This window comes from Thermococcus sp. (assembly GCF_015521605.1).
Lineage (GTDB): Archaea > Methanobacteriota_B > Thermococci > Thermococcales > Thermococcaceae > Thermococcus.
Window position 1 is genome coordinate 1 of the sequence record NZ_WANV01000002.1, and the last position, 55905, is coordinate 55905.

Consider the following 55905-nt stretch of genomic DNA (forward strand, 5'->3'; position numbering starts at 1 on the left):
ATTTGGTGAAATTTGTTGTCATATTCGCTCAAAATATGGGCAAAATCTGGTCAGTTTTTTGAGAAAAATGGGGGAGAATCTGGGCTTCAAATCCAGAACATGGGGAGATATTGGCTTGTTTTAGCTGGCGGCCAGACTTAATTCCCTGATTACAGGAAATCTGGACATTGTGGTATTCATAAGACATTGCAGGCTGGTACTGCATCCGTAAACTAAAAATGATATCAAACTTGGCCGATTGGGTGTACTGCCAGCTTTTAATCGAATTCTCTAGAAGAGTTTCTTGTGGTGGGCCCGGGGGGCTTTGAACCCCCGACCACGCGGTTATGAGCCGCGCGCTCTGACCAGGCTGAGCTACGGGCCCACTGCTGGCGCCGCCGCCCGGACTCGAACCGGGGACCGCCGGATTAACAGTCCGGCGCTCTACCAACTAAGCTACGGCGGCACGACCCAATTTAGGGAATACAGGGGGGATTTATAAAACTTACGGTGATGCATTGGTGCAAGAGAAAACTTTATATTCGACCCCGTTGCTCTTAAAACCGTGCCCCGGTAGCCTAGCCTGGCGGGGCGGCGGACTTGTAATCCGCCGGTCGCGGGTTCAAATCCCGCCCGGGGCTCCATCCCATCAAGCTTCTCGTCTTTCGGGCTCTCACACCCGAATCCTGTAGAATCCAGTTTCTGCTTCAAAGTGCTGTTTTCTGACCAGTGACATCCCTGTTATATTGATGGGAGCCAGGAAAGGTTCAGCTCTCCTCAGGGAACTGGGTCACGTGAACCGGCCATGTTCTGTAGCCGTCCTGGATGTAGACCTCAAGGATCTCCGCTCCGGCGTATCTCACTTCCCTGACGAGTAGCTTCTTTCCGCTTCTCCCCCTGAGGATGTCCTCATGAACGTCCCTTGGTAGCTCCTCCGTAACCGGAAGGATTCCTCCTTTTACGTATATTCCCTCAAGTCGGCCGTCTTTGAAGAGAAACCCCCTCACGGGCACTTCATATTCATCAATGACGTCCTCATAATGAACGGTTCTATACTTCCCGAGGATTTTGTCCATCTTCATCACCCATATGTAATTTTTCTGTTACATATTGATTCGGGCAAGCCTTTATTAACTTTTTGGTGCATACATGGGTAAATGGAAACAAAGATGGCAGAAAATGGCCGTTAAAAACGGAGATAATGGGTGCGCTCCTTAGATATCAACCTCTCCCTTCTCCTTCAACTCCCTGTACATGCGCCAGGTTATTATTGGCCTCTTGGCGGCCAGGACATCGTCCACCCTCTTCACCGCTGTGTTGTGGGGAGCGCTCTTGACGACCTCTGGGTTGCTGTAGGCTTCCTCACTTATCCTCTTCAGGGCATCGATGTAGGCGTCGAGCTCCTCCTTGCTAACAGTTTCGGTAGGCTCTATCATGAGAGCCTCGTGCACTATCAGCGGGAAGTAGATGGTTGGCGCATGGAGGCCGAAGTCGAGGAGCCTCTTCGCCACGTCAAGGGCCTTGACTCCCGTCTCCTTCTTCATCGGCTCGGCGCTGAACACAACCTCGTGCTTCCTGAGCTCCTTGTGAGGTAGTTCGTAGCCCCTAGTCCCCTTCAGCTTCTGGGTGAGGTAGTTTGCGTTCAGCACCGCTATCTCGCTGACCTCCTTGAGGCCTTCCCTGCCCATTATTTTGAGGTACGTTAATGCCCTAACCATCACCGCGAAGTTGCCGTAGAGCTCCTTGACCTTGCCGATGCTCTTCGGCACGTTGTAGTCAAGGTAGTAGCGGTCGTTTTCTTCGTCATAACCGACGAGAGGGACAGGAAGGTAGTCCTTGAGGAATTCCTTAACACCAACAGGCCCGCTTCCGGGACCGCCTCCGCCGTGCGGGGTCGAGAATGTCTTGTGGAGGTTGAGGTGCACGACGTCGAAGCCCATGTCCCCCGGCCGCACCTTTCCAAGGACGGCGTTGAGGTTTGCTCCATCGTAGTAGAGAAGCCCTCCCGCTTTGTGGACTATCTTCGCTATCTCCAGTATCTCGTCCTCGAAGATGCCGAGGGTGTTGGGGTTTGTCAGCATCAGTCCTGCCGTCCTCTCGCTCACGGCGTTCTCCAGAGCCTCAAGGTCAACGGTTCCGTTCTTGTTGGAGGGTATCTCGACGACCTTGAAGCCCGCCATCGCCGCACTCGCGGGGTTCGTTCCGTGGGCAGAATCCGGCACGAGCATCTCCGTCCTCTGGGTGTCCCCCCTGTCGAGGTGGTAGGCGCGGATTATCATGACCCCTGTGAACTCCCCGTTAGCTCCGGCCGCCGGCTGGAGGGTGAAGCGGTCCATCCCGGTTATCTCTTTGAGCCATCTCTCAAGCTCCCACATTACCCTTAGCGCTCCCTGGACGGTTCTCTCGTCCTGGTAGGGGTGGATGTAAGCTACTCCCGGATGGCCGGCCATCTCCTCGTTGATCTTGGGGTTGTACTTCATGGTGCACGAGCCGAGCGGGTAGATGCCGTTATCGACGCCGTAGTTCATCTCGCTCAGGCGCGTGTAGTGTTTAACCACCTCGGGCTCGCTCAGCTGGGGAAGGTTTAGGGGGCTCTTTCTCTTCAGCTTTTCAGGAATCTCGACGCTGACGTCCTCAATAGGCTCCGGCATTGTATAGCCGACCCTTCCCTCACGGGAAAGTTCGAAGATGAGCGGTTCGCTCCACTTAGCCTGGCGGAACATTCAGGCCACCTCCTTTAGGGCCTCTATGAGCGCATCGACCCACTCTTTTCTCGTCGTCTCTGTGGCTGCAAAAAGCGCTGCGTTGCCCAGCTCCAGGAAGTGCTCTCCTAAGTAATAGCCACCGTGGATGTTCCTCTCAAGAAGGGCCTCATGTATCTCCCTGTAGGGCTTTTCGAACCGCACGAGAACGTCCTTGAAGTTAATCCCCTCAAAGGGAATCTCGGCGACCTCTCCCAGGCGCTTCTTGAGGTAGGAGGTGTTCTTGAGGATGACCTCTCCGAGCTCCCGGAGGCCCTTCGGGCCAAGGGTCGCGAGGTGTATCGCCGCGGCAACCGCCACCAGGGCCTCGTTTGAACAGATGTTCGAAGTCGCCTTGGCACGTCTTATGTGCTGCTCCCTGGTCTGGAGTGTCATGACGAAGGCCCTCTTCCCCTCGGCGTCTTTGGTCATTCCTATTATCCTTCCTGGCATCTGTCTTATCAGCTTCCTGTCATTTCTGACGGCGAATATTCCGGCCCTGGGGCCACCGAAGTTCATCGGGCTTCCAAAGTATGCGGCCTCTCCGACGACAATGTCGGCTCCAAGCTCGCCGGGTGCCTCAACTATGCCGAGGATAGTTGGGTCAACACCGACGACAAACAGTGCCCCAGCATCATGGGCTATCCCGCCGATCTCCCTGATGTTTTCCTCCAGAAGGCCGAAGAAGTTGGGGATCTCGATGTAAACGCCAGCGGCTCCTTCAACTGCCTCTTTGAGCTTTTCGATACTCACCTGCCCCCCTTCGTTCCAGTCGATGTACTCAATCCGGAGTCCGGGCCCAGCAGTATAGGTTTCGAGAACCCTCTTTTTCTCCGGGCTGAGTGCCCTGGGAACTATGAACTTGCTCTTTCGGGTCACCCTGGCACTCATCAAAGCCGCTTCAGCCATAGCCGTCCCCCAGTCGTACATTGAGGCATTCACAATTGGCAGACCGACAAGCTCTGCTATGAGGCTCTGGTATTCAAAGAGAGCCTGGAGCATGCCCTGGCTTATCTCGGGCTGGTAAGGCGTGTAGGAGGTGAGGAATTCACTCCTCTCTATTAGGTACTTGACGTGTGCCGGAACGTAATGGAAGTAAGTACCCGCACCGAGGAAACTGGGCATCTCGAGGACGGTTTTGTTTTTGGAGAGAATTTCGCTGAGCTCAAGAAAGACCTCGTACTCGCTCTTTCCCTCTGGGAGGTTGAACTCTTTGACCATTCCCTTAGGGACGTCCGAAAAGAGCTCCTCGACCGAAGTGAATCCGATCTCCCGGGCGAGCTCCTCCTTATGCGCGGCGTTAGGGAGGTAGTGCCTTCCCATGCTTATCACCCTCTGAACTTTAAGACAGTCGTGGAAAATAGGGTCGGCATTGTTATATGCTTTGTGCCGCAGGGTGTGGGTGAATAAATTCAGAAAAGATTGGAAGGAAAAAGGATCAGCCTGAGACGCCGACATCCTCGAAGAACTTCTCCATCAGGCCTGCGAGAAGTCTGATGTTGTACTGCATGGTCTCGTAGACTGCCCACTGGACCTTGGTGTACTCCCTCCCGTCGAGGGTCTTGAAGCCGCTCGGCGCGTTGACGTCGAAGTTCGCGTGGAGCTCAATGTTTCTGATGGCCCAGCCGTCCACGTCACTGTCCAGCCATGCGGTGCTGTCAACGTGGGTGTAGATGTAGACGGTGTCCCCTGGGACGGTGACGCTGGTGTCGACGAGCGGGTTCGGATCCTGGGCGTACCTCGCTATGAGGTTCCAGTTCTTGTCGTAAATCTCGACGTAGCCCAGGGTCTTGAAGTAGGCGTTCTGCATATCTATGTCCTTGAAGACCAGGGTTATTGAGCTGGCACCCTTGAACTCAAGCTTGAGGACGCTCCAGTCCCCCTTTCTGAGGGTTCTCGTCCAGAAGTAGCTGCCGAGGTGCCCCCACTCGCTCCACAGGTTTATGTCCTTTCCGGTGGAATAGAGCATGTACCTCCACGAGTTGTGGGCGGCGAGGTCAGCGTAGGCCCAGGCGACGCCGTTTGAGAGGCTCATGTGTCCGTTCTCGTTGTCCGTAAGGTATATGTCGTAGCCCTGTATGAACCGGGCCTTTTCCTGGGGTATCTGCCACCACTTTATCGGGGTCAGGTCGAGGGGGACACGGTTGTTGAGGATATCGTCCGCGACCGTTGGTGAGACTTGATTCTCAACGAAGTCGTGGGCGTTCTCAACGTACTTCTCCTGCTCAAGATCCTCGAAGAGGTGAGGGGTCTGGTGGCCTATGAGCATGCCCTGGTCTTCGATTATGTGGAGCGCCCTGCCGAGGTAGTACATCGCCCCGGCTCTGTCGCCCTGTTTCCAGAGCTGGACGGCTTTTTCATAGAGCCTCTGGGCCATGTCGGCGGCGGAGGTGTCAGGGTCGCCGAGAAGGGCAACGGTGAACAGCTCGGCATGATCCATGGGGTCAAGGAAGTGGTACTGGCTCTGTATCGTGTACGTCTTACCCCCTATCTCTATGCTCCCGCCAGTCCAGTCCTCATCGTACGCCCCATAGAGGAGCTGATCCTTGTACTGCATGAGGATCGCACCGAGCTGGGGGTTGTCGTTGTAGACTGCCTCAATCGCCTTGTAGGTCAGCCTCTGATGGACGTTCATCGGGTCGTCAAGGTTTGGCCCGTTGGTCGGCCATGCCGAAACCAGTCCGGAAACGGCCAAAAGCGCTATTATCAGGGACAGAACCTTCTTCATTTTACCTCCCTCCAACAGGTTGCAGATTTTTTTGAGGTTGGAAGAATTTAAAACTCTTTTGAATTACTGAAGTTACAACATCATCCGCTATTCAAGGTCGAAAGTGTCGTCCAAAGCGGCAGTATTTACCAAATGTGGTATTTCCTGTCCGCGAACTGAGGGCCCCAAAAAGGCAAGATTTAAAGACAGAGGAGAAAACGTACCGGAGGGGTTGCGTATGATAATCGCCTTCGACTTCGATGGGACACTGGCCGACACCTATTCGTGCATAGAGGAAGCCTTCAAAAGGGCCCTGGAGAGACGCTATCGCTGGCTTCCCTTGAAGGGTCTCTGGGCCAAGGTACTCACCAGGATCGAGAACTACTTTGAGAGGCCAACCTTTGGAAGCCACAGGAAGACCTCAAAGCCCCCGTTCTTCTTGAGGACAAAGTTTTTTGAAACCTGGTTCGAGGAGAGGGCGAAGCTAACCAGGCCCCTCGATGACGCCCCCGAACTGCTCAAACGGCTCAGAGAGGATGGGCACACGGTTATATCGTTCTCGGCCGAGGACTTCATTGACGGGATGAAGGTGCGCAGGCTCAAGGAGATGGGAATCTACGACCTCTTTGACGACGTTATCGTTTTCGGACGTGAGATGACGATAGACGAGGCCTTCAGGAAGGTCAGGGAAAAGTACGGGGACGATATATTTGTATGGGTGGACGACAAACCCTGGCGCTTCATAGGTCACGGAGACGAAAACACGGAGTACGTGTGGTACTACTTCCCCTTCAGCGCCAAGTTCGTTGAGAAGAACCGAGAGAGGCTCGCCCTGATACCGCACCTGCACGTGATACGGGATCTCTGGAGCATATTCGACGTGATAGAGAGGATAAAGCAGGAGCGCTCATCCTGAGTCCGCGTTGGTGTACTCGAGCGTGTCCTCAATGAACTCGTCGTATGTCTCCCCATCCACCTCTTCAATCTCTACCTTGAACTCTCTGCCCAGCGCCCACCTTATGGCGACTTCTCCCCTCTCAGTTTCAGCCACTATCAGACCGAAGGGCAGGTCCCCTGCCCAGTGGTGTTTTGAGAACTCGATGGAAAAACCCTGCCTTTCAAGCTCGTTGAGCACGAGCTGATACGTCTTAGCGGGTCCGTAGGGACTCCTTGCGAAACCAATGTAGGGCATTTCTACTCACCATTGTTCCTTTAATGGACAGATTTAAAACCTTTTCGGTTGCCCTAACAAAGTTTAAAAGCCGGAGGTCGAACTCCAGCACATGAGACCCGTGCCGCTCCCTGGGAAGGCGCTGAAACTCGGGGATACCCTGGTCGTAGCCGACCTACATCTCGGCTACGAGGTCAGCATGGCAAGGGAGGGCTTCTACCTGCCGAGGGTCTTCCGTGAGGTAGTTGTGAAGCTAAAATCCCTCATAGAGCGGGAGAAGCCAAGGGTTTTTGTCGTGGACGGCGATCTGAAGCACTCCTTTGTGCCCGAATGGAGGGAGAGGGAAGAGCTGAAGGCGTTCGTTGAGGAGATACTGCCCCTGGTTAATGAACTCGTCCTGGTGAGGGGGAACCACGACGTTGGGACGCTCTGGCTCAGGGAGCTGGGTGTTGAGGTCGTGGATGAACTCGAAGTGGGGAAGTGGAAGCTGGTTCACGGTCATAGACTCGTCGATGGGGAGCGATTTATAATAGGGCATGAACACCCATCAATACGGCTCCGCGATGAGGTGGGAGCGCTGGTCAAGGTTCCCGCCTTTCTGATGGACGAGAGGCTGATAGTTCTTCCCGCCTTCAGCCCCTGGGCATACGGAAACGACGTCCTCAGGGAGATAGTTTCACCGTTCCTCAGAGAGTATGATCTGTCCGATGCCAGGGTCTTAGTTCCTCTTGAGGACGAACTCCTGGACTTCGGTCGGCTGGGTGATTTGAGCAGGGTTTTGGGTTCACTTTGATGCCAACCTTTTAATACCGGGAGCTGAACTATTCTCGGGTGATGGAATGAGGAAGGAATACTTGGGAATCATCGGTGTGCTGCTCGTTCTCACGGTTCTTGTGTCTGGATGTATCTCCTCGGGGGGAAGCAACCCGACAACAACCACGACCAAAAACCTGCCTTTTACAAAGGAGCAGCTTGAGAGTGCCGTTGCTGGAATAAAAAGCTATGAATACATTATGGACGTCAAAACGTACAACGGAACCAATCTTACAGCAACGCTCTACTCCAAGGTCTCCATAGACAAGGAAAACGAGATGAAATCATCAATCACCGTTGCCAACAGAACCGGAAAGCTTGTCTATGCAGTATATTACTACACGACTAGGGCCGGATTTGTTACGCTGACCAACAAGAGCGGACTTGTGAACTGGCAGTTCTCGTGCTACGAGACCGGTGGTGGACCCGAGGTGAACTCGACCCTCCTCGATAACCTCTGGAAGGACTTCCCCCTCGAAAACGCAACGGTTACAACCGAGGGGGACTACTACATCATCACCGTTAACCACACCATCTGGAGCGAAACGGGAAATGAAAAGGACTACAGCGGCACGGTGACTGTAAAGCTGACCAAGGATCTCGTCCCTGTTGAGATACTCCAGAAGGCGTACTACAAAAAAGACGGCGAACGCTGGGTCGATGAGATTAGAATAGAGATAACCAGCGTCAATTCGGCTTCCGTGGAACCTCCTCGGCCCCTCGTGGATTATCTGAAAGGCCAGGGGCTCGACATAGGTGAGCTTCTTGGCAAATGCTAAACCTTTAAATTTCCAGCCTCCAATTTTCTTTTGGTGAAGTGATGTATGGACTTCCTGAGTGCAATAGTGTTCTTTGCATATGCTCCCGCTCTGGTGATACTCTGGTACTTCTACCACGCCGATAGATACGAGCCCGAACCGAGGAAGTACGTGGTGGGGACGTTCATACTTGGAGGGACACTCTCAGTTGGAATTGCATATTTCCTGGAGAGTATCCTTACCCTGGGCGGTATCGTGCAGCCAGTCCTTCCACTGACGGCGTTTTACGTTGCCCTCGTGGCAGGAATCGTTGAGGAACCTGCCAAGGCGCTGGCAATAAGGTGGCCATTCAAAGCGGGACAGATGGACGGTATAATGGACGGCCTCGTTTACGGTGTCGCGGCAGGCCTGGGGTTTGCCGCCACAGAGAACTTTCTCTACGGCCTGGGATACGGTGTCTCGGTGACCATTGTGAGGGCTTTCCTGACACCATTCGCGCACGGTGCATGGAGTGCAGTCATAGGTGTCGGCTATGGTATGAAGGCCGAAGGAAAGATAACCTCCGTTAAGCCATACTTCCTCCTCGCGATGCTTCTCCACTTCATCTGGGACTACTACGCCTTCCTGAGCCGCGAGGTGCCCGCGTACAACATAATCCTGATACTGCTGATACTCGTGAACCTTGCGATACTCCGCTACTTCATGATAATGGGTCAGGCAGAGGACGTTGGCAGACTGTGGTACTACTGGTTCAAAAGGAGGGATGAGATGTGAAGCTGGAGGATGCCCTGTTCGAGGCGAGGCCCTACGTGGAGTACTACGAGAGGCTTGAGAATCTCGTGAGACGCCTCTGGGAGGAATCCACAGATGAAGCGAATTTTCTTCAGCTTCTCAACGAGGAGATAGAGCGCGCGGAAGAGCCCTTCAGGACTGATCTCAGGATATTCCTCCAGAAGTTTGAGGCACTCTGAACTTTCCACTTTTTGCTAACTTTTCTAAATAGTGTGCAAAATCTGAATAGAAAAAGTATTTAAACCTACTCGTGGATATTCTGGTGAAACCACGGGAGGTAGTACCATGAAGCGGGTCACGGCACTTCTGCTGGTTGGCCTTATAGTACTGGCAAGCGGATGTATCGGGGAGAACGTTGGCCTTACCAAGGATAAGGTCCTGAAGGCTCTGAACGACATTGAGACTGCCAGATACGACCAGAACTTTTCAATTGCCATGCACTTCAAGGAGCCGGTAACCAACAGGACAATCAATATGACGATGTCGGGTCATGTTCTTGGAATGTTCAACAGAACCAGCGGCCTTGAAGTGGGAAACATGACAATGAGCATGCACACGATGGGAATGAACATCACCTTTAACTGGCCGTACTTAGTCAACGGCACCTTCGTGTACTTCAAAGTTGACGGAAAATGGTACAACGTCTCCAGCAATAATGACCTCTATACCCAGGCGAGGGGCGCACTCAACGTCGACTATATCGAGAACCTCCTGAAGAGGAAGAACGTGACCATCAAGAAGCTGGCCGATGGCTACGCCTTCCGCGTCAACGTTACCTTCTGGGAGTTCGTTAACGCCACCAACCAGACCGGCTACCTCAACGAGGCCTGGGGCAACCTCCCCGGCAACGTCACCGTGGACACGAAATCCGGGTGGATCGAGGTTCACCTCCAGGACGATGGGACTCCCGTCTTCATAGAGACGTACATGGACGTCGTGATGAGAATAACGGGGATCTCCGAGAAACCGGTGGAGGCTCGCATGACCGTTCACCAGGAGGTCAAGCTCTCGGATGTGAACAAGCCGGTGCTGATACAGATTCCCGCGGAAATAAAGAACGCCGGCGACTTTGATGAGATTTTCTGGTGATGGCCTCTGCTGTTAGTTCTTCCCTTTTTATTGTCTGCCCTTGAAAACCCACCGCATAAGGAACGGAACCCCCAGCAGGACGCCCCACGTTGCCAGGAAGCCGGAGAGATTATGGAAGCCTTCAGGGGTGTAAGAAGGCCCCGCCTGCGCTATGATGTTCAGCTCCGCCCACAGCCTCATCTCACTTTCGATCAGCCCAATCCTCTCCCGGTTGCTCTCCATGACTTCGGTGAGGATTTCCCTGCTTCCTGGGGAGAGTTCGTTTAAGTGTGCGGATATTATCCTGTTCTCCGTTTCGAACCGGGAACTCATCCTGGCACAGAAGTCGGAGTTGTTGTGATACGCCGCCATCCATCCGTTCTCCCTGCTCTTTTCCACGATTTCCTCAGCGTTCTTGAGTGGAACCCTGCCGATCATGGATATAAGCCTCTCTCCGTCTCGTGAAACGGCGACCCTTATTTTTTCGTCCCTGAGAAACTCCTCCAGCCTTGCGGCATCCTCGCTGTTTCTCACCGTGATGTATACGTCCACCGTGTTGCAGAGCCCGTACCACGAGGCGTTTTCTTCCCCCATCCTCTCAAGCTCATCCATCGCAGCGATCTGTTCACGGGCCAGAGACGTTTCCTTATAGTACGCGCCGATGAATATTGAGCCTAAGATTATGAAGATTACGAAGGGAGCCATCGCGAGTATCAGCTCTCTCTTTCTTTCCATACCATCACCAGCTCGATCACTCCGGTGAGGACGACACCGGCCCACAGGGCCGCCATCAGGGGTACATTGCTCTTCGTCTTCACCGGGTACACTAGGATTATGCGGGCGAAGGTTGCGTTGCACATCAGTTCTTTCTGGTCCGGTTCAAGGAGCTCCTCCAATTCGACGGTGCGGTTGTGGATGAACTCCCTCTCAGTGGGGTCACCAACCAGGTTCTCCAGCTCGCGATAGGCTTCCAGCTCCTTTCTCAGCCGGTTCCGGTCCAGGTTGACAGGCTTTAGCTCAATGTTTCCCCAAGGGTGGCATGTGTTTGGAAGTGCGGAGTAAAACTCGCTCCTGTTGAAGACCACGACATCGGTTTCGCCGTAGCCATCGGTGAGCTCTATCGAGAAGTGCGGGAACCTGTCGAGTGCGGTTATAGTTCTGTTCAGCTCCCAATCCGAGTGGACGTGGCACGTGACGATGACCCTCTCGGCGGGCTCGCAGAGGTATGGCTCCGTTACGTTGTGCTCTTCGAGCTCCTCCGTGAAGTCTCCGAGATTGGAATCCAGAGTCAGCCGGGGAGGAGGGACGTACCTCACCGGCGATACCATTGCAGAGGCCAGCATCAGGACAATGGCCGTGAGAACGAGGAGCGGGCCCCACCTCATATCCCCACCATATGGAGTAAAAGAGGAGAAGCTTAAAAGGCTTTACCTGAGCCCAATGGTTTTGAGATACCCCATCATCCTTTCCACATCGTTCGCTATCACAACTTCGAACAGCCCTTTGAGCTTGGCCAGATTGTCGTCTTTGTAGAACAGGACGTCGTTTTCGGTCCAGAGCACCACCCTGAGGCCGAGGGAGCGTGCCCATCCAATCGCCTGCACGGTCTTCTCGAAGCCTATTATGGGTATCGCCTCCATGGGCACGTTTATCGACCAGAGGCCGAGCTCCGCCTTCAGCTTTGGAATCAGCGGGACGACCTCTTCGCGGTCTATGAGGAGGCCCATCACGGTGTCTCCGTCGTGCTTCCGATACTCCCTGAGTGCTTCTATGATGAAGGATGATATCATGACTCTCTCCGGGTTGTTCCCGGCCACGATTTTGGCAACTTCCCTCGCCGTGTCGGGGTCTTTGAGCTCGATGTTGACCAGAGCGTCCCGGGGGAGGACTTCAAAAACTTCCTCAAGCGTTGGAATTTTCTCCCCCATTCCAATATCCGCCTTCTTGAGGTCTTCCAGCGTCATGTCCTTCTGTCTTCCGTTCATGTTGCTCGTCCTGTCGATGCTCTCGTCGTGCATGACGATGACCTTTCCGTCCTTGGTCAGCCACACGTCCAATTCAATCCCATCCGCGCCGGCTTCGATGGCCTTCCTGAAGGCCAGGAGGCTGTTCTCCGGATAGGCACTCATATAGCCCCTGTGCCCGAGGACGATAACACTACTGCGTTCCCACATGTGCATCGCCTCCCTCTGGTAGACTTCCGACGTAAAAACTTTTCCTCAGCCTTGCGGGGTCATCGGAGATAATGGCATCGGCCAGAGGCAGTAGCCTTGGAACCCACACCCTCTCGTCCATCCGGTAGTTCCACAGGTAAACCTTCAGCCTGCGCCTCCTGAGGGCCCGCAAAAGCACCAGCAGCGGCCGGTAGCCGATGTACGAGACCGCGTCTATCGGCACGTGGACTGAGGTTACTTCCCTGAGACGCGGTATCCATAGAACCGAGGAATATCCGACTATTGAGAGCCCCACCCTGCATCCCGGGCACTCCCTGAGGACGGCCCTAACTATCTCCGGGCTCTCCGAAGAGAACACGGTGTTTTCAGTGGCACGATGTCTTTCGACGAGTCTGATTGTGCTCCCAACGGCATCAATCTCCTTGATGTCAGCGTTAAGAAGAGCCCCGGGAAATGAGCGCAGAACTTCCTTGACTGTTGGAACCAGGTTCCCCAGTGGGTGCAGTCTCCTCAGCTCCCTCAAGCTCAGCGCCCTTAGCCTGTACCGCGAGCCGTTTGCCTGAAAGGAACAGCCGTGGTGGATCACGAGCTTTCCATCTCCGGTCATCCTGACGTCGAATTCTATCCCATCTGCGTATTTGAGCGCCCTCCTGAATGCGGGGAGAGTGTTTTCGAGCCTTCCCCTGCACCCTCTGTGCCCTAAGATGCTTGGTCGCCCCATCCCCGGTCCCTAATCACCTGAAGACCGAAAATCCTTATAAGCTAAGCGGTTTAGTTCATTGGGGACTAAAATAGTAGGGTGATGAACATGGTAGAGTTCAAGTACAGCAGGATATTCCTCCTCGGTTTTGGCTTCTTTGGGATAAGCATAATATGGGCACTGTACAACGCCTACGTGCCAATATTCCTGCAGGACACCTTCCACCTCAGCAAAACAGTGACCGGCTTCATAATGACCATCGACAACCTGTTCGCGGTTCTCCTGCTTCCATTCCTGGGCGCGCTGAGCGACATGACGCGGACAAGATTGGGGCGTAGAAAGCCCTACATACTCCTTGGGGCGCCCTCTGCCGCGATAATGTTTGCGCTCATACCGGTTTCAAGGATGTATGAGAGCCTTGCCCTCTTCATGGGAACGATAATCTTCATGAACTTCTTCATGGCCCTGTTCCGCTCTCCGGTTGTTGCCTTTATGCCTGACATAACCCCGAGTGAAAAGAGAAGCCAGGCCAACGGGATAATAAACTTTATGGGTGGCCTCGGAGCTTTGCTCGCCTACTTCGGCGGAAAGATCCTCTATGATATGAACTATGCCTACCCGTTCTACTTCGGTGCGGCGATAATGCTCCTCGCCAACCTCCTCGTTGTTCTCTTCGTCCCCGAGCCGGAGGAATACCGCGTTCCCGGAAAGAAGCTCAATATACGAAAACTCCTGGCGGAAACATCCCACAAGAGCTTCGGCGAGCTCAAGGAGAATCTTAAGGACGTCTTCGCCAGCCACGAGAGGAGCCTACTCGCGATACTTTTGGCCATATTCCTCTGGTTCATAGCCTTCAACTCCCTGGAAACCTTCTTCACAAGCTATGCCAAGTACTACCTCGGCATTGAGGAGAGCACCGGCGCGTTCATGCTCGGCCTCTTTTCCCTCAGTTTCATGATCTTTGCAATTCCCGCCGGTTTCATCGGTGCCAGACTGGGCAGGAGGCGGACGATAACGCTCGGATTGATAGTGATAGTCGCAATACTCATAGCGGCCTACCTTGTTGGTGAGGGCCAGAAGCCAGAATCCAGCGCCTTGACGGATCCTGTCGTGATGACCTTCATGGGACTGTTCTTCGTGGGCGGCATGGGTTGGGCCATGGTCAACGTGAACTCACTGCCGATGGTAGTTGATATGACCACGGAGGAGAAGCTTGGCGGCTACACAGGACTCTACTACTTCTTCAGCCAGGCGGCGAACTTGGTTGCACCCCCGCTGGCAGGGGCCTTCCTTGACCTCATCGGATACAGGACGCTGATACCGTTCTCGATAGCCTTCTTCATCCTGTCGGCAGTAGCGATGCAGTTCGTCAGGCGTGGAGACATCGTCCGGCGTAAGGGTGACATACTGGACTACGTTCCGGATATGGACTAAAATTCTTTCATTTTTTGTCCTTTTTAGCCCGTTGAACCGAAAAAGTAAAAACTTCCTTTTGACATAAACCTGTCAAAATAAGGGGGTGAAACCGTGAAGAGAAAGGGCTTCAGCTGGGGCGTTGTTCTCGGTCTTGCCCTGTTGGGCTTCAGCAGGAGCACGGGGTGGGCACTCAACAAGGGACTATCGTTCCCACTGCTCTCCAGTTACACCGGTTCGGCCTTTGTTAAGGGGACCATCCTGGCCGTTGAGGGCTTTATCGGCCTCTTCATACCTGTCCTCCTCGGTTACTACAGCGATACACTCAAATCAAAGCACGGCAGGAGGAGACCCTTTATAATGGCGGGAGGCCTTCTGGCCGGAATCGCGGCGCTGATGATATACACGGGCTACGCCATGGGGGTGCCCCTCTGGGGCTTCGCCCTGACGTTGGGTTTCTTCTATCTCTCGATGCACCTCTACACCGCCCAGTACCGCGCCCTGATGCCGGATACAATCGAAAGCGGTCAGAGGGGGAAGGCAAGCGGCGTTATCACACTCCTTGAATGGGCCGGCAATCTCTTCCTGTTCGGTCTGGCGGGATTCCTGATAGCGAAGGCGGTCGCAGAAACCGGAGAAAACGAGGGAATAAAGGCACTGGCCCAGACACCCTATCTAAAGATTCCCTTCCTTGTAACCGCGGTCTTCCTCATAGGTGCGGCCCTCTTCGTGTACTTTATCGTCAGGGAGCCCGAAGCTCCCGAAATCGAGGAGGATGAGAGCCTCTGGAAGTACCTCAAGAGCATCGTTGAGAACCGCGATTTCCTCAAGTTCTACGCGGCACAGACGCTCTGGTGGATGAGCTTCGAGTTCATAGCCATATTCCTCTATGGAATCCTCGCCTATATCCTCTACGGCTCGGCGACCGAGGAAAACATCAAAGCCGTTACCTCCCTCGGCCTCTACCTCATGGCGCTCTTCAACATAACGGTTCTCCTCGGGGCCCTCCCGGGGGGTATAATCTACGACAAACTCGGAAGGCGCCTGAGCATAATCCTCGGGGGAATTATATTTGCCCTCCCCCAGCTCTGGGGATGGTTCATAAAGAGCCAGACGGAGATAGTGATTGCCCTTGGAGTCGCAGGATTGGGCTGGGGAGTGCTCATGGCGGCTTCGTACCCTGTAATCGGCGACCTGCTCACGAAATTCGAGAGGGAAGCATTTACCGGGAGGTATTACGGCTTTTTTGAGGCCACGCGCTCCCTCCCGGTTCTGCTCGCGGGGGTCATCGGCGGTGCAATAGTTGACCTCGCCGGTGAGAACTACAGGGTGCTCTTCCCGATCGGGGCCCTGCTAGTCCTCCTGGCGATGCCGATGATATGGTACATGAGAAACCTCGATGTGGTAAAGGAGGGTTGAACATGGTCTGGCTTGGTGTTTTAATTTTTATCCTTCTGGCTTTCATCGCATTTTCGGCTTTTGTTGCATACAAGATGGCCAAACCGCCACGCTTTGTGGGGAACTGGACGCCCAGAGACTTTGGCTTTGGCTACGAGGACGTTGAGTTCACGACCGAAGATGGCTTGAGGCTCAGCGGCTGGTGGATAGACAACGGGAGCGATAAGACCGTTCTCCCGCTCCATGGATACACCAGGAGCAGGTGGGACGAGGTTTACATGAGGGATACCGTTGAGTTCCTGCTCGGGGAGGGCTACAACGTTCTGGCCTTTGACTTCAGGGCCCACGGGAAGAGTGGGGGGAAGTACACGACGGTGGGAGACAAGGAACTGCTCGATGTTAAGGCGGCCGTTAAGTGGTTGAAGGATAACCACCCCGAGCGGGCTCGGAGGATTGCACTGGTAGGGTTCTCGATGGGTGGAATCGTTACGATACGCGCCCTCTCTGAGATTGAAGAGGTCTGCTGTGGGGTGGCTGACAGTCCGCCCATGTACCTTGACAGGACCGGCGCCAGGGGACTCAAATACTTTGCAAAGCTTCCCGAATGGCTCCACATCTTTGTCCGTCCGTTCACAAAGCTCTTCAGCGGTGGCGAGGAGGTACACCCCATAGAATACGCTGACAGAGTCAGAAAGCCCCTCCTCCTCATAGCCGGTGAAAGCGATCCCCTGGTGAAGGTCGAGGAGGTAAGGGAGTTCCACGAGAGAAACAGGAGGCTGAACCCCCACGTTGAGCTGTGGGTGACCGATGCCCCCCATGTCAGAACGCTCAAACTCCACCCGGAGGAGTGGAAAAAGAAAGTTGGGGAGTTTCTCAGGAAGTTTCTGGCGTAGTCTCTTTCCCTGTTTTTATCCCAGTCTCTTTATCGCCCAGTTGTAGAGAACCACCGCTATCAGGAGCATCCCAAAGGCGCTCCCAGCCACCCACACAATGCTGGGCAGGATTTCGCTTGCCGGTCTGTGGTAGAGCTCCAGCAGGCGGAGGCTCTTCAGCGCGGTTCCGAGCGGGAAGTAGTTCGCTATGGGCTTCGCCCACTCGGGCAGTATGCTCGCAGGGATGACGATGCCGGCCAGGAAAAGCAGGGGCATCGATATGAGGTTGACTATCGCGTTCGTGGCCTTTATGCTCCTCGTGCCCATGGCTATCGCCAGCCCGAGGCTCATTGAGAAGACCGCCGCGAGGAATATTATGAGCCAGCCGAGAGCGCTCGGAAAGACCGTCTCCCCGAAGACCAGCTTTGCGTAACCTATTCCGATGAGTATGCTCACGGTTATGACGATGAATGTCGAGAGCATCTTTCCGGCCAGGAAGTCCCACGCAGTTGCCGGCGAGGCCGCTATGCGCCTCAGAGTCCCGTGCTCTATCTCTTCAAGCGTTCCGGAGCCTATCATGAGCATCGTGGCGAAGAGGAACTGAATCCCGATGAAACTCGTGACGTAGAACTGAATGGCGGAGGGGGATTCTCCCCTGACTTCCCTCTCTTCAAGCTCAAGTGGGTTCGCAAGACCGATGAGGTACCTCCTGAAATCATCGATGGTGAGGTTTGCCGGGATGTACTTTTCCATGTAGCTCAGGGTGATGTTGAGCTTCCTCTCGCTCATCTCCTTCTCGAACTCTGAGAAGAAGCCCTTGATGACGCCGCTCACTATCTGGTAGTTCTGGGGGTCGCTCCTGTCAAAGTAGACGTAGACCCTCGCCTGAAGGCCGCTGGAAACGTTCTCCCCGAAGCCCCGCGGGAACACAAGAAGGGCATCTATCCTTCCTGTTCTAACGGCATCTACACCCGAGCTCTCGTTGGGGTATCTCTCGATGTTAAAAACTTGGGCGTTCTCCATTGTCACGTTTTCCATGACGTTAACGATATCCCGCGCGGTAAAAGCGGCGCTCTCGTTGAAGTATACGACGCCGACGTCAACTGTTATAGGCGGGCTGTGGCCGCCCCAGATTCCTCCGAGCAGGGTGATCCACATGAGCGGGAATACGAATATCCAGAAGAGGGCCATCTTCTCCCTTCTGGTTTCCCTCAAATCCTTGCCGATTATGGCCCTGATGGCTCTGGCTTTCATTCCAGTCCCCTCCCGGTGAGCTTCAGGAAAACGTCCTCAAGGGTCGGCTCTTCAACCCTTATCGTCCGTATCTCGCTCCCCGCTTCAACGAGCAGTTCAACGACCCTGGGGAGGGCGGTCTTTGCCTCCTCCACCCCGATCCTGAGAACCCCCTCGCGCTCTATCGTTCTCGGAAACTCCTCCCTGACGAGCTCTGTGCCCTTCAGGATGCCCTCGACGTGTATCACGCTCTCCTCCTCTGCAAGGGACTTCAGCCCGTCGGGAGTTCCGACCGCTATTATCCTCCCCTCGTTTATTATCGCCACCCTGTCAGCCAGTGCCTCGGCCTCCTCCATGTAGTGGGTCGCGAGGAGTATCGTCCGCCCCTCCTCCCGGAGCCTTCTTATGAGGCTCCAGAGCTCCCTCCTCGACGGCACATCCAGGCCGGCGGAGGGTTCGTCGAGGATGAGGAGTCTCGGTTCGTAGAGTAGCGCTATCGCCAGATTGAGGCGCCTCTTAAAGCCACCGCTCAGCTCCTTGGCTTTCTTCTTCGCGGGTAGGGAGAACTCCGAAATGAGCTTTCTCACCCTCTCCCTCGGTGCGTCGTAGAGGTCGGCGTAGAAGTGCAGGTTCTCCTCAACAGTCAGGAGGTCGTAGGCCACGCTCTCCTGGGGCGCGTAGCCGATCAGTCTCGCGGTTCCCTTTGTGAGGGGCTCACCGAAGACCAGTATCTCTCCGGAGTCGTAGCCCAGCCCCTCGGCCAGAATCCTTATGAGAGTCGTCTTTCCAGCCCCGTTTGGCCCGAGGAGCGCGAAGACCTCGCCCTCTTCAACCTCAAGGTCTATCCCCTTAAGCGCCAGAGAGTCACCGTAGCTCTTTTTCAGTTTCTTAATCACAAGCGCTTTCATCGGCTCACCTGTTATCCACTTGGACGTCATTGGATATAAAACTTGAAGGAACTCTGGGATTCAGAACGGCCTCGGCTAACCCTCTTCTCCTCACCGCTCAGCGTGGCTAACGCTCGTCATCGGCCTGAGTGAGTTGATGCCAAGGTTTTAAAAAGAATCCGTCAAGAAGGGATGGGGGATGAAGAGCGTTTACCGGTCGGATCGCTACCGGATGAAGAGACTGGCACTGGCCGACCCCATCACTTCTTGAAGAGTTCGTGCTCGACCAGCGCTACTATATCGTTGTGGATGTCCTCCACACTGGCCAGGGCGTTCACTATCCTAATCTCAGGGAAGCGCTCGGCCAACTTGAGGTAGTTCTCGCGTACCCTCTTCTGAAGCTCCGCTATCTTGTCGAACTCGGTCTTTATGCTCCGTCCGTTGATGCGCTTCATGCTCTCCTTAACGGGCAGATCTAGGAGAATCACAAGGTCTGGCCGTATCGCGAAGCGGTTCAGGTCGATTAACCACTCAAGGTCGAGTCCCCTTGCCCACTGGTAGGCGAGAGATGAGTAGAAGTAGCGGTCTGATATCACCACCTTTCCCGCCTCGACGGCGGGTTTTATCAGCTTGCTTACGTGCTCCGCCCTGTCGGCGGCGAAGAGAAGCGCCTCGGCCTCGTGGCTTATCCTGGCGCCATCGATTATACCCTCTCTCCCCCCGGTGAGAACCAGCTTTCTTATAAGTTTTCCAAAGGCGGTATCCGTTGGTTCCTTTGTCAGAACAACGTCGTAGCCTTTTTCCTCAAACCACTTTGCCAGAAGTTTTGCCTGGGTTGATTTACCTGCGCCATCGATGCCCTCCATGACTATAAATGCTCCCACAGATGTCACCCCCAAAATGAACGCGAAGATTATAATGAACCCCTCCCTTTTAACGCTTTTCTCTTAAAGATTTTTAGGAGATTTAAAAGGGAGGGCAAAAATTTAAAGGTTCTTCTTCATGTGGTCGAGGAGCTTCCACATGCTGCCGAATTCAAGTTCCTCACCATCTCTGTAGAACTCCACGATGCCCTCGGGTCTAAAGCGCAGTCCGAAGTCGTATTCACCCTTCTGGAGCTTGTGAATGAAGACCTCCTTGGGCTTTGGCGGGAGGTAACTCGTCATCATGTCGTTTATCAGCTCGACCTCAAAGCCGAAGTGGTCGCTCATGCGCGGGAAGAACAGCACGGCGGGAGTGTTCATGGCGTCAACCAGCGCTTTGCCCTCCACCCTGAAGTTGTAGTGCTTGAAGACCTCGTGGAGGAAGTCGTCCAGGGCGTTTGGGTAGTACACGGTCGCCCCGATGTCGTTCGGCTGGGCCTCGATGAAGCTCTTGCTTTCCATTATGGCCCCTATCTCGTCGCTGTCTATACCGCTGACATAGACGCGGACACCGCCGTAATAGTAGACGTACGCCAGGGGAAGACCCTTCCTGTGGGCAAAGTCCTTCAGCGCTATCAGGGGAATAAGGCGGACGTCCATTATGGTCGAGCCTGTGCTGACGATTCCAACCACCATCGCGCGCTTCCCGTACCTGGATATTGCCCTGCCGTCCCTTCCAACTATTATCGTACCGTGGGATATCGTTCCTATGGCCCTTCCGAGAAGGGCGAGCTCCTCAGGGTTGAACCTCTGGGAGTAGTACACTTCCACTTCCACCACCTCAGTCCGGGAGTATTATACTTTCCTTACCAATCCTCGACTCCACCCAAATCTTGACGTTGGAGCCTATCTTGCTGAAGTCCTCGATGAGCGTGTTGTCGCCTATAACGCTGCCGGGCTGTATAACAACACCCTTGCCCACGTGGACGTTCTCTCCTATTATGGCCTCCTTAATCTCGGCACCCTCCTCTATGACCGCCCCTGAAAATATCACCGAACGCTCTATTTTAACGTTTCTGCCGATTTCAACGTCGTCTCCAAGCACTGCGAATCCCCTGACCTCTGGTCTCCTCAGTATGCAGCGCCTGCCGGTTATGAGGGCGCCGCCGTACTCAAGGTTGCCCTTGAGGCTCTCGGTTCTGAGGCCGGGCAGGAGCAGTCTGCCAAGAAAGACGTCCTCAGTGGCCTGGAGATAGCTCGACGGCCTGCCGACGTCGTTCCAGTACTCGCTGAACGGAAACCCGTAGAGTGCCAGGTCGTTTTCAAGCATCCTTGGAAAGAGATCCTTGGAGAAGTCGAAGTTCTTTCCCTTGGGAACCAGGTCAAACGCCTCCGGCTCAAAAACGTAGATTCCCGCGTTAACGAGGTTGCTGAAGGCCTCTTCTGGCTTTGGCTTCTCTTTGAAGCGTAGTATCCTTCCGTCTTCGTTGATAACCGCGATGCCGTACTGGCTGGGGTCGTCCACCCTGGAGAGTGCTATGGTCGCGAGGGCCTTCTTTTTACGGTGGTACTCGTACAGGGCCCTAAGGTCAAGGTTGGTGAGCACATCACTTGAGACAACGAAGAATGTTTCGTCGAGCTCCTTAACGACCTTTTTCGTGGCGCCGGCGGTTCCAAGCTTCACGTTGTCCTTGTTGGAGTAGTGTATACGGACTCCCCACCGGCTTCCGTCTCCGAAGTAGTCCATTATGCGCTCCTTTAGGTATCCGACGAGGACGTATATCTCGTCAACGCCGGCTTTTACAAGACTTTGGACGGCATATTCCATCAGCGGCCTGTTGAAGAAGGGGATCATGGGCTTTGGCCTGTAGACGGTCAGTGGCAGCAGCCTTGTGCCCTTGCCTCCGGCCAAAATCACTGCCTTCATTACGCGCACCACTGGAGTATATCACCGCTAGTTAATATACTTTGCGCCGGACGTAGGGATATGGACATCAATCACTAACTCTGAGCATTACATGCTGTCGTTGTGACGACCAGCGGCCTTTTTCCAAAGGATTGCGGCAACGGAAGCTCCGGATTCCATTTCACGCTGGTCACAACGACGAAGAATTTTTAAGCATGAATCCAACTCCCATCGGAGGCGATATTATGAACGCCTTGGAAAGGCTTGAAAAGCTCCTTGATAAGGAACAGTTTGAAAAAATCAGGGCGATAGACAATCCCGAACTCCACGAGTTTCTGGCGGACTGGATTGAATGGCTCGAACCGGATAAGGTTTTTGTATGCACCGACAGCGAGGAGGACGAGAGCTACGTCCGCTGGAAGGCCCTCTATTACGGGGAGGAAAGGCTCCTCGAAACGCCGAACCACACCGTCCACTACGACAACTACTACGACCAGGCCAGGGACAAGGCCAACACCAAGCTCCTCGTTCCGGGCGGAAAGGAGATTCCCTTCCTGAACACGAAGGACAGGGACGAGGGTCTGAAAGAGATACGGGAACTCATGAGGGGCATCATGAAGGGTAAGGAGCTCTTCGTGTGCTTCTTTGTCCTCGGACCCAGGAACTCGGTATTTACAATTCCGGCCGTTCAGCTCACCGATTCGGCCTACGTGGCTCACTCCGAGTTTATCCTCTACCGGAAGGGCTACGAAGAGTTCAGACGCCTTGGCAGGCAGGCCAGGTTCTTCCGCTTCGTTCATTCCGCAGGTGAGCTTGATGAGAGAAAGACCAGCAAGAACCTCGACAGGAGGAGGATTTACATCGACCTTGTGGGCGAGACCGTCTACTCCGTCAACACGCAGTACGGCGGAAACACCATCGGCCTTAAGAAGCTCGCCTTCAGGCTCACCATTCAGCGCGCCGTCCGGGAGGGATGGCTCAGCGAGCACATGTTCCTGATGCGCGTCAACGGCCCCAACGGGAGGAAGACCTACTTCACCGGCGCCTATCCGAGCATGTGCGGAAAGACCTCCACCGCCATGATAAGCTGGGAGAACATAGTCGGCGACGACCTGACCTTCATAATGCCCTTCAACGGTGTCGCAAGGGGAGCCAACGTCGAGAAGGGGGTCTTCGGTATAATTCAGGGCGTCAACCCCGAGGATGACCCGATTATTTGGCAGGTTCTCCACTCACCCGTCGAGATAATCTTCTCCAACGTCCTCGTCAAGGGCGGTAAGCCCTACTGGAACGAGATGGGGGTGCCTATCCCCGAGGAGGGCGAGAACCACAGCGGAAAGTGGTGGCGCGGGAAGAGGGACAGGGAAGGAAACGAGATACCGCCCAGTCACAAGAACGCCCGCTTCACAGTCAGCCTTGAGCACTTCCCGAACGTTGACATGGAAGCCCTGGAAGCCCCCTGTGGCGTCGAAATAGGTGGAATGATATTCGGCGGCCGCGACAAGGACACGTGGCCCCCTGTCAGGGAAGCATTCGACTGGAAGCACGGCGTCATCACCATGGGCGCATCACTGGAGAGTGAGACGACGGCCGCAACCCTCGGAAAGGAGGGCGTTCGTGCCTTCAACCCAATGGCCATACTCGACTTCATGAGCGTTCCTCTCGGGGAGTACATAGAGAACTACCTGAAGTTCGGGGAGGGGCTGAGGAAGGCCCCGAAGATATTTGCGGTGAACTACTTCCTCCGCGACGAGAAGGGCAACTGGCTCAACCACAAGCTTGACAAGGCGGTCTGGCTCAAGTGGATGGAACTCCGCGTCCACGGCGACGTCGATGCTATAGAGACGCCGATAGGCTACATTCCGAAGTACGAAGACCTGGCCAGGCTGTTCAGGGGGGTTCTCAACAAGGACTACAGCAGGGAGGACTACGAGAGGCAGTTCACCATAAGGGTCCCCGAACTGCTCGCGAAGATTGAGCGCATAGAGAAGATCTACCGCGAGCAGGTGAAGGAAGTCCCGGAGGAGCTCTTTAAGGTTCTGGAGGAAGAGAGGAAGCGCCTCCTTGAGGCCAGAAAGAAGTACGGCGAATACATTAGCCCCTTTGTTCTTGATGGGGAATGAACCTCTCTTTTTCTCTTTTCGTCAAACGCCGAGCGGCAAGACTTTTTAAGGTTGACCCCAAATATTTATCACCCATGATGATACACGGGTGGTTGCCATGGTAGAACTTGACACCTGTACCCAGGATGTAATCAGGGAGAAGCTTCCCCATCCACTGAAGGACCTGGCGGAGCTGGCGTACAACTACTGGTGGAGCTGGAACAGACGTGCCACAAAGCTCTGGGAGTATATCGACCCGGAGCTGTGGCAGGAGCACAAGAACCCGGTCAAACTCCTTCTCGACGTTCCCCAGAGCCGTCTCCGCGAGCTTCTCAAAGATGACGATTTTATGAACCTCTACGACCTCGTCACCGAGCAGTTCGAGGACTACATGAACCCCTCGTCCACCTGGTTCTCCACCAACTATCCCAAGTGGGACAAACCTATAGTGTACCTGTGCATGGAGTACGGCATCAGCAGAAGCCTGCCCATCTATTCCGGCGGTCTGGGTATCCTTGCCGGCGACCACGTGAAGACCGCGAGCGACCTCGGGCTTCCCTTCATAGCCATAGGGCTTCTGTACAAACACGGCTATTTCAGGCAGGAGATAGGAAAGGACGGGAGGCAGAGGGAGGTCTTCCCGGAATACAAGCCCGCTGAGATGCCCATCAAGCCGGTTCTTGGCAAGGACGGGAAGCCCCTGTTGGTGGAGGTTCCCATAGAGGACAGGATCGTTTACGCGAGGGCCTTTGAGGTCACGGTCGGGAGGGTGAAGATATACCTCCTCGACACAGACGTGCCCGAGAACAGTGCCGACGACAGGACGATATGCGACTACCTCTACAACGCGGAAATAGACAAGAGGATAAAGCAGGAGATACTCCTCGGAATCGGTGGCATGAGGCTTCTAAAGGCCCTCGGAATAGAGCCCGGTGTGGTTCACCTCAACGAGGGACATCCAGCCTTTGCGAACCTCCAGAGGATGGCCTGGTACATGGAGGACGGGCTTACCTTCACCGAGGCCCTCAGCATAGTGAGGGGCACGACGGTTTTCACCACCCACACCCCGGTTCCGGCTGGCCACGACAGGTTCCCGATAGGGGAGGTCAGGAAAAGGCTGGCGAAGTTCCTTGAGGGCAGGGAGGAACTGCTGGAGCTCGGCAGGGAGGGCGACCAGCTCAACATGACCCTCCTGGCTATCCGGACGTCGAGCTACGTCAACGGCGTAAGCCAGCTCCACGCGGAGGTCAGCAAGCGCATGTGGAAAGACCTCTGGCCTGACGTTCCCATAGACGAGATACCCATCGAGGGCATCACGAACGGAATCCACACAATGACGTGGGTTCACAACGAGATGAGAAAGCTCTTTGACCGTTATCTGGGCAAAATCTGGCGCGAGCACACAAACCTCGAAGGCCTCTGGTACGCCGTTGAGATGATACCGGATGAGGAACTCTGGGAGGCGCACCTCGAAGCCAAGAGGCAGTTCATAGAGTTCCTCAGGAGAAAGGTCATGAGGCGGAACGAACGCCTTGGAACGGACGACCCCCTACCCGACATGGATGAGAACGCGCTCATAATCGGCTTTGCCAGGCGCTTCGCAACCTACAAGCGCGCCACCCTTCTGTTCACAGACCTTGAGAGGCTGAAGAGAATTCTCAACGACCCTGAAAGGCCGGTTTACCTGGTCTTCGGCGGAAAGGCCCACCCGATGGACGAGGCCGGAAAGGAGTTCCTTAAGCGCGTTTACGAGGTCAGCCAGATGCCCGAGTTCAGGGGCAAAATATTCGTGATGGAGAACTACGACATGGGCAGCGCCAGGCTCATGGTGGCGGGCGTTGACGTCTGGCTCAACACGCCGCGCAGGCCGATGGAGGCGAGCGGGACGAGCGGCATGAAGGCGGGACTAAACGGCGTCCTCAACGCGAGCATCTACGACGGCTGGTGGGTCGAGGGATACAACGGCAAGAACGGCTGGGTTGTTGGGGAGGAGACAACGGAGCCTGAAACCGAGGCGGACGATGTGAAGGATGCGCAGGCCCTCTACGACCTCCTGGAGAGGGAGATAATCCCCACATACTACGGCAACCGCGAGAAGTGGATATACATGATGAAGGAGAGCATCAAGAGCATAGCGCCGCGCTTCAGCACTCACAGGATGGTCAAGGAGTACGTTGGAAGGTTCTACGCGAAGGCCATGAGCAACCACATCTGGCTGACCCGTGAGAACTACAGGGGGACCAGGGAGATAGCCGCGTGGAAGGAGCGCGTTATGGCATCCTGGGACAAGGTGGTCATTGAGCACATCAAGGTCAGGGAGGATCGGAGCGGCTTTGAGGCTACACTGTATCTGGACGGGCTGGCACCGGAAGACGTTAGGGTCGAACTATACTACGGTGTCAAGGCCGAGGGCTACCACGTGGAGAAGCCCTACATCATCGAGCTGAGGCACCCCAAGAAGCTCGGCGGAGACAGGTGGCTCTACACTTACGAGGGGACGGCACTGAGATACCTCGATAACCCCTGCTGGCACTACGCGCTCCGCGTCTATCCCCACCACGAGAAGTTGCCCCACAGGTTCCTACTCGGTCTTGTCAAGTGGCATGGTTTAGAATGACCCCACTTTCTTCAATTTTCCGAATTTTTGACCTCATGTTACTCTAGGGCAGAAGGACATTCCCAAAAGAGCAGAGGATGTAAATTTTCGTGAGATTCCGAAAAGTTACTCTTTTAACCCTAAACAATTCTAGTGAAACGAATGAAATCATTGGGGGGTGGAACCATGGACCAAGTCAAGAAGTGGACCCTCTATCTGATGTTCCTGGTGGCGGGCTTTGCGACGGGGATAGGGACGCTGGGACTCTTCCCGCAGTTCTGGCTCCAGTACGGAATAACCGGAATGGCAGTCCACGTGGCCTTTCTGGCACTGTTCACGTACGTGGCAATACTCGAGGCAGAGGTCGTCATGAACTCGGGCTACTACTTCGTTGAACTTTACAGGAAAGTGGCCAGGAGGCCCGCAATGATAGTCACAATCCTTGCAGCGGTGGTGCTCTTTATATCGTACTACGCCGCCAACGTCATGCTCAGTATCCTCTCACCGGTGGTCGGAACCGGGACTGTGGGCAGGCTCATTGCAAAGCTCCTGATGCTCGCGATAGTGTTCCTGATACTCACCCGTGCCAAGGAAAAGACGTTTGCCATAATGGCCGTTGGTTCGCTGGTCTTTGTCGTTTCGGTTGTCATAACCGCGATAGCCTTCAAGACGCAGATACCCGAGAACGCAACGTTTCTGGGGCTGGCAAAGCACATGCTCATAACCACGACCCCCATCACGCTTGATCTCATCAGGGACGCTGCAATGAGGGCCATCTACGGTGTGGGGCTGGGGTTCGCGTTCTACCTCATGCTTGGCAGCTTCCTCAACGAGCGCTTCAACCCGAGGATCATCATAGGGACGGGCATCCTCATCCAGCTCCTCGTCAGCCTGCTGTCAACCGTGATAGTGGTCTATGCCATAGCCCCGACAACCCCTGAAAGGCTGCTGAGCTACGTCTACGGGGGCGACGAAGGCGCCATAGCACTCATGGCGGATCTCCCCAACATACTCTCGGGCTATCCCATCCTTCTGGGACTGATAGCGATATCTCTGTTCTTCGCCGGCGTGACCAGCCTCCTTCCAACGGCGGAGGTTGGCCTTCAGATCACGGAATCCCTGCTTAAGATCGGCAGGAACAGAGCCGCTGCCTACATCATAGGTGCCGCCGCCATCATAGGTGTCCTCGACTCAGTACCCGCTGTTGCGGACATGGCCCTGAAGACCGTCACGGCCACAACGTTCTTCACCGCAGTGTATGAGCTGTACCCGGTGATGACATCCAGAGAAAAGCAATCCCTCCGGGCCATACTGGGGGGCATCGCCATCGTGATGTTCCTTATCGGCGGCGTCTATGCCGTGGTCACCGACTTCAGGGCGGGAGGGCTCTACATCGCTTCGGGACTGCTGGCGGTGGCACTTGTCGTCTTTGGTGTCCTCGGCGACAGAATAGTTCCCCTCCAGGAGGAGGCCATCTGAGCCTCCATTTTTATTATTGCATTTTTATTATTGCAAAAAGGGAACAGAAGGGGCATCATTTGTGGGCGAATATCGCGACGGTCTTTTCTGGGGTAACCTCGTCAATCCTGACGAAGCCGAAGCGCTCGAACTGGACTATATCGTCCACCCTGAGCTGCGCGTCACTCTCCAGGAGGCCCTTTCTGATAATCAGCTCGTCTCCCTCTGGCACGAGAACCTCACAGGCCTTTCCTTCAGTGACCCAGTGAACCATCCTCCAGCGGTTCTCCCTGGCAACCTCGTACTCGACGCTGTGGAACTTCGCCCTAATCCCGTCCTCGCTTACCTCGACTATCTCGACGTTGAATAGGTCCTTCAGGCGGACAAAACTGCCCGGCTTGAAGAGGTCCATATCGTCCCTTGAGACGTAGACCGGCTTACCCGGCTCGAACCTGAGCTTTCTCGTTCCCCTCTCCGGGTAGTCGGGGTGGAGCGGTATCTCGGCTGTGAACTCTCTGGCCCCCTCCACGTACATCGGAATCGGGTCTGCCACGAAGAAGTACCTGTTGGCTATCGGCTCGATGATGTGTCTGTTTATTGCCGCCAGATTGTCCCAGCTTATGGTCGTGTCGCTCCTCTTCAGGCCGACCTCGATGATGAGCTGCCTTATAGCTTCCGGCCTTATTCCGCGCCTTCTAAGGGCACGGATTGTTCCGAGCCTCGGGTCGTCCCAGCCGAGGTACTTGCCCTCCTGGATTCCCTTCCGGGTCTTGGACTTGCTGAGGATCACTCCCTCGATGCTCAGCCTCCCGTGGTGGACGGTGACCGGGTACTCCCAGCCGAAGTAGTCGTAGATGTAGCGCTGTCTGGTCTCGTTCTCCGCGTGCTCCTGACCGCGGAAGATGTGGGTGACACCAAGCTCGTAGTCATCTATGGCCGAGGCGAAGTTGTAGAGGGGCCAGACGCGGTATTTGTCGCCAACGCGCGGGTGGTCGGGGTTGTCGATTATCCTCAAAGCGGGCCAGTCCCTAACTGCCGGATTCGGATGGCTCAGGTCAGTCTTTATCCTGACAACGGCTTCCCCTTCCCTGTATTCGCCGTTCAGCATCTTCCTCCAGCGTTCGAGCTGGACCTCCACAGGCTCATCCCTGTGCGGGCAGGCGATTCCCTTATCCCTGAGCTCGCGGAACTTCTCCGGCGGGCAGGTGCAGACGTAGGCTTTTCCGCCCTTTATGAGCCTCTCGGCATAGTCGTAGTAGATTTCCAGCCTATCGCTGGCAATGTGTATCTCGTCTATCTTGAATCCGAGCCACTCCAGATCCTCCTTGATCCACTCGTAGAATTTCGGTTCTGGCCTCTTGACCTTCGGGTCGGTGTCGTCGAAGCGGAGGATGAACTTGCCGCCGTAGATCCTCGCGTACTCGTGGCTGAGAATGGCGGCCCTCGCGTTGCCCAGGTGGAAGGCCCCGTCCGGGTTGGGGGCAAAGCGGGTAACCACCTTACCCTTCTCGGCCCTGGGAAGGGGTGGGAGACCTTTCTTTTCCTCCTTCTTGGCCTTCTTTGCCTCAAAGAACTCCGGATAAATCTCCCTCAGCTTGACCTCCTGCTCTTCGGGGCTCATACCGTTGACTCTCTCAACGATTTCGTTCACGAGGGGGATTATCTCCCTCGCTTTGGGTCTCAGCTCGGGGTTCTCACCCAGAACCTTTCCAATGACTGCCTTGGCGTTTGCCTTTCCCTTGTGGGTGTAAGCGTTTATGAGCGCGTACTTCAGTATAAGCTCCTCCACGTTCATTCTCCTCACCGGGGGGAGAAAGGCGGGAGTGGTTATAAAGTTAGTCCTTAAGAAGGGAGAAAAGATGGCGGAGCTCACTCCGCGAAGGTAACTATCTTGAGGTTTATCGGCCTTCTGACGACGTTGTACTTCCTCGCACCAACGAGGTACTTGACGCCGCTCTCGCTCACCGTGTCGATGAGGCGCTGGGTTATGACGCCGTTGAAGACCACGGCATAGACATCCTTGCGTTCCTTAAGCTGGTTGGTGAGCTCCCTGACGGGTATCTCCGCAACGGTGTTCTTGTCTTTGTCGAGGAGAAGTGCCATGGACTCCTTGGACGCCTTGACCTTCTCTATGAACTCGCCGAACTCATCGAGCTCGCTCGGCTTTGGCTGCTGGATGGGCTTTATTATGCGCTCCTCCCTTCTGGGCTCCGGTTGTGGCTTCCTCTCCTCGGCCTTCACGACCGGTGGGGCCGGGGCGGGGGCTGGAGGCTTGGTTTCCCTCTTCTCCTCCTTGGACTTGGCCTTCTCCTTTTCCTTTATGACGTCGTAGAAGTTCCTTCCCTTGTAGAATATCTCCGTTATGACCTGCTCGGCCGGAACCTTGCTTCTGAGGGACTTAACTATCTCCTTCTTGGTCAGCTCCTCGACTTCCTTGCCCTCCGGCGCGCGAGCCACGTAGTCAACATCTGCCACCTGCAGCAGCTCCTTGAGGATGAGCTCACCGCCGCGGTCGCCGTCCGTGAAGGCGGTAACTATTCTCTCCTTGCTGAGCTTTATGATGGTCTCGGGAACGGATGTGCCCTCTACGGCGATGGCGTTCTTTATGCCGTGCTTGAGCAGGTTAAGAACGTCTGCCCTGCCCTCAACGACGATTATTGAGTCTGAGAACGGCACGTGCGGGCCTGCCGGGAGCTTCTCTGGACCATACTCAATGAGCTCCTTGGCACGAACGGCCTTCTTAACTTCCTCCGTCAGCTCCTGGGTTTCGGGTATCTCCTGCTCCATGAGGCTTTCGAGTATCTCCTTGGCCCTCTCTATTATGTACTTCCTTTTGGTCGCGCGGACGTCCTCGATGCGGAGAACCTTTATCTTGGCCTCGGCGGGGCCAACGCGGTCAATGGTCTCAAGGGCCGCCGCCAAAATGGCCGTTTCAACCCTGTCGAGGCTCGATGGGACGGTTATCGTTCCGTAGGTCTTTCCGGCCTTCGTGTGAACTTCAACCCTTATCCTTCCAATCCTTCCGGTTTTCTGGAGTTCCCTCAAGTCGAGATCGTCACCCAGGAGGCCCTCAGTTTGACCAAAAATAGCACCAACAACGTCGGGCCTTTCAACAATTCCGTTCGCTTCAAACTCGGCATAAATTACGTACTTCGTGGTTCCAAATTCGTCTTTGGCTGACATACCACCACCCTCTTTCCGTTTTTCAAACTTCTGTTTTTCAGCCAAAATGTGGTGAAGCACTGTCTTCTTCCTCTTCATCGAATCCCCTCCGTCAGGGGGTCAGAAACGGAGACGACCTTAAGGTACAAGCCGTAGAGGTCCTCAATCCCTTTAATGTCCTTCTTTGCTATCCTCCTGAGCTCTCTGCGCGTTTCTGAATCGACCCTGCAGGGATACCCCTCCAGGTACCGGAGGAGCTTCCTTGCGAGCTCTTCGCCCTTTCTGTCGAAGTCGGTAAGTATCATGACCTCTTTATAGGATGACGCGATGAGCGCAACTTCCGTTAACGGGAGGCGTGAGAGCCTTATTATCTCCGCCCTGACCCCCAGATTCCTCAGAGCCACCTCGTCTCGCGGGCCCTCCACGATGAGGGCTCCCTCAAACTCTCGCAGTTTATCTATAAGCTCTAGGAATCTTTTATAGTTTTCGGCGTACATATTGCCGTCGGTTAGGTAACGAAAGAATGGGGTTATAAGCTTATTGGATGATTTTTGACGCCTCCTTGTCTACATCAGCACACGTTGCGTACGGGCACCGTGTGGCTCATGGGCTCCTCGTAGAACTCTTCCATGAGTTTCTGGAGCTTTCTGGAGAGTTCAATCTGCTTGCCCCATGACCCCTCTATCTTGCCCTTCGCGGCCATCCTCCCCAAAAAGCGCTTCATCTCCTCTCTCAATGGGGAAGGCCTGCAGCGTGCCCAGGGCGTCCCAGGGAGCGGCATGAAGTAGTGCGCCCTCACCTTTCCTCCTTTCCTCATAATCCACTTCATCAGCTCGATGCTTTTGCGCTGGCTCTCCTCGCTTTCGTTCGGGAGACCTACGATGAAGTCAACGATCGGTTCAAAGCCGTACTCAAGCATGTATTCCACCGCCCGCTGGACGTGCTCGACCCGGTGAATCCTGTGCATGGCCTTCAGCATGGCATCGTCTCCGCTCTGTGCTCCTATCGCTAAGCGCCTGTTGTCCGCGTAGTCGATGAGGAGTTCAAGCGTCTCCGGAAGGACGAACTCGGGCCTTACCTCGCTTGGAAACGTACCGTAGAACAGCCTCCTGCCCTCTTTTCTTAGCGGTTGAAGCGCCTTGAGAAGGGCTTCGAGCTTGTTGAGCTTTAGGATAGCCCCCGGAGAGCCGTAGGCAAAGGCGTTGGGTGTTATGTAGCGCATGTCCCTCATTCTCCGGGAGTACTTTACGATCTGGTCTATCGGTCTGTGCCTCATTCTCAGCCCCTTGATGTAGGGCGTCTGGCAGTAGTAGCAACCGAAGGGACAGCCGCGGGTTATCTCTATGGGGGAGATCAGGCGAACGCTCTCAGGGTAGGGGGGAAAGCGCCAGAAGTCCTCAACCTTGGCGAAGCCGGTAAAGACGAACTCACCGTTGAGGTAGAAGGCCAGTCCCCTGATATCAAGGAGCTCCTTTGTAATTCTATATCCCGTCCTTTTCAGCACTGTGAGCAACCGGTAGAGAACCTCCTCCCCCTCCCCTATAGCCGCTATATCGAAGCCGAGCTGATTGAGCGTATGTTTGGGCATCGCTATGGCGTGATATCCTCCCGCTACAAGAAGTGCCCCGCTTTTTTTCAAGAGGCTAACTTCCTCGGGCAGGGGGCCCCATATCTCCTCGGTGAAGAAGGAGTACAGAACCACCTTTGGCTTTGCCCGGAGTATCTCCGTGAAGTCCTTGGTTATCAGGAGCTCGTCCAGGTCAAAGCCCTGGCTCTCTAAGGCGCCGAGGAGGTGGACGAACGCGTTGTGATTGCGCTTGGTCATCCGGACGGCTATCTCGGGCATGTTTAAACCCTGAGAAGAGCCTCTTAAAAATCTGATGACGTGCAAAAATCAAGAAGGAAAGGGCCTTCAGGCCTTGATGGCGAGCTTGATGTCCTCGGCCTTGACGGTCTTCCTGCCAGCGTGCCTGGCGTACTCGGCGGACTTCTTGGCGAGCTCGATGGCGTACTCCTCAAGGTACTCGGCGAGGACCTTGGCGGCCTCCTCGCTGACCCTCTCAGCACCGGCCTTCCTTATAAGCCTGTCAATCGGGGCAATCGGCAACTCAGCCATTCACAACACCTCCAGGAAGGGTTTTTCGGTATTTTTTAAGGAATTGGAGATATATAAACCTTTCGGTAAACGGAGCCGTCTACGTCGATTAGACGGCCGGTGCGCCGTTGAATACAATCGGCTTGTCAAGAGGGATATTTTCATTGACATTTGGAGAAATAGACAACCGATTAAGAGTCCACAGTGCCAGGAAAGGCCACACCCAGATGGTGCCTCCTGCCGACTATAACCCGGTGATATCAGGGGTAACGTAGCCGGCAATCTTTGAAAAATCCCGGTTCACCGCACTTTGCCACGGCATGGCTCAATAAATAGAATGGGTTAACGAAAAGCGGTTTATCTTTTCCTCCTCTTTGAGAGTGCCAGGTGTTGGCTCCCCTGGTAGTTCCCGCGGTAGGGGTTTCTGGCCGGACCTTCCAGCCTTATGAAGGCTATCTGCACGAAGCGCTCTCCGTAGGCGAGCTCAACCGGTTCGTTTGATGCGTTGTAGATTCCAAGGGTCAGGTTGCCGTCCCAGCCCGGGTCAACCCACGCGAACGACCCAAGGAGGCCCTCCCTGGCGAGGCTGCTCCTGAGCTTCATGTCGCCCATAACATCGTCGGGAAGCTTGACCCTCTCAAGGGTCAGGATGAGCGCGTACGTCTTGGGGGGGATTGCAACTCTTCCGGCCTCTTTAACGTCTATCAGTTCTCCATTTATGTAAGCCTCCCTTCCAACGCGAAGGTCGTAGCCTGCCGGCTGGAGGGACTTTTCGCTGAAGGGCTCGATTAGAATTTCCTTTCTGATTTTCCAGTCCGGGAGCATCATTACCAACCACCGCAAGCTTTATTTTGCCGCCCCTTAAAACACTTCCGAGGGCCCGTGGCCTAGGGGACATGGCGCCGGCCTTCGGAGCCGGTAGTCGCGGGTTCGAATCCCGCCGGGCCCGCCACAACGAAAGACAAGGGGGCTCCGCCCCCTTATCTCTCTGTACTCTCAAACCCCCGAAGTGGGGTTCCACCCCACAACCCCGCTTTTTCTCTAAACTACTGGGGGGCTAACGCCCCCACCCCCCAGTAACTTTGCCTGCGCGAAGTTTCATCAAAGCTCGTAGACCCTTCTAAAAAGTCAAATCCCAAGTGGTTTTCCTCGTGAACAGCCGTTTTGAAGTGAGAGCCTTCTGAATTGCTTTACTGGGAACTCTAAAGCTGCTTTCGTTGAGGTTCTCATTCAGGGGATAAAAGAAAAGGATTCACTCCTGTGTCAAGCTCCTTATCAGCTCATCGAGGGCTTTGTAGGCTTCGCCGGTTGAGTATACCTTTTCCATAGTTTTCATGATCTTGTAATGGGCATCAACGCGGTACGTGCTGACGTTCTTTCTGACTCCGTACGGTCCCACGAGAACCTCGCCCACCATGCTTACCCACTCGGTGTAAATCGCCATAAGCTCTTCCAAAACCATGATCTTCGATGCCATTCCCATTTCTTTAAGGGCTTCATCCAGGGGTTTATCCCCAATCTTTTCAAGGGCTATGGGCATGGAGACCACCGTAGAATTATGGGGCTCATGCTATTTAATGGTGGCGAATGACTGCAAAGAAAAGTTGTTGGGTGTCCGCCCAAGGGCGGACAAAAGGAAAAAGGATTTCATCCGAAGAGGGCGCCGAGACCGGCGAGGGCCTCCTCCTCGCTGGCCTCCTCTTCCTCTTCCTCCTCTTCTTCCTGAGCCGCCTCGGCCGGGGCCTCGGCAGCCGGGGCAGCGGCAACTGCCACCGGAGCGGCAACCGGCATGGCGGCCTTCTCGATGACCTCGTCGATGTTGACGCCCTCAAGGGCGGCAACGAGAGCCTTTATCCTAGCCTCGTCCGGGCTAACTCCAGCAGCCTCAAGGACTGCCTTGAGGTTCTCCTCGGTTATCTCCTTACCAGCGGCGTGGAGCAGCAGAGCGGCATACACGTACTCCATTTTTCGCACCTCCAATCATCTTCATTTTTTCATTCATTTCACACGGACTCGTTCAGGGATACGAGGGAAATGGAAAGTTCAGCCGAAGAGCGCGCCCAGTCCAGCGAGCGCGTCCTCCTCGGAAGCTTCCTCTTCTTCCTCCTCTTCTTCCTCAGCCTCCTCGACCTTCTCCTCCTGAGGCTGAGCGGCAACGGCTATTTGTGCCTGTTGGTTTAAAAGCTCTTTGGTCTTCTCGTCGAGCAGGTCCTCAGGCAGCTCCTGGGCTATGAGCAGGACTGCACGCAGGGCCCTGCCAAAGATGTCCTCAACTGTCTCTGGGGTGATGTAGCCAGCCTCGACTGCAACGTTCTTCGCACCGAGGAAGGCCTTCTGGATGATCGCCTCGATGGTCTGGCTGGTCGGGTAGGCGGTGTTGACCGACAGGTTGAACGCGTGCATGTAGGCCTGCTGGAGCAGGTTGATGTACTCGCTCTCGTCGATCGCCAGGACCTCTGGGGTGTAAACAATCCCGTCCTCGTAGGCCGCGAGCAGGTTGAGACCGACCTCAAGCGGCTCGATTCCGAGCGCGTTGAGGATCCTCGCGAGCTGGTCGGTTATGACCTCCCCAGCCTTAAGGACGGTGTAGTCTTTCTGAATGCTGACCTTACCCTTCTCGATTCTCGCGGGTATGCCAAGAGCCTGCATCTCACCGACGAGCGGACCCGGTGAGATTGAAGTCGGACCTGCTGGAATCACGACGTCCTTGGGAACCGCAACGCCTGGCTTCGCCGGGGCCGGAGTCTTGCTTTCCTCAAGGAGCTTGTAGAGCTTGAACGGGTTCATCTCGGTGGCGAGGATTCCTGCTCCACCCTGGATGTAGTCAATGAGTTTTTCGAGGTCCGGGTTGTTGAGCTCCTGGGCAGCCTTCTTTATGGCGAGTTCTATGAGGGTGTTTCTGCTGACCCTGAGGAGCGCCTTGCCCCTGAGCTTCTCACGCATCTTGCTGAGCGGGTAGGCAGGGACGTTGGCGACGTCAACGAGTGCTATCACTGGGTAGCTCTTGATGATGTTGGCGAGCTCTTCAACTTCCTTCTTCTTCCACTCGGCTACGTGGGCCATCTCCCTCACCTCTCCACCTTAACTGCCGGTCCCATGGTGGTCTTGACGTACACTGACTTCACTTGGTTCTCGCCGCGCTCCAGCTTGTTAATGATGGCGTTGAGAACCGCCTCGGCGTTTTCAGCCAGCTTCTCGTCGTCCATGTCCTCGGTTCCTATCCTGGCGTGAACGACCGGGTTGTTCTTGAGCTGTATCCTGACGGTTCTCTTGAGCCTGGCGACGATCGGCTCCAGGTTGGTCATGGTCGGCGGAACTACCTGCGGCATCTTGTTCCTCGGACCGAGGTACCTACCGAGGTACCTACCGATCTTAGGCATCAGCGGTGCGGCCGCTATGAAGAAGTCGTAGTTCTTGGCCAGCTTCCTTGCCTGCCTTGGGCTCTTGGCAAGTTCCTCAAGCTGCTCTCCACTAATCACATCAAGCCCGAGCTTTTTAGCCGCCTCGGCAACGGCACCATCAGCGATGACCGCGATCTTGGGCTCCTTCCCACGACCGTGGGGCAGCACAACCTCAAGCTTAAACCTGTTCTCCGGCTTGCGGAGGTCTATATCCTTGAGGTTGACTGCCATTTCGACGGTCTGTGTGAAGTTGCGCGGCTTAGCCCGGGCCTTCGCCTCCTTCACCGCTTCCACGAATTTCTGCCTGTCAAAGGCCATTTACAGCCCTCCTTTCGTTTTTGATTTAAGCAGCGAAAAGTCAAAAATGCGTAAAAAGAGGGATTTTTAAACTTTTCCCTCACTCCTCGGCGTTGGCGAAAATCTCGTCGTAAACGCCTTCGTCAATCTCCTTCTGGACTTCCCTGGGGTCCTTGCCCTCAACGGTTACGCCCATGCTGAGCGCGGTACCGATGACCTCCTTCGCTGCGGCCTTGAGGTCGGCTGCAAGCATCTGCTCCTGCTTGGCCTTCGCTATCCTGATGACCTGCTCCATGGTCAGGTTCCCGACCGGGCTGTGGCCGGGCTCACTTGAGCCCTTGGGAGCGCCTATTTCCTTCTTGATGAGCTGGCTGACCGGGGGAACACCGACCTCTATCTCAAAGGTCTTCTTCTTGGGGTCGGTGACGATGATCTTGACGGGAACCTGCATCCCCTCGAAGTCCTTGGTGGCCTTGTTTATCTCGTCAACGACCTGCTTGACGTTGAGTCCAAGCGGACCGATAGCGGGACCGAGTGGGGGCCCAGGTGAAGCCTTCCCTCCCTCAACGAGCACCTCAACAATCTGCGGCATCTTTCTCACCTCTGTCCTTTGACCGTTCACTCCTTCTGGCGTTTGCTTATAAGTCTAACGTATTCGCCCCTTACCGTGACCGGAATCGGGACGATTGAACCGATGAGTTCAACGACTATCTCGTCCTTGGCTTCGTCAACCCTTACAACCTTTGCCTTCTCGCCCTTGAACGGTCCGGCAATGAGTTCGACTATGTCTCCGGGTTCGAAGCCGCTGACGGCCGGTTTCTCCTCAAGGAAGTGCTCTATCTCCTCGAACTTAACCTCGCCCGGAAGGGTGCCCTTCGCGTGCCTTATGCCCTTAATGGCCTCATCAACGGCGCTCTTACTGGGCGCTTCGACGAAAATGTAACCCTTCACCTTTGAGGGGGCGAGTATCGCATACACGGGCAGGTTGTACGTTTTAATCTTGCTGTATATCAGTTTGGCCGTGGTCTCTTCCTGGCCGACGGTGACACGTACTGTAAATATCCTGCTGTCGCTCATCTCTATCACCCGTTGCTGGCTCAAGAGCCAGTAATGAGGTAGCCGAACAGGCGAATCACAAGGCCAATAAGGCCGATTAGTATCATTCCGATGCCGGTAATCTTTGCTGCCATCTTAAACTCCTTCATACCCGGCTTTCTAGTAACCATCAAAACCCTCCGCGACTCCGCGAAGAAGCTTTTAAGCTTTTCCGTGGTTGTTGCCACCCTCGTCACCTCACTAAATTTTGAAAACGAAAGGGTCGTCAAAGCTCCTCAAGGTCGAGCTTAATAACTTTTCTCTCCGACTCCTCTGGATAGTAGAGGGTCTCCTCCTCGGCGACGGCGTAGGGTGAGCTGACGCCGGTGACCACGATGAGTATTCTGATCATCTTGCCGAGCTCCTCGTCGAGCTGGATACCCCAGATGACCTGTGCCTCGGGGTCGAGCTTGCTCGTAACGAGCTCGATTATCTGCTGGGCCTCTTCAAGCTTGACGTCGCTTCCGCTGATGCTTATCAGGGCGCCCTTGGCGCCGCTTATGTCGACGTCGAGGAGCGGGCTGTTCAAAGCTTGCTGGGCTGCCTCCAGAGCGCGCTTCTCGCTGTCACTCTCACCGATGCCTATCATCGCAACGCCGCCATCCTTCATGACGGCACGGACGTCGTTGAAGTCGAGGTTGACAAGACCGGGCTTGGTGATGAGCTCAGTGATGCCCTTGACGGCCTGGACGAGTATCTCGTCGGCGACCTTGAAGGCCATGTGGATCGGCAGGTTCGGGGCAACTTCCATGAGCTTGTCGTTCGGGATGACTATGACGGTGTCGCTGTTCTTTCTGAGCTTCTCAAGACCGTACTCGGCGTTCTTTATGCGCCTTATGCCCTCGACGGTGAAGGGGAGGGTTACCACCGAGACGGTCAGGGCGCCCATCTTCTTGGCTATCTCCGCAACGACCGGAGCGGCACCGGTACCGGTACCTCCACCGAGACCGCAGGTGATGAAGACCATGTCGGCACCTTCGAGGGCATCGCGTATGTCCCTCTCGTTTTCCTTGGCGGCTTCCTCACCCATCTTGGGGTTGTTCCCGGCTCCGAGACCGCGGGTGAGTTCCTTACCGATGAGTATCTTCTTGTGAGCGCGAACCTTGAGGAGGTCCTGGGCATCAGTGTTGATGGCGATAACCTTCGCACCCTGTATACCAACCTGCATCATCCTGTTAATGGTGTTACAGCCAGCACCGCCGACACCGACGACATAAATCTTGGCCTGTATCTGCTCAAGAATCCTCTTGAGCTCTTCATCAATGTCGGTCTGGGGAACTTGGGCCTCCGGGGCCTTGTTAAGGTCGGCAGAGGTTCTTTCGATAGCGTCTTCAATCAGCTTCAGCATCTTTTCACCCTCCGGGCAATTTAACATCTGTTTCACTTTGTAGGCAGGTAGTATATAAATTTAGCTAAGGGCGAGTGCTGATTTTAAAATCCCGCTTAACATCTTTAAAGATTTCGATTATTTAGTCGCGTATGAACTCCAAGCCCAGTTCTTCGGCGAGAGCCCTAGCCATCTGCCTGGTTTCGCCCTTGCTGCCCTTCCAATCAACGTATATTGCCTCCACCTTTTCTGCAGTCCTTTCAATAGCCTTGAGGACGAGTTCCTTCCTGAGCGGGTGGGCGTACTTCGCCGCTATGTGGCTGAATGCTATGTCAGTTTCAAGCGCCCTCTTAGTCTGCTTCGGTGCGTAGTGTCCACCACCTATCCCAACGGCAACCGGGAACTTGGCCTTTTTGTAGTTTTCAAGCACGTGGACTATCGTCTCGGCTATTATCTCCCCGGCCCTGTCTATTATCCATTCCTCCTCGCTGGAGCCAATCTCAATAAAAAAGCTCGGCACTTCAAGCTCGCTTGGACCGTGGTGAGTCGCCTCGTAGCAGACGGTCCATCCAAGGTCGTTGAGCTCGTTCATCTTCATGAGAGCAAGCTTCATAGCACTTGGCTGGGATATTGCGAGGCTCTCATCCCTCCCTCCATATATCCCCCCGCCCCAGTTTCCGGTCACGTGGACAGTGAGTGCCGGCAGTTTCTGCTTGCTTGAGTGCCTGGAGGCGAAGGCTATGATCTCGGGCACAAAGCCGAGCTGTTCCTCAATGGCCCTGTCAAGGCCGTCGTAGTAGATCATCTCGTCGTTGGTCGTCAGTATGAGTGTGTCCCCCTTTGCGTACACAGGATTCCCATCGAAGGACTTATCCGTCTCGGTAAAGTCAAAGTTATCGATCAGCTTGTTCATGATGTTCATCGATGCAAGGTCGATCTTGGTAGTCATTATCACTTTCATTTTTGCTGCCCCCAAGCTGCCTTCAAGGGGAGCGTTATAACCCTTTTGCTTTGGAGAGTTTAATTAAGCCCATGTCTTCTCCGAAAACTCCTTGTTGAATAAAAAACCAAATCTTTATGTTTGTAAATTATTCTTTGCAGGATTGACATAAGTTAAGTTAGATTTTAGCAATTTTTCAAGATTTTATGGAAAAATATGTAAAATTTTCGTAATTTTGGGTTCCAAACTTTAAATATGTCATATTTTACGGGGATGTAAAAGTAAAGTATATATAGCCGTTTAAGGCCACTAAGAGCGAAAGCTTGCCCCCTATGAGGGAATGTGTTCACCAATGTTCCCGAATGGGGGCATTGTCCATAGTCGGGCATGGAGGGTGTGGGCATGGAGAAACAGATGGAAAGCGCCATTTCCACGTTTAACGTTGAGGAATCCCCCTGGGGACTCAGACAGGGGGTCGAACACAAGAAGTTTTTAGAGGTTTTTGAGCCTCTCCCGGAAATCAAAGAAATACTGCTCACCAGTAAAGACCTGGAAGAGGCAAGGAAAAGGTTATCCAAGTTCGCTGAGGAGCTCTTGTGGAGGTATAAAAACGGGGAAATCAATGTTGACGCCATAGACAGGTGGCTCGGGGTTGAGGCCATTAATGTGTTCCTTAACATGATCTCTGAGTACGGGGAGAAGGCAGCCGGATTCAGCACCCTTGAGTACCTCTGGAAGGCAACAAAAGGCGACAAACATGTCCTCAGCATAATAACCGACGGATTCGTTGAGGAGTTCCGCCATCTCTTCAGGGCGATGGCCGGTGTGAGTGGCTACTCCAAGGGGTGGCTCGGACCGAAGCTCGAAGCTGCCGGTATAAAGTTCGTTGACTTCAGCAAGATAAAGGGCAGAAAAGCCGCACTGGCACGTTCTGAATACCTTGACAAGGAGTGGAACTACATTAGAGGATACTTGAAGAAGTACCCGAGCGGCCTTGACAAGGAAATAATCGAGAAGAGGAAGAAGCAGAGAGAGCAGCTTATGGAGTACTTCGGCATAACCGAGGATGAGTGGTTTGACTACCGCTGGCAGTTCAGTCACGTGCTCAAGAGGGAGAAGGGCCTCGAAATCCTGAGGGAATTAAACGAACTGGGCATAGTTAAGGTTCCTGAAGACGACCTGAAGCAGGTCGAGCTTGCCGTTAAATACCGCATCCCCTGGGGGATAACTCCACATTACCTCCACCTGTGGGACTTCCAAGAACCGTACAAGTACGACAGACACGTGAGAAGACAGGTAATGCCACCGGAGTGGTACATGGACAACATGATAATCCACAGGGAGGACAGGGAGTACTACTTCGACTTCATGGGTGAACATGACACATCACCCATCGACCTCGTTACCAGGAGGTATGTTACAATTGCAATCCTCAAGGCCTACGACACCTGTCCGCAGATATGCGTCTACTGCCAGAGGAACTGGGAGGTTCTTGAGCCATTCATGGCCGGCTCCTTCCCGGGATGGGACAAGATAGAGAAAGCCCTCGACTGGTTCGCCGAGCACGACTCCATGATGGACGTCCTCATAACCGGTGGGGATCCGATAGCGCTCAGTGACAAGATAATCGACAGGATAATGTCCCGCCTTGCGGAGATGGATCACGTCGTGAACATCCGGTGGGGAACCAGGATACTTGTCACGGTTCCAATGAGGATAACCGACAGCCTCGCAGAGATTCTCGGGTCATACATAGAGCCGGGAAGGAGGAACGTTGCCATCTCTACACACTTCGAGACCGCCTACGAGGTAACTCCGGAGGTCGCTGAGGCCACGTACAAGCTGAGAAAGCAGGGAATATACATCTACAACCAGCTCGTTTACCAGAGGAACGTCAGCAGGCGCTTTGAGAACGTGGCCCTCAGGATTGCCCTCAAGAAGGTGGGCATCGACCCGTACTACACCTTCTATCCGAAGGGCAAAATAGAGCAGAAGGACTACCTCGTACCTATAGCCAGGGTCGTCCAGGAGAGGAAGGAGGAGGCAAGACTACTGCCCGGTCAGTTCAGGCCTGACGAGCCTGTCTTCAACGTCCCGAGAATGGGCAAGAACCACCTGCGCGCATGGCAGGACAGAGAGCTGGTCGGAATAAGGCCCGATGGTAGCAGGATATACCTTATGCACCCCTGGGAGAAGGGCATCAGTGAGACCAAGCTCTACACCTACCCGGACGTTCCAATTAAGGAGTATCTCGACTACCTGGAAAGCATCGGTGAGGATCCGAATGATTACTGGACGATCTGGTATTATTACTGAAAAATTTTCATTATTTCCTTTCAACATTTGTTTAATTGAATGTAAAACTTCCAACCAGCCAAAAAATATATAACCCTGAAGTGTACATATACTGCGATACGTGTACATATTTAGGCGCCTGTGCATACATGGGCGTCAGTCTTTAAGAGGTGGTGAAGAATGAGGAAGTGGACTGCCGTAGGTTTGATGTTTGTTTTGTTTTTGGCCGTTGTTGCCGCAGGTTGCACCACCGGTGGCGGAGAAACGACAACCCAGGGGCTGAACCTTGAAAAGACCGACGATGGGAAGTACATCATAACAATATACACCGGTTCCGGCCCGGGTAGCGTCTATTTCGCACTGGGTTCAATGTATGCCAAGGTGATAAACAAGAAGAGCGACATGATCTATGCTAAGGCCGTCACCAGCGGCGCCAGTGTTGCCAACTGTCTCGCTGTTGGCAAGGGTGAGGCCCAGGCGGCAATAGCACAGAACGACGTCACGTACTACGCCTGGAACGGACTCTACCAGTTCGAGAAGAGCGGGCCAATCAAGGATCTGCGGGCCATAGGAACCCTGTACCCCGAGCCTGTCCAGATAGTCGTTAGGGCTGACAGCGACATAAAGACCCTTGAGGATCTCGCGGGCAAGAAGGTCGTTGTGGGTGCGGCAGGAAGCGGTGTGGCCGCAACCGCCGAGAGGGTTCTCAAGGCTGCGGGGGTCTGGGACAAGATAGAACCGGTCTACCAGACCTTTGAGGAGGCCGCTCAGAGCCTTGTTCTCGGCCAGGTTGACGCTGAATTCACCGTTATCGCATACCCAGCGCCGGCCATCAACCAGATAGCAGTTAAGGTTCCGGTAAGGCTCATCCCGGTTCCGGATGACGTTGTCCAGAAACTCCACGACCAGGGATACCCGTTCTACGTTAAGGTTACCATACCCGCGGGGACGTACAACGGAATGGACACCGATGTTCAGACCATAGCGGTCAAATCAACCCTCATCGTGCACAAGGACCTACCTGACGATCTGGTCTACGAGATGACCAAGATCCTCTACACCAGCATTGACGACCTCGCGACGGCCCACCAGGTCGCGAAGCAGATAGACATCAACCACGCCTTCGATGGTCTCATGGTGCCGCTCCACCCAGGGGCCATCAAGTACTACGAGGAACAGGGCATAACCGTCCCGGACGAGTACAAGCCCAGTGGATGAAGGGGGGAACCGATTGAAAAAGCCCTTTCTTTTTTTATTATTGCCGTTAGTCGTGCTCCTTCTTCCTGTCTCCGTGATCGGGGTAGAATTCGGTGGGAGTGAATGTTACTATCACCTGGAACCGAACTCAACACTTGAGGTCCATTACACCCACAGCGTCTCCCTCACGAAGGTCGTTGACGTTTACAGGCTCTCCGAGAACGGCATCTATTTTACCAAGGAGATGTGGCAGGAGTTCCTAGCCGGGCAGCCCATAGACTTCCAGTACAAGCAGGGGGAGTTCTACGTGAAGGAAGCCAATGAATTCCTCGGCAAGTCTTGGAGCTACTGGTTCATTCCTGTCAACAACGTCACGGTGCTGGTGGATGGAAATACCGTGTTCGTCCAGCCCAGGAAGGAGGGAGTCTTGGAGATAGAGGTGAAGGAGGTACCTTATATTCTTTCGATAGTTAGGAGGTGTTGATGATGGGGGAGAACTTGGAGGCTATAGAGAAGAAGATAAAGCTGGAAGCAACGAGAACCTTGTCACCAAAGCTTGAGAAGGTTGTGAGTGGAGCGTCGATCCTCATAGGTATCTTCGAGATACTGTTTATATTCAACTTTATGTTCCTCCTGTACTCTATCTTCAGCAAACTAGGCATCGAGATAGAGTTCCTGAAGCTCGACTTCCAGGATCAGCAGGTAATGGCCTTCGTGCTCGGGATGATATTTGTAATAGCCATCCTGAGGTACCCAATACGGAAAAAAGAGAAGTATCTCTCAAAGGTTCAGTGGTTTGACTATATACTAATACTGCTGGGGCTGGTGGCAGCATTTTACAAGTTCTGGCGCTGGCCGACGTACATGGTGTACTACGACGTGAACCAGATGGACGTTATTTTCGGGATACTCGCAATAATACTCGTCCTCGAAGCGACGAGGAGAGCGATAGGATGGATACTTCCCACCATCGTGGTGGTATTCCTCCTGTATGGCATCAGGGACGCGGGCTATAACTGGACCAGGATCGTCCAGTACCTCTATCTAGACCAGGGAATATTTGGAATCCCCTTCTATGTCATGACGATTTACGTCTTCGCCTTCGTTTTCTTCGGGGCATTCCTGTTGAGAATAGGGGTCAGTGACTATATAACCGAGTTCATGATAAGCCTGTTTGGAACCCGGCCGGGAGGACCGGCGAAAGCGGCGGTTATCTCAAGTGGACTGATGGGAACCGTTAGCGGTTCCAGCGTCGCCAACGTCCTGACGACGGGCACTTTCACGATACCCCTGATGAAGAAGGCTGGCTATCCCCCTGAGATAGCAGGTGCGGTTGAGCCAGTTGCCTCAACGGGCGGTCAGCTCATGCCCCCGGTTATGGGAGCGGCAGCGTTCATCATGGCCCAGTTCCTCGGGATTCCGTATAACAAGCTCATAATAGCGGCTGTTTTACCAGCGCTGATATACTACACCGGCGTCTACCTCTTCATAGACCTGGAGACGAAGAGGCTTGGTCTCAAGGGCATGCCCAGGGAGCATTTCAAACCGCTGAAATACTTCCTGAGAAAGCTCTACATCCTGCTGCCAATAGTGGTCATCACCGTGGCCCTTGTCTGGGGAATTGCGCCCCATATTGCGGCGGTTTCCTCCCTGGGAATTGCAATCTGGGTCGCGTGGATATCGAAGGATGAAATACCCGGGCATGAACACTTCTATGTCGCGATAGCCCTCATAACAACGGTGCTGATGTTCACCAGCAGAGAGTACGCCACCCCAGTTGGAGCGGTGCTCATTGTTCTGGCGGCAATCCTCGTGGCCGCGGCACTGCTGACCGACAAGGCAGAGTTCAACGAGAAGTTCTACATAAGCATACTGTTCATACTGATGGCAGTTCTCGGAAAGCTGCTCTATATGCGGAAGGAGGAGATACTGCTGATGAGCGGCACCTTCGGAATAATATTCTCCCTCGTTGTGGGTTACAGATCGAGAACGGAAGGCGGCAAGAAGATGTACACCGCCACGTACGAGTCGATGATAGACGCGGGCAAGACGAGCACAACCGTCATGCTGGCAGCTGCAAGCGCCGGCCTTATACAGGGTGTCCTCACCATGACCGGCCTGGTAACGGCCCTCGGCTACAAGCTCGTTGACCTCGCCGGCGGAAACCTACTCCTTCTCCTCATAATGGCAATGATATTCAGCCTCATCCTCGGTATGGGTGTCCCAACGACGGCGAACTACGTTATAACCTCTCTTGTGGCCGCTCCAGCGGTTTATACTGCAGTCGCAGGCAATCCGATATACGACGCCTCCGTGCCGGGATACAGCACTGCGATAGCCCTCCTCGCGGCACACTTCTTCGTGTTCTACTTCGGAATACTGGCAGACCTCACTCCGCCCGTCGCCCTCGCAGCGTATGCGGGTTCAGCTCTGGCGGGAGGAGACTTCTGGAAGACAGCCATAAACTCGGTTAAGTACGCACTGGCAGGGTACATAGGGCCGTATATCTACTTCACCCACCCGGAGATGTTCCTCATAACGGTCTCCGAATGGACGCCACAGATGGCACTGAGGGTCCTGTACTACCTGGCGGCGACGATTCTGATAATGTACATACTCGCGATTGCCATAACCGGGCACTTCAAGAGTCTCTCGATACCAACGATCCTGAGAGCAGCAATGGTGGGCCTCAGCCTCATCGCGGCGTCGCTCCACATAATACCCGTGGGACTTGAATTTGCCGTTCTGGTAGGGCTCGTGCTTTACGAGAAAAAGGCAGCTGGTAGCTGAGGTTTTTCTTTTATTTATCTCTGAGCTATGTTTCTCTCCCCCTTCACTTCAGGGTGCTGTTGAGGGTCTCTACGATTTCCTTTGAAACTCGCTCAGTTTGTCTGCTGGCGGTGCTGGCAACCTCCCTGAGCGCCCTCACCACGACCAGTACCATGAGAAGTGCCAGGGATATCATGAAGAGGTACTCCAGAGCCGCCTGGGCCCTTCTCATACTCACCACCCCCATAGAATATTAAGTAACTTGATGTTAATAAAAGTTTTGGTGGGAAGAAAAACGTTAGTAGAGCATGACCTCAAAGCCCAGCTCGCTGAGCAGATCGGCCAGCTCCTCGCTGTCCACGTAGACCAGCAGGTGGTGGTTTCCGAGCGTTCCATCTATGAAGTCCATCGCGTCCTCTATGCGGAGCTTCACCTGGGTTCTGCACCTGAAATCGCTGTGTTCCTGGCCAATAACTTCGACGCCGGCAACAACGGCCTTTCTCCCGCGTATCTTCAGGAGGCTGGCTTTTCCTTTGGGCAGCTGGACGTCGACACCGACTCCCATGCCGCTCTCAAAGTGTGATCTGACGACATACCTCCCGATGAGTGGTGCGGTGCAGTGGGCAAGGATTATGTGGCTTTCCCCGTAGTCGGCTATGTTGCCCATAAATGCCGGCTTGTCGAAGAAGCGCCTCGCTATCATCATTCCGACGAGGGAGTTCAGCTCACCCTCGCATGCCGCTGGGATCCCCTCCGCATTGAACATGGCCAGGGCCAGGCAGGGCGTTGCCTTGAGCTTGCCTATCAGATCAAAGCAGCCTATGGTGAAACCGTCGAGCCTGTAGTCCTCCAGTATCCTCTTTATCGCGAGGTATATCCTTCCCGCCTTTACGAGGTCTTCCCTCTTGGGCTCTTTTATCTCGATTGCCTTTCCGACGATTTCCTCTACGGCCTTCCATCCTTCAGCCTCGGTGGTGGCCTCGTAGTACTCGTAAAACTTCTTGAGGCTTATTTTTGTGTACGGGAGTTCAAACTTCTCGTTGATGAGCCAGGGCGAGACCCTGCCTATTATGCCGATGCGCATGCGGAGGAACTTATCCAGAACGTCCCCCATATCTTCATAGCCCAGGAGTGCCGCCTTCAGCTCGTTGAAGTCCTTTACCAGGGTTGCCGGTACGAGCCTGTCCCTGAAGTACTCCCTGAGTTCGATTCCGGCTGCAAGTGAGTTGTTGAAGGGGTCGCCGTAAATCACTGTGGGTCTTCTGTAAACCGCAAACTCCTTGAGAGGGCCCTCTGTGCCGCCGGTCAGAGGGTAGAGCACTATAGCGTCAACCTCGTTGAAGTTGACTTCTTCTCTGGCCTCCCTGAAATCCCTCCGTGTCGAGATGAAGAACCCTCCAACAACCTCAAACTCCTTCGCGAGGCCCGTTATGAACTCCGAGGCTTTCTTCTCAAAGACCTTCGGGTTTGCCAGCTCGCTGACTCCAAAAACGACTCCAACCTTCATGCTTCCACCTAACCGTTTTAAACTTCCACGCTTAAATAAGCTTGTGGTGGTAGCGTGGCAATGCGGTTCGTCCTCGACACGAGCATCTTCGTAAACCCGGAGATTCGGGACAGGTTTGGTGGCTCTCCGACCGAGGCCATGAGGACTTTTCTGGGCTATGCCGAGAGGCTCTTTGGGAAGGTCGAGTTCTACATGCCCCCTGGCATCTACCGCGAGGTTATGCATTTCGTTGATGAGGAGGAACTCCTCCCCGAAATAGAGCTGTACGTAATCAAAAAGCCGCCCAACGTTCACGACATCAAAATACCCGCCTTTGTGGTCTATGAGCTGATAGACGACATAAGGCGGCGCATCGACAAAGGCCTTCGCGTGGCCGAGAAGGCAGTTCGCGAGAGCGTCATAGAGACGGACAATGTGGACAGGATAATCCAGAAGCTCAGGAGGAACTACCGGAAGGCGCTCCGTGAGGGCATCGTTGACAGTAAGGAGGACTTTGAGCTGATCCTTCTCGCCAAAGAGCTCGATGCAACTATAGTCTCAGCCGACGTCGGCATACTCACCTGGGCGCAGAAGATGGGTATCAAGTGGATCGACGCGGCCAACTTCAGGGAGGTACTGGAGGGGCTCGTCGAGAAAATGGGGTGAGGGAAAAATTTATAAACGCTGGTCTGCATGGTATCATCGACGCCCCGGTGGCTCAGCCTGGTGGAGCGGCCGCTTGGTAAGCGGCAGGTCGCGGGTTCAAACCCCGCCCGGGGCTCCACAACAAACTATTCTGGCGAAAAGTTTGATCAAAGTTTGCATATCGTTTTTGAAGATCCTCAGTTTTAAACGGGTTTGCTATTTCACTCGCTGGTTCTGCAATGTTTCACTGTGAGTACAACGCCCTCTGGGCGTTTAAAAGAAGTTGAAACCCGTTTTAACTTGATTTCCCAAGTGAAAATCCGCTCTGAGATTGCAATCTTGAGAAGACATGCGAACTCATTCTGGCATTTTGCCAAAGTTCACTCTTTGATTACACTTTGCAGAGCAAAGTTACTGGGAGTGTGGGGCGTTAGCCCCTCAGTAGTTTGAGAAAAACGGAGTTGCGGGGCGGAGCCTCCTTGTCTTTCGTTGTGGTGGGGCCGCCGGGATTCGAACCCGGGTCACGGGCTCCCAAAGCCCGCAGGATGGACCAGGCTACCCTACGGCCCCGTGCCCGCGGTAGTGCATTGAAGGGTTCCTTATTAAGCTTTTCGCTGGGGCCAGAAGGAGTGGTTCGTGTTTCATGTGAGTCCTCCAAAGGCTCGCTCCGCAGGTTTTTTATAATCCCCCTGCCTATCGCTTCAAGGTGTCGTCATGGTCACGCTCATCATAGCCGAGAAGCCCAACGTTGCGAGAAAAATCGCCTATGCCTTGGCGGAAGGCAAACCGGTTAGAAAGACCATCGGCAAGGTTCCCTACTACGAATTCACCCGCGACGGGAAGAGGATAATAGTGGCTCCAGCGGTTGGGCACCTCTTCTCGCTCGCTCCGAAGACCAAAACCTACGGTTATCCCGTCTTCGACATTGAATGGGTCCCCGTTTATGTTGCGGAGAAGGGGAAGGGCTACGCCAAAGATTACATAAAAGCCCTCGCTACCCTCGCCAAGCGTGCCGATGAGTTCGTAGTTGCCTGCGACTACGACACTGAGGGGGAGGTCATCGGCTACACCGCCCTCAAGTACGCCTGCGGCGTTGACCCGTCCCGGGCGAAAAGAATGAAGTTCTCTGCACTCACCAAAAAAGATCTTCTCAGGGCCTGGTACAACCTTGAACCGACTATAAACTTCGGAATGGCCGATGCCGGAATAGCGCGCCACGTCCTCGACTGGTACTGGGGCGTGAACCTTTCCCGTGCCCTGACATCGGCAATAAAGCGCGCCAGCGGCAAATGGCAGGTTCTCTCTACTGGCCGCGTTCAGGGGCCGACCCTCAAGTTCCTCGTTGACAGGGAAAAGGAGATTCAGAACTTTAAGCCGACACCCTACTGGGTCATAAAGATGCTCCTTGAGAAAAACGGGGAGCAGTACACGGCGGTCTATGAAAAGGAGCGCATACTCGATGAAAACGAGGCAAAGCGCATCGTCGAAGAGGCAAGGAGGGGCCCCGCCTTCGTTGAGAAGGTTGAGGTTAAGCGGCAGAATAGGCATCCGCCCGTGCCCTTCGATCTCGGAACCCTCCAGAGGGAGGCATACTCCGCCTTTGGATACTCCCCGAAGAAGACTTTGGAGATTGCACAGCGCTTGTATGAGCGTGGAGTCACGAGCTATCCCCGCACCTCATCACAGAAGCTCCCCAAGAACCTCAACTTCCGCTCCATCCTCCAGAACCTGGCGAAGCTACCCGAGTACAAGCCCTTCGCCCACGAGCTCCTGGGTAAGGAGAGGCTCAAGCCCGTCGAGGGAAAGAAGGACGACCCCGCTCACCCGGCCATCTATCCAACGGGGGAGCTTCCAAAGCCCGGCGAGCTTACCAAGGACGAGGCCAACCTCTACGACCTCATCGTCAGGCGCTTCTTGGCACTCTTTATGGAGCCAGCCGTCAGGGAAATAATGAAGGTTGTCATAAACTCCAACTCCCACCGATTCATCCTGAGCGGGGCCAGGACCGTGAAGGAGGGCTGGCTGAAGGTCTACGGCAAGTACGTCAAGTTCGACGAGGTTATCCTTCCCGCGTTTAGGGAGGGCGAGCCGGTAAAGGTCATCCAGATAAAGCGCGAAAAGAAGAAAACGAAGCCTCCCGCGAGGTATTCCCCAGCCGCCGTCATCAAAAAGATGGAAGACCTCGGCATAGGGACCAAAGCGACCCGCGCCCAGATCCTTGAGACCCTCTACAGCAGGGGCTACATCGAAGGCAAGAGGAAGATAAAGGTCACCCCGTTAGGCATGCGCGTCGTTGAGGCGCTGGAGAAGAACGTGCCCGACATAGTCAGTGTCGAGCTGACGAAGGCATTCGAGGAGAAGATGGAGGACATAATGGCCGGAAAGGCCGACAGAGAAGGTGTCATCGAGGAGAGCAAGAACCAGCTCATCAAGATTCTGAAGGTCTTCAAGGAGAGGGAACTCGACATAGGGAAAATGCTCATGGAGACGACCGGAACAGGCACAACTACCTCAAAAGCCGCCGCCAGAAAAGCCGGTGCGGTAAAGGAGCTCAGTGAGGAAGAGGAGAAGGCCGTCAAAAAGGCCGTGAATAAAGACGAGAGGGGCCCCCTCGTGGTGGGCAAGTGCCCCAAGTGCGGCGGTGACCTCGTGGTGAGGTACAACAGGAGAACCGGTAAGCGATTCGTCGGCTGTTCCAGCTGGCCCAAGTGCAACGTCACATACCCGCTCCTCCAGAGGGGCGAGATAATTCCCACGGACAAGACCTGCTGCGGCGGCGCTCCGGTCGTAAAAATCAGGGAGAAGGGCAGGGAGTACGAAATTTGTCTGGACATGAACTGCAGGGAGTGGAAGAAGGGTAAGAAATGATCAAATCAGCTGTCTGAGGAGGTTTATCCTCCTGGGGCTCAGTATGACCTTTGGGTGCTTCAGGAGGGCTTTTATGACCTCTACGTAGTCGCCGCTCGCTATCTTCTCCGCGTCGGCACTGTTCAGCACCTGGATGAACAGGTCGAGGTCTTCGTCGGTGAGCTTCTCCGTGACCTTCCTGACCTTCAGGACTTTTTCGAGCCTCTTTCCGTCGGTCTCCCACCATTCTTTGGTGTAGTTCTGGAGCAGTGCAAGGTTCTCCTCTTCTAACGCTTTTACGATCCACTTGCTCGCTATTGTGCCTGCCTCCATGGCCTCGGCCATTCCACCGCCGTGCATGGGGTTGACCTGCCTGGCCGCGTCCCCTACCACTACCACGTTCTCCTTGGCCAGCTCCTTAACGAAGCCCCCAACAGGAACGACGCCGACGTTTATCTCAAGGAGCTTCTTGGCGGGGATATTGTTCTCCTTCAGCCACTTGTCTAGGTAGTACTTGGCCGTCTGCGGGTTGTCAGAGTTGATTCCTATGCCGACGTTGGCCCTGTCCTCGTCCTTCGGGAAGACCCAGACGTAGCCCCTCGGCGCTATCTCATTGCCGAACCAGAGGTGAATCAGATCCGGGTCGTAGCCCTCGATGAGCATCTCGTACTCGTAGCTTGAGTCGAACTCATGTGGGGGAGCGTAGGTGTTTATGCCGGCTTTCCTGGCTATTTTGCTCTCGACACCATCAGCGGCGACTATGATGTCTGCGTAAATCTCCACCGGCTCGTCCTCGTGTTTGGCCTTTATTCCAGCCACTCTGCCGTCCTTCTTGATAACGTCAACCGCCTCTGTCCTGGCGAGGACGTCGGCGCCGGCCTTCGCCGCGTAGTAGGCAAGCATCTTGTCGAAGACTTTCCTTTCGAGAATAACGCCGCTGGCTTCCTTATAGCGGAGCTCAAGCTCGTACCCGCTGGGGGAGTAGAGCTTGGCACCGTAGATCTCGCGGTTGATGTAGCGCCTGTCGTAGGGTATGTCGTACTTTTTGAACACGGTCATGCTTATTCCTTCGGCACACTGTTTGGGCGTACCGATGGCGGGCTTCTTATCGATGAGCAGAACAGAGAACCCTGCTCTGGCAACGTTTCTCGCGACTATCGGGCCGGCTATCCCGGCTCCAACCACCACAACGTCGTATTTCATCTGGTTCACTCTCCCACCTCCAGGGGTTCACCGCTGAGAGCACCCACTGGACAGGCACTGATGCATATCCTGCAGGAGATGCACTTGTCCTGGAAGAACTCCCACCTTGAGGCGCTTACGTTTATTGCGAGCGTGGGACAGACTCCAGCACAGCCGCCGCAGAGATAGCACTTGTCCTCGTTAACCACGACCCTTATTTTCTCCGGCATATTAGACACCGCCAAGCTTTTGTTTCAGCTTTTCCTCGTCGATTTTGATGGCTCCGTCTTTTATTATTAACGGTATGAATTTGTCCAGTTCCTGGGCCTTCACGAGAACCTCCCTCTCCTTGAGGTTAAGCCTGTCGCTCAGGTCCTCGATGGTGGCCTCGCCGGCCAGCAGGAGGTAGTGCAGTATCGCCAGCTGGGTCATGTCACCTATCTCCTGGAGGTAGCGCTCCTTGAGCTCCTTCATGAGCCTGTCGCGTCTGCTTTCCACCGCCTGAAGTGCCTGGAGTATCTTTTCAAGCTCCGATGTCAGCTCAAGGAAGGAGTTGACCATCTGGAGAAGGCTCTCGTGCTCCAGGGGTATGTGCGTCAGGTCAATCTCTGTCTTCTCGAATGAGAATTCTCCAAGATCGAGCCCCCTGTACCAGAAGAGGTTCGGCGTCACCGTCGTGACGTAAGTCCTTGAGATGGCTATGTTGTAGTACTTCCTGGCGGGCCCTATGAAAGGTCCTTCCCTCTCGTAGGATTTCAGTATGCCCTCGCGCTCCATGATTTTAAGGTGCTTCGCCACCGCCGTTGAGGACACGCTAACCTTGCTGCTGAGGAAGCTGAAGTAGCACTCCGTACAGGTGAGGTGGCTGAGCAGATCGCGCCTCACCTTGTTCCCCAGTATGTAAAAGATGTCGGGTTCACTCATGACCTACACCACCCAAATCTGTGACGCAAAGCTTATATAGTGAACATTCAACCTTAGGTTGCAAACCGGAATTGAATCCCACGGAGAGATTGTAATCCAATCGTTATAAACCTTATGTGGAGGTGTTTGGAATGGGATTGATTAGCGACGCTGACAAGAAGGTCATCAGGGAGGAGTTCTTCTCCAAGATGACGAACCCGGTCAAGATCATCGGATTCATAGGAAAAGAGCACTGCCAGTACTGCGACCAGCTCAAACAGCTGGTCCAGGAGCTCAGTGAACTCAGCGACAAGCTCACCTTCGAGTTCCACGACTTCGACAGTGAGGAGGGCAGGAAGCTCGCCGAGCAGTACAGGATCGACCGCGCCCCGGCCGTCACCATAACCCAGGACGGCAAGGATATGGGCGTTAGGTTCTTCGGCCTTCCCGCCGGCCACGAGTTCGGGGCGTTCCTTGAGGATATAGTTGACGTCAGCAACGCCACCACCGACCTCATGCCCGACAGCAAGGAGGAGCTTGCGAACATAGACAGGGATGTGAGGATACTCGTCTTCGTAACCCCCACCTGCCCGTACTGCCCGCTCGCCGTCAGGATGGCCCACAAGTTCGCCATCGAAAACGCGAAGGCAGGCAAGGGTAAGATACTCGGGGACATGGTCGAGGCCATCGAGTACCCGGAGTGGGCCGACCAGTACAGCGTCATGGCAGTGCCCAAGATCGTCATCATGGTCGACGGCGAGGCCAAGGTGCAGTTCGAGGGCGCCTACCCGGAGAAGATGTTCATGGAGAAGCTCCTCGCGGCCCTCAGCTGAGGGCTCTTAATTCCTTTTCTCAGGTGGCCACCGTGAACCTGAGGTTTTCGACAGCGTTGCTCACGGCCTTTGGTTTCTATGCCCTTGGCTACGTGGTGCGCGGTGCTGTCAGGCTTTACAACCCCGGGACTTTCTGGGGGGATATGGTGACGGATGCCGCAATGTTCCTCGGTGCGTTTATTCTGGCGTGGTGGGTATACCTGAGGCTCACCCACGGAGAGGCAGAAAACTGATGGGCATGAAAATGTCAAAACAGCCCCTTTACGTTCACTGTTTTACGGAAAAGTTATAAATCCCCCGGCCCAGCCTATGGTGGGTGAAGCGATGGCACTCAGGGTAGGCGGGGTTAACGTTCTTTTCACCGGGGAGCTTGATGATGGCTTTGAGGAGGGTTTCAGGGGACTTTTTGCGCGACGCTACCTCCCCGATGTCTCCGATCCGGATGGTGATGTCCACGTTGTCGTGGAGCGCTTCAAGGGTGAAGAGTTCAGGGTCTTCAGTGCGGCTTACGACCACATGGGGCGCGACGAGTACAAGATAGAGTCCCGCGTCCCCTCTGCATACGGAAACGAGGCACCGATTTTCTTTATCCTCCAGGCGGCCGCCAGAGCCGGTGCCAAAACAGGGAGGATGTTCATAACGGACTCCGTTGCTGTCGTTCCCCCGAACGGCAAGGCAGTTCTTTTCGTCGGTTATCCCCACACGGGGAAGAGCACAATGTCGGTTCTGGCAATGGCCAGCGGTCTTCCCGTTCTCAGCACCGAGAACACCGTTGTTGAGGTTAGGGGGGAGGGGCTCTACATAGTTGGTGGTACTGAGGTTCTCGTGTATGACCCCCGGGTGGAGGGCATCTATGACGTCAGGATCCCATACGATGAACAGACGAGAAGCGGATACCGGATAAAAGACCTCAGACAGGATTCCCGGAGGAGAAAGCTTCTTGAGCGCGGTGTTGAGATAGGCATGATAGTGCTCCTTCACGCGGCCTTCAACTGTATGGAGGCCAGTTTTTCCCGGATACGCGGGAGAAAAGTCAGAAAGACCCTGTGGTACTTCTCAACTGCGCTCATGAAGGGGCTTGATTACTACGAACCGGCACCCCTGCACGTCCCGGTAAGTGATGAGATAGCCCAGAACCTGCGGCTGTTCCTTGAGACCGCATCTAGCAACTACTCCGACAGGATGTTTGAGGCCTTTGGAAACCACCGGGCGGTCTTTGAGAGGGTTATTGAGATGGAGCTCGCACAGAAGGGGTAGTCTCAATTCTTTGCCCTATACTTTCAATTCTCCTAGAGTCTTATTGCAACGAGGAACTCATGAGACTCCCTCCAGGACTCCAGATCCCCTTTCAATTCTCCTAGAGTCTTATTGCAACGCACGGTGGACGACGGACAGGCTTTAGAAATTCCAAACTTTCAATTCTCCTAGAGTCTTATTGCAACGGCTACAACCAGTCAGGAAGCTAAAAGAAGTGCCTAACTTTCAATTCTCCTAGAGTCTTATTGCAACGATTTTAGCCTCGCGTTCTCCTGGGTCAGCTCGCTAACTTTCAATTCTCCTAGAGTCTTATTGCAACGGCGAGGCCCTTGAGGACGCAGGTATAACAGGGCTGTCTTTCAATTCTCCTAGAGTCTTATTGCAACTTTGTTTGGATTATAGCAGGCTCAGTAACGCTGAACCCTTTCAATTCTCCTAGAGTCTTATTGCAACCAACATAAAGAGGGACGATAACACGACCATACCAGTCCTTTCAATTCTCCTAGAGTCTTATTGCAACCAGCCGTATCATTCTGCACATCA

The 55905-nt window shown here is 54.5% G+C and carries 55 protein-coding genes, 6 tRNA genes and 1 CRISPR repeat array (1 of these 62 only partly in view); of the genes, 24 read left to right on the forward strand and 37 right to left on the reverse strand.

Translation table 11 applies throughout. From position 1 onward, the window contains the following. Positions 1–286 precede the first annotated feature (286 nt). Both F7C11_RS00325 and F7C11_RS00330 read right to left on the reverse strand, forming a co-directional pair. Positions 287–364: transfer RNA gene (locus tag F7C11_RS00325), tRNA-Ile, on the reverse strand. A gap of 5 nt (positions 365–369) precedes the next feature. Beyond that, positions 370–445: transfer RNA gene (locus F7C11_RS00330), tRNA-Asn, on the reverse strand. A gap of 101 nt (positions 446–546) precedes the next feature. On the opposite strand from F7C11_RS00330, the gene F7C11_RS00335 reads away from it, so the two are divergent. Further along, positions 547–623, forward strand: a tRNA-Thr gene (locus F7C11_RS00335). A gap of 123 nt (positions 624–746) precedes the next feature. Here F7C11_RS00335 and F7C11_RS00340 read toward each other — a convergent pair. The 4 genes from F7C11_RS00340 to F7C11_RS00355 form a co-directional block, all read right to left on the reverse strand. Continuing rightward, positions 747–1061, reverse strand: coding sequence for a hypothetical protein (locus F7C11_RS00340; RefSeq protein ID WP_297089828.1), 315 nt, complete (start codon positions 1059–1061; stop codon positions 747–749). Positions 1062–1193: 132 nt separating this feature from the next. Further along, a complete protein-coding gene (gene gcvPB / locus F7C11_RS00345) occupies positions 1194–2702 on the reverse strand; it encodes an aminomethyl-transferring glycine dehydrogenase subunit GcvPB (RefSeq protein ID WP_297089830.1) in 1509 nt (502 codons plus the stop codon). Beyond that, positions 2703–4043: an aminomethyl-transferring glycine dehydrogenase subunit GcvPA gene (gene gcvPA, locus F7C11_RS00350; RefSeq protein WP_297089832.1), complete on the reverse strand. Its 1341-nt coding sequence runs from the start codon at positions 4041–4043 to the stop codon at positions 2703–2705. Positions 4044–4158: 115 nt separating this feature from the next. Continuing rightward, positions 4159–5448: a phospholipase gene (locus F7C11_RS00355; RefSeq protein ID WP_297089834.1), complete on the reverse strand. Its 1290-nt coding sequence runs from the start codon at positions 5446–5448 to the stop codon at positions 4159–4161. A gap of 217 nt (positions 5449–5665) precedes the next feature. Between F7C11_RS00355 and F7C11_RS00360 the strand changes: the two genes are divergently transcribed. After that, on the forward strand, positions 5666–6343 hold the full coding sequence (locus F7C11_RS00360) for an HAD family hydrolase (RefSeq protein WP_297089836.1): 678 nt from the start codon (positions 5666–5668) through the stop codon (positions 6341–6343). Here the strand turns inward: F7C11_RS00360 and F7C11_RS00365 are convergent. Then, positions 6335–6619: a hypothetical protein gene (locus tag F7C11_RS00365; RefSeq protein WP_297089839.1), complete on the reverse strand. Its 285-nt coding sequence runs from the start codon at positions 6617–6619 to the stop codon at positions 6335–6337. The two genes, F7C11_RS00360 and F7C11_RS00365, sit on opposite strands and share 9 nt — an antisense overlap. A 91-nt stretch (positions 6620–6710) precedes the next feature. On the opposite strand from F7C11_RS00365, the gene F7C11_RS00370 reads away from it, so the two are divergent. The 5 genes from F7C11_RS00370 to F7C11_RS00390 all read left to right on the forward strand — a co-directional run bounded on the left by F7C11_RS00370 (position 6711) and on the right by F7C11_RS00390 (position 10050). Then, positions 6711–7391, forward strand: coding sequence for a metallophosphoesterase (locus tag F7C11_RS00370; RefSeq protein ID WP_297089841.1), 681 nt, complete (start codon positions 6711–6713; stop codon positions 7389–7391). Positions 7392–7437: 46 nt separating this feature from the next. Then, complete coding sequence (locus tag F7C11_RS00375) at positions 7438–8190, forward strand: hypothetical protein (protein WP_297089843.1); 753 nt, start codon at positions 7438–7440, stop codon at positions 8188–8190. 45 nt (positions 8191–8235) lie between these two features. After that, a complete protein-coding gene (locus tag F7C11_RS00380) occupies positions 8236–8943 on the forward strand; it encodes a PrsW family intramembrane metalloprotease (RefSeq protein WP_297089844.1) in 708 nt (235 codons plus the stop codon). Further along, on the forward strand, positions 8940–9140 hold the full coding sequence (locus tag F7C11_RS00385) for a hypothetical protein (RefSeq protein WP_297089847.1): 201 nt from the start codon (positions 8940–8942) through the stop codon (positions 9138–9140). The genes F7C11_RS00380 and F7C11_RS00385 overlap by 4 nt, the downstream gene beginning before the upstream one ends. A gap of 106 nt (positions 9141–9246) precedes the next feature. Further along, complete coding sequence (locus F7C11_RS00390; RefSeq protein WP_297089849.1) at positions 9247–10050, forward strand: hypothetical protein; 804 nt, start codon at positions 9247–9249, stop codon at positions 10048–10050. Between the two features lie 27 nt (positions 10051–10077). Here the strand turns inward: F7C11_RS00390 and F7C11_RS00395 are convergent, their stop codons facing one another. From F7C11_RS00395 to F7C11_RS00410, 4 genes are read right to left on the reverse strand one after another with little or no spacing between them, the layout of a single operon-like run. Continuing rightward, complete coding sequence (locus F7C11_RS00395; RefSeq protein WP_297089851.1) at positions 10078–10764, reverse strand: hypothetical protein; 687 nt, start codon at positions 10762–10764, stop codon at positions 10078–10080. Further along, positions 10743–11414 carry a hypothetical protein gene (locus tag F7C11_RS00400; RefSeq protein ID WP_297089853.1) on the reverse strand — a complete coding sequence of 224 codons (672 nt, stop codon included), beginning with the start codon at positions 11412–11414 and terminating at the stop codon, positions 10743–10745. Before F7C11_RS00400 ends, F7C11_RS00395 begins: the two co-directional genes overlap by 22 nt. Before the next feature lie 42 nt (positions 11415–11456). Continuing rightward, entirely contained in the window at positions 11457–12203 is a 747-nt protein-coding gene (locus F7C11_RS00405; RefSeq protein WP_297089919.1) for a glycerophosphodiester phosphodiesterase family protein, read from the reverse strand. Then, entirely contained in the window at positions 12187–12924 is a 738-nt protein-coding gene (locus F7C11_RS00410) for a glycerophosphodiester phosphodiesterase family protein (RefSeq protein ID WP_297089855.1), read from the reverse strand. Before F7C11_RS00410 ends, F7C11_RS00405 begins: the two co-directional genes overlap by 17 nt. An 87-nt stretch (positions 12925–13011) precedes the next feature. Between F7C11_RS00410 and F7C11_RS00415 the strand changes: the two genes are divergently transcribed. The 3 genes from F7C11_RS00415 (at position 13012) to F7C11_RS00425 (ending at position 16607) form a co-directional block, all read left to right on the forward strand. Next, a complete protein-coding gene (locus tag F7C11_RS00415) occupies positions 13012–14337 on the forward strand; it encodes an SLC45 family MFS transporter (RefSeq protein WP_297089922.1) in 1326 nt (441 codons plus the stop codon). 93 nt (positions 14338–14430) lie between these two features. After that, on the forward strand, positions 14431–15735 hold the full coding sequence (locus F7C11_RS00420) for an MFS transporter (protein ID WP_297089858.1): 1305 nt from the start codon (positions 14431–14433) through the stop codon (positions 15733–15735). 2 nt (positions 15736–15737) lie between these two features. Then, positions 15738–16607 (forward strand): alpha/beta hydrolase, encoded by an 870-nt coding sequence (locus F7C11_RS00425; RefSeq protein WP_297089860.1) that lies wholly within the window; start codon positions 15738–15740, stop codon positions 16605–16607. Positions 16608–16622: 15 nt separating this feature from the next. On the opposite strand, the gene F7C11_RS00430 is transcribed toward F7C11_RS00425, so the two are convergent. The 5 genes from F7C11_RS00430 to F7C11_RS00450 form a co-directional block, all read right to left on the reverse strand. Beyond that, positions 16623–17840 carry an ABC transporter permease gene (locus F7C11_RS00430; RefSeq protein ID WP_297089861.1) on the reverse strand — a complete coding sequence of 406 codons (1218 nt, stop codon included), beginning with the start codon at positions 17838–17840 and terminating at the stop codon, positions 16623–16625. Continuing rightward, the gene (locus tag F7C11_RS00435) at positions 17837–18727 is read right to left on the reverse strand and encodes an ABC transporter ATP-binding protein (protein ID WP_297089864.1); all 891 of its coding nucleotides are present in this window, start codon (positions 18725–18727) and stop codon (positions 17837–17839) included. The genes F7C11_RS00430 and F7C11_RS00435 overlap by 4 nt, the downstream gene beginning before the upstream one ends. Before the next feature lie 239 nt (positions 18728–18966). Then, entirely contained in the window at positions 18967–19590 is a 624-nt protein-coding gene (gene tmk / locus F7C11_RS00440) for a dTMP kinase (protein WP_297089866.1), read from the reverse strand. A gap of 102 nt (positions 19591–19692) precedes the next feature. Continuing rightward, on the reverse strand, positions 19693–20400 hold the full coding sequence (locus F7C11_RS00445; RefSeq protein ID WP_297089924.1) for a phospho-sugar mutase: 708 nt from the start codon (positions 20398–20400) through the stop codon (positions 19693–19695). A 10-nt stretch (positions 20401–20410) separates the two neighbouring features. Beyond that, the gene (locus F7C11_RS00450; protein WP_297089926.1) at positions 20411–21496 is read right to left on the reverse strand and encodes an NDP-sugar synthase; all 1086 of its coding nucleotides are present in this window, start codon (positions 21494–21496) and stop codon (positions 20411–20413) included. Between the two features lie 224 nt (positions 21497–21720). On the opposite strand from F7C11_RS00450, the gene F7C11_RS00455 reads away from it, so the two are divergent. The 3 genes from F7C11_RS00455 to F7C11_RS00465 all read left to right on the forward strand — a co-directional run bounded on the left by F7C11_RS00455 (position 21721) and on the right by F7C11_RS00465 (position 27652). Next, on the forward strand, positions 21721–23598 hold the full coding sequence (locus tag F7C11_RS00455; protein ID WP_297089868.1) for a phosphoenolpyruvate carboxykinase (GTP): 1878 nt from the start codon (positions 21721–21723) through the stop codon (positions 23596–23598). 97 nt (positions 23599–23695) lie between these two features. Then, positions 23696–26194 (forward strand): maltodextrin phosphorylase, encoded by a 2499-nt coding sequence (malP, locus tag F7C11_RS00460; RefSeq protein ID WP_297089870.1) that lies wholly within the window; start codon positions 23696–23698, stop codon positions 26192–26194. A 165-nt stretch (positions 26195–26359) separates the two neighbouring features. Continuing rightward, entirely contained in the window at positions 26360–27652 is a 1293-nt protein-coding gene (locus F7C11_RS00465; RefSeq protein ID WP_297089872.1) for a sodium-dependent transporter, read from the forward strand. 55 nt (positions 27653–27707) lie between these two features. On the opposite strand, the gene F7C11_RS00470 is transcribed toward F7C11_RS00465, so the two are convergent. The 6 genes from F7C11_RS00470 to dcd form a co-directional block, all read right to left on the reverse strand. After that, entirely contained in the window at positions 27708–29426 is a 1719-nt protein-coding gene (locus F7C11_RS00470) for a glutamate--tRNA ligase (protein ID WP_297089928.1), read from the reverse strand. A gap of 74 nt (positions 29427–29500) precedes the next feature. Next, the gene (gene dnaG / locus F7C11_RS00475; RefSeq protein WP_297089874.1) at positions 29501–30892 is read right to left on the reverse strand and encodes a DNA primase DnaG; all 1392 of its coding nucleotides are present in this window, start codon (positions 30890–30892) and stop codon (positions 29501–29503) included. Next, positions 30889–31290 carry a toprim domain-containing protein gene (locus F7C11_RS00480; RefSeq protein ID WP_297089876.1) on the reverse strand — a complete coding sequence of 134 codons (402 nt, stop codon included), beginning with the start codon at positions 31288–31290 and terminating at the stop codon, positions 30889–30891. The genes dnaG and F7C11_RS00480 overlap by 4 nt, the downstream gene beginning before the upstream one ends. A 74-nt stretch (positions 31291–31364) precedes the next feature. Further along, positions 31365–32639 (reverse strand): TIGR04013 family B12-binding domain/radical SAM domain-containing protein, encoded by a 1275-nt coding sequence (locus tag F7C11_RS00485; RefSeq protein ID WP_297089878.1) that lies wholly within the window; start codon positions 32637–32639, stop codon positions 31365–31367. 66 nt (positions 32640–32705) lie between these two features. Beyond that, on the reverse strand, positions 32706–32909 hold the full coding sequence (gene hpkA, locus F7C11_RS00490) for an archaeal histone HpkA (protein WP_297089880.1): 204 nt from the start codon (positions 32907–32909) through the stop codon (positions 32706–32708). A 336-nt stretch (positions 32910–33245) separates the two neighbouring features. Further along, positions 33246–33716 carry a dCTP deaminase gene (gene dcd, locus F7C11_RS00495; protein ID WP_297089930.1) on the reverse strand — a complete coding sequence of 157 codons (471 nt, stop codon included), beginning with the start codon at positions 33714–33716 and terminating at the stop codon, positions 33246–33248. Positions 33717–33764: 48 nt separating this feature from the next. On the opposite strand from dcd, the gene F7C11_RS00500 reads away from it, so the two are divergent. Further along, a tRNA-Arg gene (locus tag F7C11_RS00500) sits at positions 33765–33840 on the forward strand. Between the two features lie 300 nt (positions 33841–34140). Here F7C11_RS00500 and F7C11_RS00505 read toward each other — a convergent pair. The 9 genes from F7C11_RS00505 to F7C11_RS00545 all read right to left on the reverse strand — a co-directional run bounded on the left by F7C11_RS00505 (position 34141) and on the right by F7C11_RS00545 (position 39969). Further along, positions 34141–34437, reverse strand: coding sequence for a hypothetical protein (locus F7C11_RS00505; RefSeq protein ID WP_297089882.1), 297 nt, complete (start codon positions 34435–34437; stop codon positions 34141–34143). Between the two features lie 98 nt (positions 34438–34535). After that, a complete protein-coding gene (gene rpl12p, locus F7C11_RS00510; protein ID WP_297089884.1) occupies positions 34536–34853 on the reverse strand; it encodes a 50S ribosomal protein P1 in 318 nt (105 codons plus the stop codon). A gap of 78 nt (positions 34854–34931) precedes the next feature. Then, complete coding sequence (locus F7C11_RS00515; protein WP_297089886.1) at positions 34932–35951, reverse strand: 50S ribosomal protein L10; 1020 nt, start codon at positions 35949–35951, stop codon at positions 34932–34934. Between the two features lie 5 nt (positions 35952–35956). Further along, positions 35957–36607: a 50S ribosomal protein L1 gene (locus F7C11_RS00520; protein WP_055429024.1), complete on the reverse strand. Its 651-nt coding sequence runs from the start codon at positions 36605–36607 to the stop codon at positions 35957–35959. A 79-nt stretch (positions 36608–36686) separates the two neighbouring features. Continuing rightward, a complete protein-coding gene (locus tag F7C11_RS00525) occupies positions 36687–37178 on the reverse strand; it encodes a 50S ribosomal protein L11 (protein ID WP_014788252.1) in 492 nt (163 codons plus the stop codon). Positions 37179–37204: 26 nt separating this feature from the next. Further along, positions 37205–37663 (reverse strand): transcription elongation factor Spt5, encoded by a 459-nt coding sequence (locus F7C11_RS00530; RefSeq protein WP_088180034.1) that lies wholly within the window; start codon positions 37661–37663, stop codon positions 37205–37207. A gap of 20 nt (positions 37664–37683) precedes the next feature. Next, positions 37684–37869 (reverse strand): protein translocase SEC61 complex subunit gamma, encoded by a 186-nt coding sequence (locus tag F7C11_RS00535; protein WP_088180035.1) that lies wholly within the window; start codon positions 37867–37869, stop codon positions 37684–37686. A 38-nt stretch (positions 37870–37907) separates the two neighbouring features. Beyond that, positions 37908–39029, reverse strand: coding sequence for a cell division protein FtsZ (gene ftsZ / locus F7C11_RS00540; protein WP_055429021.1), 1122 nt, complete (start codon positions 39027–39029; stop codon positions 37908–37910). Positions 39030–39150: 121 nt separating this feature from the next. Further along, complete coding sequence (locus F7C11_RS00545; RefSeq protein ID WP_297089898.1) at positions 39151–39969, reverse strand: D-aminoacyl-tRNA deacylase; 819 nt, start codon at positions 39967–39969, stop codon at positions 39151–39153. 381 nt (positions 39970–40350) lie between these two features. Here F7C11_RS00545 and F7C11_RS00550 point away from each other — a divergent pair, with 381 nt between their 5' ends. The 4 genes from F7C11_RS00550 (at position 40351) to F7C11_RS00565 (ending at position 46230) form a co-directional block, all read left to right on the forward strand. After that, positions 40351–42264: a KamA family radical SAM protein gene (locus F7C11_RS00550; protein ID WP_297089900.1), complete on the forward strand. Its 1914-nt coding sequence runs from the start codon at positions 40351–40353 to the stop codon at positions 42262–42264. 159 nt (positions 42265–42423) lie between these two features. Next, positions 42424–43461, forward strand: a complete 1038-nt coding sequence (locus F7C11_RS00555; protein ID WP_297089901.1) for a TAXI family TRAP transporter solute-binding subunit — start codon at positions 42424–42426, stop codon at positions 43459–43461. 40 nt (positions 43462–43501) lie between these two features. Further along, entirely contained in the window at positions 43502–43924 is a 423-nt protein-coding gene (locus F7C11_RS00560; protein WP_297089902.1) for a DUF1850 domain-containing protein, read from the forward strand. Positions 43925–43926: 2 nt separating this feature from the next. Next, positions 43927–46230, forward strand: a complete 2304-nt coding sequence (locus F7C11_RS00565) for a TRAP transporter fused permease subunit (RefSeq protein ID WP_297089904.1) — start codon at positions 43927–43929, stop codon at positions 46228–46230. Between the two features lie 43 nt (positions 46231–46273). Here the strand turns inward: F7C11_RS00565 and F7C11_RS00570 are convergent, their stop codons facing one another. After that, positions 46274–46441, reverse strand: a complete 168-nt coding sequence (locus tag F7C11_RS00570; protein WP_394354834.1) for a class III signal peptide-containing protein — start codon at positions 46439–46441, stop codon at positions 46274–46276. Between the two features lie 66 nt (positions 46442–46507). Continuing rightward, entirely contained in the window at positions 46508–47716 is a 1209-nt protein-coding gene (locus tag F7C11_RS00575) for a hypothetical protein (protein WP_297089906.1), read from the reverse strand. 60 nt (positions 47717–47776) lie between these two features. Here F7C11_RS00575 and F7C11_RS00580 point away from each other — a divergent pair, with 60 nt between their 5' ends. Together F7C11_RS00580 and F7C11_RS00585 are read left to right on the forward strand one after the other, a co-directional pair. Next, positions 47777–48361 carry an RNA ligase partner protein gene (locus tag F7C11_RS00580; protein ID WP_297089932.1) on the forward strand — a complete coding sequence of 195 codons (585 nt, stop codon included), beginning with the start codon at positions 47777–47779 and terminating at the stop codon, positions 48359–48361. A 41-nt stretch (positions 48362–48402) separates the two neighbouring features. Then, positions 48403–48479 (forward strand) — tRNA-Thr (locus F7C11_RS00585). Positions 48480–48832: 353 nt separating this feature from the next. On the opposite strand, the gene F7C11_RS00590 is transcribed toward F7C11_RS00585, so the two are convergent. Beyond that, positions 48833–48910: transfer RNA gene (locus F7C11_RS00590), tRNA-Pro, on the reverse strand. A 144-nt stretch (positions 48911–49054) separates the two neighbouring features. Between F7C11_RS00590 and topA the strand changes: the two genes are divergently transcribed. Then, positions 49055–51208 (forward strand): DNA topoisomerase I, encoded by a 2154-nt coding sequence (gene topA, locus F7C11_RS00595; protein WP_297089908.1) that lies wholly within the window; start codon positions 49055–49057, stop codon positions 51206–51208. Here the strand turns inward: topA and F7C11_RS00600 are convergent, their stop codons facing one another. Genes F7C11_RS00600 through F7C11_RS00610 form a run of 3 tightly spaced genes read right to left on the reverse strand, consistent with a single transcriptional unit; the run spans position 51209 to position 53293 of the window. Further along, positions 51209–52390, reverse strand: coding sequence for an NAD(P)/FAD-dependent oxidoreductase (locus F7C11_RS00600; RefSeq protein WP_297089933.1), 1182 nt, complete (start codon positions 52388–52390; stop codon positions 51209–51211). It lies immediately after the preceding gene. 5 nt (positions 52391–52395) lie between these two features. Continuing rightward, positions 52396–52599, reverse strand: coding sequence for a DUF362 domain-containing protein (locus F7C11_RS00605; RefSeq protein ID WP_297089910.1), 204 nt, complete (start codon positions 52597–52599; stop codon positions 52396–52398). Between the two features lies 1 nt (position 52600). Continuing rightward, positions 52601–53293, reverse strand: coding sequence for a transcriptional regulator (locus tag F7C11_RS00610; RefSeq protein WP_297089912.1), 693 nt, complete (start codon positions 53291–53293; stop codon positions 52601–52603). Positions 53294–53424: 131 nt separating this feature from the next. Here F7C11_RS00610 and F7C11_RS00615 point away from each other — a divergent pair, with 131 nt between their 5' ends. The 3 genes from F7C11_RS00615 (at position 53425) to F7C11_RS00625 (ending at position 55362) form a co-directional block, all read left to right on the forward strand. After that, positions 53425–54105, forward strand: coding sequence for a thioredoxin family protein (locus tag F7C11_RS00615; RefSeq protein ID WP_297089915.1), 681 nt, complete (start codon positions 53425–53427; stop codon positions 54103–54105). A 32-nt stretch (positions 54106–54137) separates the two neighbouring features. Continuing rightward, positions 54138–54338: a hypothetical protein gene (locus tag F7C11_RS00620; protein ID WP_297089917.1), complete on the forward strand. Its 201-nt coding sequence runs from the start codon at positions 54138–54140 to the stop codon at positions 54336–54338. Between the two features lie 91 nt (positions 54339–54429). Further along, positions 54430–55362, forward strand: coding sequence for a hypothetical protein (locus F7C11_RS00625; RefSeq protein WP_297089935.1), 933 nt, complete (start codon positions 54430–54432; stop codon positions 55360–55362). Positions 55363–55383: 21 nt separating this feature from the next. Beyond that, positions 55384–55905: a CRISPR direct-repeat array (repeat unit 29 nt; unit sequence TTTCAATTCTCCTAGAGTCTTATTGCAAC) (it continues 1982 nt past the right edge of the window).

Excerpts from the sequence above, each read along its gene's own strand:
- F7C11_RS00340 (WP_297089828.1), bottom strand. The coding sequence starts at position 1,061 with ATGAAGATGGACAAAATCCTCGGGAAGTATAGAACCGTTCATTATGAG.
- F7C11_RS00380 (WP_297089844.1), top strand. The coding sequence starts at position 8,236 with ATGGACTTCCTGAGTGCAATAGTGTTCTTTGCATATGCTCCCGCTCTG.
- F7C11_RS00365 (WP_297089839.1), bottom strand. The coding sequence starts at position 6,619 with ATGCCCTACATTGGTTTCGCAAGGAGTCCCTACGGACCCGCTAAGACG.
- F7C11_RS00555 (WP_297089901.1), top strand. The coding sequence starts at position 42,424 with ATGAGGAAGTGGACTGCCGTAGGTTTGATGTTTGTTTTGTTTTTGGCC.
- F7C11_RS00605 (WP_297089910.1), bottom strand. The coding sequence starts at position 52,599 with ATGCCGGAGAAAATAAGGGTCGTGGTTAACGAGGACAAGTGCTATCTC.
- F7C11_RS00610 (WP_297089912.1), bottom strand. The coding sequence starts at position 53,293 with ATGAGTGAACCCGACATCTTTTACATACTGGGGAACAAGGTGAGGCGC.
- F7C11_RS00435 (WP_297089864.1), bottom strand. The coding sequence starts at position 18,727 with ATGAAAGCGCTTGTGATTAAGAAACTGAAAAAGAGCTACGGTGACTCT.
- F7C11_RS00355 (WP_297089834.1), bottom strand. The coding sequence starts at position 5,448 with ATGAAGAAGGTTCTGTCCCTGATAATAGCGCTTTTGGCCGTTTCCGGA.
- F7C11_RS00425 (WP_297089860.1), top strand. The coding sequence starts at position 15,738 with ATGGTCTGGCTTGGTGTTTTAATTTTTATCCTTCTGGCTTTCATCGCA.
- F7C11_RS00515 (WP_297089886.1), bottom strand. The coding sequence starts at position 35,951 with ATGGCCCACGTAGCCGAGTGGAAGAAGAAGGAAGTTGAAGAGCTCGCC.
- F7C11_RS00575 (WP_297089906.1), bottom strand. The coding sequence starts at position 47,716 with ATGAAGGTTGGAGTCGTTTTTGGAGTCAGCGAGCTGGCAAACCCGAAG.
- F7C11_RS00465 (WP_297089872.1), top strand. The coding sequence starts at position 26,360 with ATGGACCAAGTCAAGAAGTGGACCCTCTATCTGATGTTCCTGGTGGCG.
- F7C11_RS00570 (WP_394354834.1), bottom strand. The coding sequence starts at position 46,441 with ATGAGAAGGGCCCAGGCGGCTCTGGAGTACCTCTTCATGATATCCCTG.
- F7C11_RS00530 (WP_088180034.1), bottom strand. The coding sequence starts at position 37,663 with ATGAGCGACAGCAGGATATTTACAGTACGTGTCACCGTCGGCCAGGAA.
- F7C11_RS00525 (WP_014788252.1), bottom strand. The coding sequence starts at position 37,178 with ATGCCGCAGATTGTTGAGGTGCTCGTTGAGGGAGGGAAGGCTTCACCT.
- F7C11_RS00520 (WP_055429024.1), bottom strand. The coding sequence starts at position 36,607 with ATGGCCTTTGACAGGCAGAAATTCGTGGAAGCGGTGAAGGAGGCGAAG.
- F7C11_RS00455 (WP_297089868.1), top strand. The coding sequence starts at position 21,721 with ATGAACGCCTTGGAAAGGCTTGAAAAGCTCCTTGATAAGGAACAGTTT.
- dcd (WP_297089930.1), bottom strand. The coding sequence starts at position 33,716 with ATGATGCTCCCGGACTGGAAAATCAGAAAGGAAATTCTAATCGAGCCC.
- F7C11_RS00415 (WP_297089922.1), top strand. The coding sequence starts at position 13,012 with ATGGTAGAGTTCAAGTACAGCAGGATATTCCTCCTCGGTTTTGGCTTC.
- F7C11_RS00400 (WP_297089853.1), bottom strand. The coding sequence starts at position 11,414 with ATGAGGTGGGGCCCGCTCCTCGTTCTCACGGCCATTGTCCTGATGCTG.
- ftsZ (WP_055429021.1), bottom strand. The coding sequence starts at position 39,029 with ATGCTGAAGCTGATTGAAGACGCTATCGAAAGAACCTCTGCCGACCTT.
- malP (WP_297089870.1), top strand. The coding sequence starts at position 23,696 with ATGGTAGAACTTGACACCTGTACCCAGGATGTAATCAGGGAGAAGCTT.
- F7C11_RS00545 (WP_297089898.1), bottom strand. The coding sequence starts at position 39,969 with ATGAAAGTGATAATGACTACCAAGATCGACCTTGCATCGATGAACATC.
- F7C11_RS00370 (WP_297089841.1), top strand. The coding sequence starts at position 6,711 with ATGAGACCCGTGCCGCTCCCTGGGAAGGCGCTGAAACTCGGGGATACC.
- topA (WP_297089908.1), top strand. The coding sequence starts at position 49,055 with ATGGTCACGCTCATCATAGCCGAGAAGCCCAACGTTGCGAGAAAAATC.
- rpl12p (WP_297089884.1), bottom strand. The coding sequence starts at position 34,853 with ATGGAGTACGTGTATGCCGCTCTGCTGCTCCACGCCGCTGGTAAGGAG.
- F7C11_RS00405 (WP_297089919.1), bottom strand. The coding sequence starts at position 12,203 with ATGTGGGAACGCAGTAGTGTTATCGTCCTCGGGCACAGGGGCTATATG.
- F7C11_RS00390 (WP_297089849.1), top strand. The coding sequence starts at position 9,247 with ATGAAGCGGGTCACGGCACTTCTGCTGGTTGGCCTTATAGTACTGGCA.
- hpkA (WP_297089880.1), bottom strand. The coding sequence starts at position 32,909 with ATGGCTGAGTTGCCGATTGCCCCGATTGACAGGCTTATAAGGAAGGCC.
- gcvPA (WP_297089832.1), bottom strand. The coding sequence starts at position 4,043 with ATGGGAAGGCACTACCTCCCTAACGCCGCGCATAAGGAGGAGCTCGCC.
- F7C11_RS00410 (WP_297089855.1), bottom strand. The coding sequence starts at position 12,924 with ATGGGGCGACCAAGCATCTTAGGGCACAGAGGGTGCAGGGGAAGGCTC.
- F7C11_RS00480 (WP_297089876.1), bottom strand. The coding sequence starts at position 31,290 with ATGTACGCCGAAAACTATAAAAGATTCCTAGAGCTTATAGATAAACTG.
- dnaG (WP_297089874.1), bottom strand. The coding sequence starts at position 30,892 with ATGAAGAGGAAGAAGACAGTGCTTCACCACATTTTGGCTGAAAAACAG.
- F7C11_RS00450 (WP_297089926.1), bottom strand. The coding sequence starts at position 21,496 with ATGAAGGCAGTGATTTTGGCCGGAGGCAAGGGCACAAGGCTGCTGCCA.
- F7C11_RS00485 (WP_297089878.1), bottom strand. The coding sequence starts at position 32,639 with ATGCCCGAGATAGCCGTCCGGATGACCAAGCGCAATCACAACGCGTTC.
- F7C11_RS00395 (WP_297089851.1), bottom strand. The coding sequence starts at position 10,764 with ATGGAAAGAAAGAGAGAGCTGATACTCGCGATGGCTCCCTTCGTAATC.
- F7C11_RS00470 (WP_297089928.1), bottom strand. The coding sequence starts at position 29,426 with ATGAACGTGGAGGAGCTTATACTGAAGTACGCGCTCATAAACGCTTAC.
- F7C11_RS00600 (WP_297089933.1), bottom strand. The coding sequence starts at position 52,390 with ATGAAATACGACGTTGTGGTGGTTGGAGCCGGGATAGCCGGCCCGATA.
- F7C11_RS00615 (WP_297089915.1), top strand. The coding sequence starts at position 53,425 with ATGGGATTGATTAGCGACGCTGACAAGAAGGTCATCAGGGAGGAGTTC.
- F7C11_RS00550 (WP_297089900.1), top strand. The coding sequence starts at position 40,351 with ATGGAGAAACAGATGGAAAGCGCCATTTCCACGTTTAACGTTGAGGAA.
- F7C11_RS00430 (WP_297089861.1), bottom strand. The coding sequence starts at position 17,840 with ATGAAAGCCAGAGCCATCAGGGCCATAATCGGCAAGGATTTGAGGGAA.
- F7C11_RS00375 (WP_297089843.1), top strand. The coding sequence starts at position 7,438 with ATGAGGAAGGAATACTTGGGAATCATCGGTGTGCTGCTCGTTCTCACG.
- F7C11_RS00580 (WP_297089932.1), top strand. The coding sequence starts at position 47,777 with ATGCGGTTCGTCCTCGACACGAGCATCTTCGTAAACCCGGAGATTCGG.
- F7C11_RS00565 (WP_297089904.1), top strand. The coding sequence starts at position 43,927 with ATGGGGGAGAACTTGGAGGCTATAGAGAAGAAGATAAAGCTGGAAGCA.
- F7C11_RS00360 (WP_297089836.1), top strand. The coding sequence starts at position 5,666 with ATGATAATCGCCTTCGACTTCGATGGGACACTGGCCGACACCTATTCG.
- F7C11_RS00625 (WP_297089935.1), top strand. The coding sequence starts at position 54,430 with ATGGCACTCAGGGTAGGCGGGGTTAACGTTCTTTTCACCGGGGAGCTT.
- gcvPB (WP_297089830.1), bottom strand. The coding sequence starts at position 2,702 with ATGTTCCGCCAGGCTAAGTGGAGCGAACCGCTCATCTTCGAACTTTCC.